This window comes from Streptomyces cylindrosporus (assembly GCF_022698165.1).
In the GTDB taxonomy this organism is placed as follows: domain Bacteria; phylum Actinomycetota; class Actinomycetes; order Streptomycetales; family Streptomycetaceae; genus Streptomyces; species Streptomyces cylindrosporus.
The window spans coordinates 166321-216569 of sequence record NZ_JALDAY010000015.1 but is presented as its reverse complement, the minus strand read 5'-3'; the positions used below and the strand labels follow the sequence as shown (position 1 = coordinate 216569).

Here is a 50249-nt window from a genome sequence, read left to right as displayed (position 1 = left end):
GCGGTCCATTCGCAGCGCCTCGTCCCGCAGAGAGTTCATCCACGCGGTCCGGGGGGCCACCGGCTCGTTGGCGTTCACGAGAGTGCGCTCCTGGTGGCTGCGTGGGGCACGGTGGCTCCGATCGTGCGAAGGGACAGAGGTACGGGTGCTACTCGCGTTGATGCGGGCGGACGGCCCGGGCGGCGGCCGGTAACGAGGGGCGGGGCTCGTCCTTGTTCTGCAGCGCGGAGGGCGTGTGCAGGGGGCATCGCAGCCCCGTCAGGTACTCCCGCACGCCCTCGACAGCCAGGCAGTGCCGGCGCTCAGCGCCTATCCAGTGCCCGCACACCCGCGGCTGCAGGCTGCCCCGCCACAACCCGCTCACCGCACACCGTCCGTGGATTCGAGAACCGCAGCCATGCGCTGGCGCTGCCGGGCGAGTTCGTCCCGGCCGGCCGCGGTGTAGCCGCCGTACACGCCGAACCGGCTCCCGCACACCGCCTCGATCCGCATCGCGTCCTCGAGGCACTGCAGGCGTACGGCGCAGTGGGAGACGCAGAACCGGGCCGTGGCCTCGCGCTTCGCCCTGGACTTCGCGTGGAAGTCGTCCGGCCCGGGGCCGATTCCCTTGCCGCAGGCGGCGTCCAGCGCCCACTCACGCCCGTCCGCGCCGTGCGCCCATTCCAGGTCCGGCATTCAGTTCGCCCCCAACCGTTCGGCAGCAGCGTCGAGTTGGGCGGCGAAACTGCGGGCGTTATCGCTGTCGAGGGCGGCATCCGCCTGGTGCTCAGGTGCCACGCACCAGGCGTATTCGCAGGCTGACTTGGTAGACCCGACCGGGGGGTGCCCGTGCTCGATCCCGTAGGCAATCTTCCGGACAGACAGTTTCCGGCCGCGGTGGGTCAGGACCGGTGCGAGCCCCTGATCCCGTTCTCCGGTCCACACCATGTGTCCGCCGTCGAGCACGACCGTGTTGAGGGTGAACTTCTCCGGCACGCTCAGCTGCTCGATATGAGCCCACGCGCGCGCGGCCGTCCCACGAGAGATGCGGCCGCGGGCGCCGATCTGGGTGCCGGTCACGCCGGCCTCGATCAGCCTGCGCATGTCGGCTTCCTGGTTGTTTCGGATCGGCACGCGGCTCACCTCTCCCTCGGGGCACGCGGCCGCGGCAGGAAAAGCGGGCGACCGGCCCGCCCGCGGGCCCGTGCGGACGGCAGACCGCTGGCCGGGTGCCGGCCCATGGCCTCCTCCAAGCCCTCTGCGTCGACTCGCTCCTCGTCTCGATCCGAGGGGTCGTCGTGATCAAGCGGCTCGGATTGGAAGGGGCTGACGCGCGCGAGCAGCTTGCCGACGCCACTGACGAGCGCCAGGTAGGCCAACAGGCCGACCGGAACGATCAGGAACCACCTCATGACGTGCCACCGCCTCGGCTGGTACGCACGGGCCGGTAGAGGCGCCGAGCCGGGTTCCCGTCATCCACGATCAGATGGCCTGCCTGGGCGAGTGCCTCAAGTTCTCCGCGGGTCTGGGAGCGGTTCAGTCCCTTCCATCCCCAGCTGCGGTAGACGCGGTGCACGTCGGCCGTGGTCACCGGCTTCCCCTTGTCCTGGATGTGCTTGAGCAGCCGGGGCAGCCGCTCGTCAGCCGGAGGCGGGGACGGGAGCGCGGCGGCTGCCTCCGCTGCACCCGTGGCCTGGCCCTGAGTCCCCGGCGCGGGAGCGAGTGGGAAGGAGTACATCGGCGCGCGGCGGTACGGGATGGCGACGAGCCAGGGGCCGTGGATGAAGCCGAACGCGGCGTACTTGCAGCCGCGGCTGGCGGTCTTCCCGAGGAGGCGGCCGATGCACTCCTGGCCGAGGACGTCCATCCACGCGGTCGGGCGGCCCTCGCGTTCGTGGTCCTGCGGGTTCGTCCGCGGGTTGGCCAGCAGGGCCTGCTGGATGTCGATGCCGGTGGCGATGTCGAGGCAGCTGGGGCACTGGAAGGCCCAGTCGCGCGAGTTGTCGCCGAATCGCTCCCGGGCCTCGGCCCAGAGTTCCTCTTGCGTCAGGGTGCGGGCAGGAAATGCCACCGTCATCGTCGTCCTCCCACGTTCCGGAGGTCGGTGCGGGCGCGGGCGATCGCCGCGCACCGTCCCGGGCAGTACCAGTGCGCTGCGGCGCCGTCCTTGCTCCCGGGGACGCGGACCATCCCAGGCGCAGGGCGTGGGCCGCTGGCCGGGGTGCCGCAGCCGTCGACGTGGCAGGCCTCGATGACCGGTGCGGACGGGACGGCGTCCTTCTTGGGTGCCGGCTTCCGCTTGCCCTTGGGGCTCAGCCAGAGGCCGTCGGCGTCACGCTCGAGCCGGGGTGGCATCAGGCGTCACCGCCTTCGAGGTGGGCCGCGATGAACTTGGCGGCCGCGGGGATGCTGCGGAGGTCCTGCTGGACGTGCTTCCACCGCGTCAGCCCGGGCGCGAGCGCCGCGAACTCGTTGTCGGGGTCCGGGACGGCGGCTGCGGTCCACACGAGGCCGCCCCGTTTGCCGGAGGTCAGGGTGATAGTGCCGACGACGTCGCCCTCGTTGACCCGCTTCACGCCCTCGCGGGTGACGACGTAGTCGTGCGGGTAGGGGTGCTCCGCCATGCGGCCGTGCGACGACCAGGGCTGCCCGGGCCACAGCAGGAGGCGGCTGGCGCGGCGAGGCCGCATGCCGTAGCCGATCGCCGTCGTCCGGGTGTGCTGCTCGCTGCGGAGTTCCGCCGTCAGGACGTGCGCGTTGCCGCAGGCCCGGCAGACGAGGCGGATCGTCGTCAGCTCGAACTCATCGCGGTGCGGGCAGTCCTCGTCCGAGCACGAGTGCACCGGGCTGGCCGTCCGGCCGCGCAGCGCCTCGTGGTCAGTGTGGACCTGGGCTTCCCAGTTCGGGCGCGGGCAGCGCGGGGCGTGAGGGAGGTCGTGCCAGCCGACGTAGGAGTTGAGGGGGCCCTTCATGCGCGCCGCCCGTCGTGCACTGTTCGGCCGTTCCGTACGACGGTGAGGGTGTGCGGGCCCGCCTCGAACCACAGCTGGTACAGCGGCTCGTCGGGCGTCTCCGTCGGTGCGAAGCAGCCGGCCAGTCCCGCGTCCGGGGCGGTGTGGTGGAGCAGGCGCAGCTCGAGCTCGCCGGGGTAGAAGCCCTCACCGGGCTCGACGGCATACGTCTCGCCCCAGGCCGGGGCGGAACCGGCGGCCTCGTAGTGGACGTGGACCAAGTCGCCCGCGCGGCTGGGGTACCAGGGCGCCGTCTTGAGCGCCCGGTCCCCGGCGCGCAGGGCGCCGATCTCGCCGCCGATGTCGCGGGCGCGCTTGGCGTCCTGCGCGGCTTCCAGCGGACTCTGCTGCTGGGGACCGCGTCCGTAGAGGGCGGTCGCGAGCCGCTCGGCGAGCCCTTGCGGGCTGCCCGTCCAGGTGTCAGCCGCGTTCATCGCGCGGTCGAGGGTGTGCGCGACCGTGACGGTCGTGCGCGCCTCGCTGGCGCCCGGCACGAGCTTGACCAGCGTCTCGGTGATGATGTCTACGGCCCAGTTGCGGCGCGTCATCGCTCTTCACCGCCCTCGGCGAGCAGCTGCCCGAGCGTGATGAGGCTGTCGATCCGGGTGATGCGGTCGCGCCTGCACGAGCTGCAGGGCTGCACGAGCTCAAGCCTGACCTCGGTCTTTTCCTTGCTGTGATCGATCCGGTACCGGAGGTACTCGGGCCGCCCGGGCTCGAGGTGGGCGGTCGCCTCCTCGGTCTCGTCAGGAAGGTCGGGCCCGGTGCTGTACTGCCACTTGAGCTCCTCGAATTCCTCGCCCAGCACAGCCTTCGCGCTGCCGCGGGCGAAGCAGAGGAACTCGGCGCGGGTCTCCTCCGCGATCTCGGCGAGCTGTCGCGGGGCTTCGGCCTCGTACTCGGCGTGGGCTGCGACAGCGAGTTCGATGAGGGTCATACGGCCACCTCGACGATCTGGGGCTGGTACTGGGCGGAGATCCATGCGGCGGCCTCGTCGACCGTGTCCAGCTCGTTCCGGCGGCGCGCCCAGCGCAGTTGGTCGTCGCCGTACGGGCCGGTCGGGTCCGAGATGGCGCTGGCCTGCCACCGCTTGCGGTACTGGGAGTTGGGGTACTGGGAGATCGTTCCGGCGACGTCCGCGGCCCGCGTCGGGATGTTGGGGGTGCGGGTGACCAGGTACTCGCGCGGCGCCTCGACACGGCCGGCCGCGAGCCGTTCGCCGGGCCACAGCCACAGGCCCTCGAGCTCGCGGGCCGCCTGCCCGTATCCGTAGGCCGGGGTCGTGGTGGTCGTCATCGCGACTTCTTCGCCGTGGATGAGGTGCACCGTGGTGCAGGAGCGGCACACCAGCCGGATCGTGAACCGGCTGAAGACGTTCGCGTGGTCGCACTCCTCCGCCTGGCACCCATGGACCTGGTCCTGGACGAGGAGACGCCCGCGCAGGCCCTGGTCGACGCACAGCTGCGGCTCCCACACGGGCAGCGGGCAGTCCTGGCCGTGGTTGATGTCCGTCCAGCCGAGGTAGAGGTCGCGGACGATGTTCACCGCTCACCCCCGGCGCTCTCGCGGGGCTTCTCGGCCGGGACGGGCGGCAGATCTACCGGGGTCATTGATCCGCCCGCCATCACGATGGACGCGAGGGGATACAGCTTCCCGTCGCCACCGCGCAGGGCCATCAGCGGCATTCCGCCTTCGGCCTGCCGCTGGCCGAGGTAGACCCATGTCCGCCCGCCCTGGTCGACAAGGCCGCGGCTGAGGTCGTAGATCCGGCCCCACAGGTAGAACGGCTCGCCGGCAGCGTCGCTCGCGGCCTGGAGGAGCCTGGGGACGTCGTGGGCGGTGAGATGGACGTCGACGCCGTCGATCTTTCCGGCTGCGACCTGCGCGTAACCGGCAGTCCGGGTCGGGGCGTTGAGCGGGGCGCCGATCGCTTCGAGCCAGTATTCCCAGTCGGAGAGCGCGAGTGCCCTGATCGCCACGGTGACCCGCTCGTGGTCAGCCGCGATCTCCATCACCTCGAGACGGCCGGCGTGCCGGGCCCTGAGGCCGGTTGCGACGGTGACGGCGCGTGCCCTCGCCGCGTCCCAGCGGGCGGCCGGGCCGTCCTCGGCCTGCGGCGGCCGGGCGGCGCCGGGGCGGACCTGTGCAGGCCCGTCGACTCGCTGCATCATCGGCTGCGGAGCGGAGTCCGCCGGCCGGCGGGTGCGGGGGACGACGACCGCGCCGCGGGTCGCCGCGAGCGGCTCCGCCGCCGTGACCTCCTGCTGGGGGCGCGGTCCGCTGGTGTCGCTGAGCAGACCCTTGCGGCGCAGAGCGGTGCAGACGGACACGGCCACTTCGCTGGGGTAGCCGCAGTCCTCGATGATCGTTTCGACGGCGACCCTGTAGGACTCGGGCAGGTCGCGGCGCGCTTCGATCTGGGTCCGCAGCCGCTCGAGGGTCTCGGCTCCGCGGGGACCCACCAGGCGTCCCTGCGCCTTCAGGTCGGCGACGAAGGACCGGGCCAACATCCCGAGCCTGTTGGCGAGTTCCTGCTCGACGGCATCGAGGGTCTCGGGTGTGGTCGTCATGCCGCCCCCAGGTACGTGGCGCGGAGGGTGCGGTTCTGCTGGAGCGTGCGCAGCGCCCGGTACTGGGCGGTCTTCGTGGCTCCCTCACTGAGGCCGAGGGCCGCGGCCGTCTCCGGGACGGACAGTTCTTGCAGGAAGCGCAGCTCAAGGATGCGGCGCTGCTGCTCCGTGATCTTGCCCATGGCCGAGACCAGCGCGTCGGCCTCCGCCTGCTCGAGGATCTCCTCCTCCGGCGGAGGAGCGACGACGCCCAAGTGGTCCGACAGGACGGGCATGTCGTCGAAGAGGACGAGCCGCTGTGTGGCCCGCGACTTGTAGTGGTCGTTGACGATGTTCCGGGCGATGGTGAAAAGCCACGAGCGCAGAGACTTTCCGGTCCACTGGAAGGTCTTCAACTTTCGGAAAGCCCTGAGGAACACCTCCGCGGTGATGTCCTCGGTCAGCGCCCTGTGGTTGCCGACCCGCTGACGGATGAAAGCGGCGACGGAGACGCGGTGCATGGCGTACAGCTCGCCGAAGGCGTCAAGGTCGCCTTCCTGCGCGCGGGTGATGAGGGCCGGTTCTCTCGTTCCGTCGTCCTGCTGGATGGCGTTAGCCTCAGTGATCAAGGCCTGCTCCGTTCATGTACGGATGAACTGTGGTGGGCTGGAAGTTGCACGGGGCTGCTCTTGGCCATGGCCCGGCCTGGGCAGCCCTGTGGTGTCAGGTCGCGAGCTGGCCCTTGGCCGGCGCCTTCCGCTGGCGGGGAACGCTGCTGCCGCGTGTGGCCTGCGGGTCTTCGTAGACGTACGTCTCGACGTGGCCGCCGTAGACGGCGCGGATGCGCCAGACGGTGCCGAGGCTGGGCTCCTTGTGGCCGGCCGCGAGCCGGGAGAGCGTCGCGTGTGTGATTCCGGTCTGCCGCGCGACGTCAGCTACGGACTTTGCGCCTTGTGACCTGGCCTTTTTCAGGACCTTGGTCATGTTCAGGCGGAGCATGGGCATGGCCCCCCTCTGGAACTTGCACGTGTGCAAGTTGGTTTGCATGCATGCAACGTATGCGACTAACTCGCACGCATGCAAGTTGCATCACGGAAGTCGACGCGGAATTTTTTTGAGCGCACGCGTGAGCGAGCAAGACCGCGCCGCCTGCGGAAACGAAAATCCCCACGCTGACCTGCGAACTTGCACGCGTGTAACCCTCCTGTGAGTTGCACACATGCGCGCTACTCTCGCGACATGCGGAGCATGGAAGATCCCCCCCACGGCAAGACGCGCGAGGAACGGCAGGCGCTCGCGGCGCGGGTCGGTGCGTACCTCACCGACCGCGCCCACGAGGCTGGCTTCGACGTCCGCCAGAGAGCAGGCGGACGCGCCCAACTCGCCGGCCTGCTCAGCGTGAGTCTCACAACGGTCAGCCGGACCCTGGACGGCAAGACCCTGCCGCTCCCCTCGCAGCTGACCGCCTGGGCATCAGTACTCGGCATTGATCATGGCGAGCTACTGGTTGAATCCGGACTCATTCCTCCCAAACGCCCCCCAGGGGACGCAAAGGAGGAGGTACCCTCAGCCACACTCACCCCGGATGTGGCGATGGATGCCTGGGGGATCACTGATCCCAAAATCCGCAAGATGCTCACCGGAAACATCGAGCAAGCGCGTTCTCTCCAGCAGGAGATCGATGCTGCCGACCGGGGGGCCACAGCAAGCAGGGGGTAACAGGTGGCATTCAGATTGGCGGTGGCGTCTGCGGCCTTCAGCGTGGCCGGCGGCGTCCTCGTCGGTGACGGCATCTGGAGACACAGCTGGGAAGCCGCGGTCACTGGTACGGGCATCATGGCTGCAGGAGCCGTCGGCGCCGTAGGCGCGGCCATGCGGTACACGCTGAAGGCGTTCGACGCCCGCACCCAGGCCCATGCCGATACGCAGCGTCGCAACGATTTGGCCATGCAGCAGCGCGAACACGACGTAGGCAGGCGCGAGGCGGCCGTCGACCGGCAGCGCACCGTGGCGGCGATCAGGATTGCCAGCTACGCCGCGTCCCTGGACGAAGCCCGCAACGCCAATGCCCGTCTCCAGAGCAAGGTCGTCGAGCTGCAGCAGGAACTCGACGAGGTCAACGACGAGCGCAACCAGCTGATTGTCGAGGAACTGATGCTGGCGAGGCAGCAGTTCACGTCGAAGGGCTACGGGCACTTGCGCGTCGCCGGGAGCGACGGGACGGCCGCGCCGACGCTCGGCCGCAGCCGGGCCCGCGATGTCACCCAGCTGATGCCCGAGCAGGAGCGTCACCTGCGGCGAATCGATACTCCATGAACGTCCACCTCCTTTGCGGTGAAGGAGGTTGACAGAGACGACGGAAGCCGCCCCCGGCTCTGCGACGGGGGCGGCTTCGTTTGCCTCCGGACGGCCCGGCAAGGGCCGTGGGACACCTCACGGATCTCTCACACGCATCTCACGGACTGTCCGAGGCGCGGAGGAAGGCACGGGCTCTGACCAGCGACGGAAGTAGTCTGGCGGAAGATCCGCCCACGGCGCGGAACGGTCTGATGACTTAGTCCGTGTCGTGAAGATGTGGTCCCAGCACGGGTGAACGGCAGTTGAACGGCACGCGCGTGTGGGGCGGTGAATGGCAGGGTGAGCAGCATGGACGGTCGTGACCTGGTGCGTTCGATGAGGGTGGTCGGTTCTGCGGGAGCGGCCCAGAGGTTGCGGACCGTGCGGGCGGCGTGGCGCAGGAGGCGTGCCGACGCCGGGGCGCTGCCGCCGCGGGGTGCCGAGCGTGCGCGGGTGCCCGGGCCTGTGCGGGAGGTGGAGCCCGGTCCGGGAGGCGGCGTCGTCCGGTTCGGCCGGTCCGAGCTTCGGATCGTGGTCGCGGTGAACGGGGCGGTCTTCTGGGGCTGGGACGGGGCCGCTCCCGAGCCGTCGTACGCCCTTGGGGGCCGTTTTCCGGAGCCTGATCCCAGGGCGGTCCTGGAGCCGGACAAGGACGGCGGCTGGCGGGTCGTGGCCGAGCGGATGACGGTCGTCGTCTCGCGGCACGGCGCGGTCGAGGTGCGTACGCCCGGTGGTGTGACCCTGCGCCGCGATCTGCCGCCCAGATGGTGGGAGCCGGTCGGGGGTGGCGAGGCGCGCTGGATGCAGCGCTCCGAGGTCGCCGCGGACGCGCGGTTCTTCGGGCTCGGGGGTCGTGCGTCGGGCCCGCGGCTGCGCGCCGGAACGTACCGCCTCTGGAACACCGACCCGGGGGGCGCGTTCGGTCCCGGCGACGATCCGCTGTACATCACCATGCCGGTGCAGCTGGTGGTGGCCGACGCGGCGACGCACCTGGTGTTCCACGACACCTCCTGGGACGGCACGGTCACGCTGCGGGAGGGCGAGGAGGGCGCGGGTTCCGGGCACGACCGGGCGGGGACGAGTGAACTGCGCGTGGACGGCGGCCCGTTGCGCTGCTGGGTGATGGTGGGCACCCCCGCGCGCGTGCTGCTCGCCTGGGCGTCGCTGACGGGTGCGCCGGCGCTGCCGCCCGCCTGGGCGCTGGGGCATCACCACGCGCGCTGGGGCTTCGGCAGCGAGCAGGAGGTGCGGCGGATCGTCGCCGGCTACCAGGAGCGTGGGCTGCCCCTCGACGCCGTCCATCTGGACATCGACCACTACGACGATCACCAGGTGTTCACGGTCGACCACGAGCACTTCCCCAAGCTGCCGGTGCTGGCCGAGGAACTGCGGCGGGACGGCATCCGCCTGGTGTCGATCGTGGATCCCGCGGTCAAGGCGGAGCCGGGCAACGCCGTGTACGACAGCGGCACCGCCGAGGACGTGTTCGTGCGGGACGCTTCGGGCCGGGTGGTGCGCGGGGTCGTGTGGCCCGGGGAGGCGGTCTTTCCCGACTTCACGCACGCGCGCGTGCGTGCGTGGTGGGGCGGGCTCTACGAGGAGCGGCTGGCCCAGGGGTTCGCGGGTTTCTGGCACGACATGAACGAACCGACCTCGTTCACCGCGTTCGGGGAGTCGACGCTGCCGCGCTCGGCCAGGCACGCCCTGGAGGGCCGCGGAGGCGACCACCGGGAGGCGCACAACGTCTACGCCCTGTGCATGGCCAGGGCGGGCTACGAAGGGCTGCGTGAACTGGCGCCCCAGGAGCGGCCGTTCGTCTTCTCACGGTCCGGGTGGGCCGGCATGCAGCGCTACGGGGGCACCTGGTCCGGCGACGTGGCCACGGGCTGGCCCGGGCTGCGGGCGTCGCTGTCGCTGGTCATGGGGCTCGGGCTGTGCGGGGTGCCGTACTCGGGGCCGGACGTGGGCGGATTCGACGGGAGCCCCTCCCCCGAGCTGTATCTGCGCTGGTTCCAACTGGGCGCGTACCTGCCGCTGTTCCGCACCCACGCGAGCATGCGGGCGGGGCGCCGGGAGCCGTGGGAGTTCGGTGCCGAGGTGCTGGAGCACGCGCGCGTGGCGCTCGTCGAGCGCCGGCGGCTGCTGCCGTACTTCATGACGCTGGCGCATCTGGCCCGGCGTACGGGCGCGCCCTATGTGCGGCCGTTGTGGTGGGGTGCGCCCGAGGACCGTGCGTTGCGCGACTGCGAGGACGCCTTCCTGCTGGGCGACTGCCTGCTGGTGGCGCCGGTGCTCGACCCGGGCGCGGACCGGCGGGCGGTCCAGCTGCCGCGCGGGCGCTGGTACGACACGGTGACCGAGCGGGCGTACGAGGGACCGGGGCAGGTGCTGCTCGACGCCCCCTTGGCGCGGATCCCGGTGCTGGCACGCGCGGGGGCCGTCGTCCCCGTGCGCGGGGACGACGGCGGGCTGGAGCTGGAGGTGTGGGCGCCCGCCCAGGGCCGCACGGGAGGCGGCCTGGTGGTCCCGGACACGGGCGACGGATGGGACGAGCCGGAACTCGAGCGCTACGTCGCCCGTTGGGCGGGACGGAGGCTGGTGGTCGAGCGGGAGGGCGAGGGCGGCCCGGTCGAGCCGCCCTACCCGGTCCGAGTGCGGGGACTCGGGGCGGACGGGGCTCAGACGTAGCGGCCCTCGAACCACGCCCGCACGGCCAGCGTGTGCAGCGGGAAGGCGAGCTCCTCCGGCCTGCGCAGCAGGTGCCAGCCCTCGGTCTCGTCCGTGGCGGCGGACGACGGCAGGCCGTCCGCCGGGCGTTCCGGCAGCAGCCCGAACAGCAGGAGGTGCCCGTCGGGGGAGCTCATGGCGTCGACGAGCCGTACGTCACGGCTCGCCGCGTCGATGCCGGTCTCTTCCTTGAGTTCGCGGACGACGGCCTGCCGCCAGTCCTCCCGGTGGTCGACGTAACCGCCGGGCAGTGCGATGCCGCCGCGCGCGGGGGCGACGGTTCGGGTGATGACGACCAGGGCGGTGCCCTTGGTGTCGTACACGGGCTGGAGTGCGATCGCGACCGGCAGCGGGTTGCGATAGGCCACGGCGTGGCAGACCGGACAGGTGCGGGGCCAGCCGGAGACGCCCTCTCCATAGGGCGCTCCGCAGCTCGAACAATGTGAGTCGGGCGCGGAGTTGGGGGTGGAGGATTGAGTTTCGGACACGCGGCGGACTGTATCCGATCAGGGGAAGGGCGTCTTCCGGAGGCGGCTCAGTCGCCGCTGATGAGGGACTTCCAGGCCACGGGGAAGTCGAAGTAGGTGTCCGGATAGGGCTCGACACCGCCCGGCTTGTACGTGTAGTGCCACCACTCCTCGGCGAGGTTCACGAACCCGAGGTCCTCCAGGGTGCTCTTGAGCAGCAGCCGGTTGTCGCGCTGTTCGCCCTGGATGCGGGGGTCGAGGGTGTGCGCGAGGGTGTCGAAGCAGTTCGAATGCAGGATGACACCAATATAGGCATAGGTCGGAGCTGTCGCGGGGCGATGGCCGAAAAGGCCCTTCCAGGGCCGGAGCCGGGCGTGAAAGAGCCCGTCCTGTCGGAGTCTTGCGGGACTCCGACAGGACGGGCGTTCATGGGGCGGCCTGTCGCCGCCGAGGTGGCGCACGCCCCAGGTGGCTGATTACCGCCGAGGCCTGGCTTGCCTTCACATTACATGGAGCATGCTATGGCGTACTAGGCATACCGTGTCTCGCCTGATGTGCTGTAGGACGCCTAGCTTGTCTCGGTGATCGACTTCGCCCCCGACGTGCCGCGCTGGCGCCAGGTCTACGAGGTGATCCGTCAGCGCATCGCCGACGGCACCTACGCGCCCCGCTCCCGCGTCCCCTCAGTGATCCAGTTGCAGCAGGAGTTCGGCATCGCAGGGGCGACAGGGCAGAAGGTCCACCGGCAGCTGCGGGAGGACGGACTGATCTACACCGAACCCGGCCTCGGCAGCTTCGTCGCGCAGCGGCAGCCGGGCGGATGACCCCGCCCGTCCGCCACGGGGGAAGCAGACGAGCGGGGCCAGCTCAGATATCCCAGGCCTGCGACGGATCGTCAAGCCACGCACGTTGACCGTCGGCTGTGACCGTCAGGCCGAGGCGCTCGTAGCCCGGCTCGCCGGAATCGCGCCACCAATCGAGCGCGGCAACCACCTGGTCCCAGAGCGTGCGCGGCCCGGACTGCCAGACCTGAGCCTCATCATGGCCTTCGCGGAACATGACGCACGCCCACGACCGGTCAGTCAGCCCGTAGAACCACACGGGCCGAACTCCCTCCCGCGCGGCCGCCGCCTGGCGGTAGCAGTCGCGGACACGAAGTCCGACGGCGAAAGAGCTGGCGGCAAACCGGTCGCCGAGCAGCTGCTCCTCCGTGACGGTCGTCGTGGACCGGTCGGCCCCGCCGACACCTTGAGGCACGTACACGTCATGCCCTGCGAAGGGAAGCCGCTGGGAGCGCAGCTTCATGAACTCCGCCGGGCCGGTGAACCGGCCTTCCGCGGACTTGCCGTCCTCGGTCACCTCCAGACGCGCGACGGCATCCTGGTTGCTGTAGTGCGTGCCCCACGGAGCCACGATCAAGCCGCCAGGCCGGACTTGCCCGAGCCAGCTCGACGGGATGCTGCGCAGTCCGGCCGTGGCGATGAGCCGGTCGTAAGGGGCGCCCGGCTCATCGCCGTCCTCGCCGTCGCGGGCGAGAACCGTGACGGGCAGCCCCACACGGGCGAGCCGGTCCCGCGCCTCGGCAGCCACCGAGGCGTCGATCTCGATGCTCACCACATTGTCGTGGCCGAGCCGGTGAGCGAGCAGGGCCGCGTTCCAGCCCGTGCCCGTGCCGATCTCCAGCACGCGCTGTCCGGCGCGCACGTCCAGGTCTCGCAGCATGCGGAAGACAACGGACGGCATCGACGCGGACGACGTCGGCACGTCGCCGCGGCCCACGCTTTTGCCGTCGTCCCATTGCGTCACAATCGGCACGTCGGCGTCGGCGTACGAGAACCACAGGCCGGGCTCCTCCCGCACGTCCACGGCGACGGTGGTGCCGGAGTCCATGTCGTACGGCCACATCAGCTCGGGGAGGAAGTCGGCACGACGCACAGCGGCGAAGGATCCGACCCAGTCCGTTGTCAGGGCGTTGCGTTCCAGGAGGGAGCGGCCCAGTGCGGACCGCCCCTCCTCCATTCCGTCGAAGGCCATCTCAGCCGATTGCCTTCGGCCCGCCATCGGGGGACGGCGGGTCCGACGGGCCGGGCCACGGCTCTCCGGGCAGTCCATCTCCGCCCTCTCCGCCGCCACCGCCGGCCATGCAGATCACTTCGTTCCTCATCGGTGTCTCCTGTTGGTCATCGTGCTCTCCGCCGGCCCAGGTGGGAAGGCGGCAGCCGTGGAACCCCTCCCGCCGCGGCTTGCGTTCCGCGACGGGAGGGGCGTTGGGGGTGCGACCCTGACCCTGCGGTCGCCTGGGGCCCTATCTCCGGGCGAGGGCGGCCGCGGCCTCAGCGGCGAGGACGCCCCGCCCGTGCGCAACGGGCATGGATGCGGCCGGAGCGGGCGGCGCCTCCGGACGGGCTGACCTTGTCGTAGGGCACAGATACGTCCGTCGCCTCGATCGTCTGGTCGCAGGCCAGGCACACGGTCACCTGGGTGAGCGCCTCGTAGTGGTCGCAGAGGGCCAGAACCGATCGCGCCAGCATCGTCACGCGGTCGTGCTCACCCATCAGCCCGGCCCGCTCGATCAAGCCGAGCCGACGCCGTGCCTCACCGACGCCGGCCAGGGCCACCTTCACCACGACCTCGTCAGGAGTACACGAGGCGATCTGCTCGATCTCCTTGATCAGCGCCCACAGATCACGGCTGAAGCTCGCGCTGTGCCTCTTGATGATCTCGTAACGCGGCACCATGTCCGGGGACATGTAGTCGCGGGCGACCTTACGCAGGGCCAGCACGTCCAGGGTGGCGTGGTCGTCGGTCTTCACCGGACCGCTCCCGCCTGCCGGTGCAACGGGCACGCACAGGGCGGCAGTTGTGTGCCCATGCCCTCCAGCGGAGGCGTCTGCCCGTAGGTGACCTTGACCGTGGCACGCGGCGCTGTGATCACGCCCTCGGCGGTCACCGTGTACACCCTGATCGTCATCTTCGCGCCCCGTGTGCGCTCCCGGGGCGGGGCGGTACCGTTCGTCATGTCGACGCTCCCTTTCTGCATTGAGCGTTGGCCACTCCCGGGGCCGTTCGCGCGGTCGCCGGGTTCGACTTAGGGCCAATGTCCAATTCGCTGACGATGCCAGCTCTTGTGAGTAGCGTTTCCTGTGCGGATCGTCAGGACCAGAACCTGCGTGTCCGCAACCGTCCGCAAGCCTGCGGACACCGCGGACAGCGCGGACAGAGGACTGGTGATGAGCGAGACCTTCGGCCAGGCGTTACGGCGCCTGCGTGGCAGCAGATCTGTACGGGATGTCGCGGCGCTGGCTTCCTGCGGCAAGACCCACGTCTCCGACCTGGAGTCCGGACGGCGCTTACCTACCGCCGAGATGGCTGCCACGCTGGACCGGGCTCTCGGGGCAGACGGGGAGCTGATCGCGCTCGCCGAGCGCCGCCCGGGCTCATCCGTCCTGGACCAGGTCGACGCACTCCAGCGGGGGCTCACCGAGTCTCTGGCTGCCGGTCCGATGACAGATGCGGCACTCGATGAGTGGGCGTACACCGTCGAACGCCACGGCCGCGCCACCCGCTACCGGGCCGAGGGCGAACTACTGGGTGAACTGGTCTCAGACTTCCAGGATCTGCGGCTCGTTCTCACACACCGGCACCCGGCCGCCACGCACAAGAAGCTCACCATCACGGCGGCCCGGCTCGCCGGACTGATGGCCCTCACTCTCCTCAAGCTCGGCGACGACCGATCCCGCGCCTGGTGGCGCACCGGGCGCGCGGCGGCCGCCGCTGCGGACGACCGGGCCACCATGAGTTGGATCTACGCCCAGGAGGCCTACCAGCTGTACTACGGCGGAGACCTCTTCGGGGCCGTCGACCTGGCCTCCCGAGCACAGCACCTCGCCGGCGGCCTCCCATGCGTCGGACCGGCCCTGGCCGCGCCGCTGGAAGCACGGGCACACGCCATCCTCGGAGCCCGCGAGCAGACGGCACACGCCCTCGCCACCGCCGAAGCGGCGCTCGGCCGGCTTCCCGAGGGCGAGCAGATCGGGTCAGCGTTCGGCTACAGCGAGAGCCAGTTGCGATTCCACTCTGGAAACGCATGGACGCACCTGGGCGAGACATCCCGCGCAGCCACCGAGCATGAACGCGCCCTTGAGCTGTATCCCGCCTCCGACCATACGGACATCGCGCTGATCGGTCTCGACCGTGCGATGTGCCTCGCCCTGGACGGGGACCCGGCCGGCGCCGCAGTCCACGCCACACAGACGATCGTCGACCTGCCGGAGCAACACCGCTCCTCACTGATCATCTATCGGGCCCGTGAGGTTGCGGCTAAGGTGCCCCAGGCACGAGCCGTATCGGAAGTGCGGGTACTGCGCGAGGTGTTGGCGCTGCCCGCTGGCGAGAGGGGTAGCAGTGACGATCGAGAAGGCGACTGAGGCAGACGTCGAGATCCTGTCTCAGCTTCTCGGGGAGGTCGAGGCCTACTACGGCGGCACCGACGCTCCGGCTGATCCGGAACAGATCCGCGCGGCGCTCTTCGGCCCGCAGCCCGTCGCCACGACACTCATCGCCCGCGACGGCGGCGACGTCCTGGGCTTCGCCTCCTACAGCTTTCTGTGGCCCGCCGCCGGCGCCGACACCTCGATCTTCCTCAAGGAGCTGTACGTGCGCGAGGCGCACCGGCGCAAGGGAGTCGCTGGACAGCTTATGGACGCCGTCCGCGAGGCCGGCCGCACGGCTGGTTGCTCGCGCCTGGAGTGGCACGCGGACGCCGACAATCCTCCGGCGCTCGACTTCTACAAGGCCTTGGGCGTCGACCCCGACCAGGGCAAGGTCTTCTACCGCGCCGCCCTGTAGGGAACCGAGGGCGCTGTGAAGGGAGCTACCCGCCGCCCTGCGGCCCGCTCCCCCAGACCTCGGCACCGCCCCCGTAGGATCCATGCACGTGGCACACACCTTCGAAGATCTCGTGACCAGGCAGCGCGCAGCCGACGACGCGCACGCTCAGGTCCTGGCACTGCGGGACAAGAACGAACAGGGCGAGCAGCAGGCTGAGGCATACGGCGAAGCGTGGATGGCCTGGCGCGACCTCGCCGCCATCGCCCAGGCCGCGGTCACCGAGTACGCGAAGAACGAGGGCAAGCCGCGTAGCGTGGTCGAGGCCGAGGTGAAGAAGGCAGTACGGCACCCCGAGCCCGCTGCTGGCTGATCGCCTTCAGCGGGTGGAGATCCGGTACTCGCCAGCCTCCGGCGCCCAGTCGGGCGCGAAGCCGGGGTCGTCGTACTCCTCGGCGATGGGCTCGCTCGTCTCGACGGGTGACTCTACGGAGGCGTGATCTTCGATCATGGCGCCCAGCATGCCAGCCCACTACGACTCGTCGGGCCAGGCCGTCAACAGGCTGCCGTTCTCCTCGTCCACGAGGCTGACGCGCGCCCCGGGCGTCCCCCAGGTGCCCACCCACGAATCGAACTTGCCGCGGGCGGTTTCCTCGCGGCCCCACCAGCCATGCATGGTGGGGCGGTCGCCGGTCGCCAGCGTGAGGTGGAAGCGCTCCGGGCTCATGTCAGCCTGATTCCTCGCGCCCGGCGGCGATCGCGAATGATCGCGTGCTTCGCCTCCAGCTCGCCGAGCTGGTAGTGGACGCCGCCGACGCTCATGCCCGCTGCGGCGCAGAGTTCCTTGACCGTCGGGGCCTCTCCGTCTTCGGTGATGCGCTCGCGGATCACGCGCAGGAGGCGGGCCTGTACGTCCGTGAGGTAGTCGACCTTGTTGCGGACCATGCCTAGATTAGAGCGCGTGTTCGAATTACTGGACAAGTCGACATGCGGGGCTCCAGCGTCGGCTCCACGCTGGAGCCATGGCCATGGACCGCCCAGTGATCGTGTACCCGCCTGACGAGGACGGCGGCCGTCGGGTCCGTATCGACGGGGTGATCCTGGGCCGCGCGTTCCGGGTACGGGACATCGTGGAGTTCCTGCGCCGGGCAGGCCTGGAGGACTGGGACCGCATCGACGTGATCACCTCGAAGTTGATCGAGTGGCGGGGCGGCGGCCCGGACGAGTGGAAGCGCTGAGGCCCCAGACACGACGAAGGCCCCGCCGCCCGAGGGCGGCGGGGCTCAGTAGACGATCTGTAGCGTCTGTAGAGGTCAGGCCAGGGTCAGCTGACGAAGATCGCGATGACCGCGGCGACCACACCGGCAACCGCGGTGAGGGCGCCGATCTGTGCCAGCGGCCAACGGCTCTGCTTCAGTGCCTCGATCTCCGCGCGCAGCGGCTTCAGCTCGTCCTCGCGGATCTTCTTGAGTTCGTCGTCCATGTCGCTGCGGAGCTGCCGGACGTCGGCGTCGGTCCGCGACGTGCGTTCGACGAGGATGCCGAGCGTGCCCTTGATGTTCTCCAGACCCGTGTTGATCTCCCCTCGTAGCTGAGCCAGCTCAACAGCGACGTTCGTCGTCGGGTCCGGGGCCGCGGTCATGCCGAGTCCTTGGTCCCCCGGTTCGGCACCTTCCAGACGATGCCGAGTCCGCCGACGGCCGCGAGCACGATGGTGACGACTTCAGCGGTCGTCAGTGCGCCGTCCTGGACGGCGGTGCCTGCCGCTGCGGTTGCGGCGGCTGCGCCGCCCACGATGGCCTTCCACATGCGCGAGACCTTCATGGCTCAGTCCTCCTGGAGCTTCGCGCCGAGCTGTTCGAGGGCGGCCTTCGCGCCGGCCTCGGCGGCGGCCTGGACCTCGGCCGCGGTGAGAGCGCCGCCCTGGGCGAGCGTTCCGATCGTGGCGGTGAGCGCGGCTACCTGAGCGGTGAGCGCGGCAACTGCCTTGTCCACGCGCCTGATCCGGGTCGTGTTGTCGTTGACGTGCGAGCCGAACGACCAGTAGTGGTCAGGGCTCGACTCGTCGTCGGAGTAGTCCGCCGCGTCCTTCGGGGCCAAGAAGACTCCGTCCGTCCCGGCCAGCGTCTCGACGTCGTCCTTGGTCAGGGCCATGTCCTGGTCCTCTCCGGCCGCCCACGCGGCCATCTCGGCGCGGCTGGAGAACGCCGCGACGTTGGTGTCCAGCGGTGTGGACGTGTACTGGTGGATCACCCACTTCGCCTGGATGCTCGGCTGGCCGGGCTTGCCGTTGTACTGAGCGATCCACAGGCCGTCTCCTGCGTAGGAGGTGGTGTCCCGCCCGGTCCAGTAGGACTGGGAGCAGTACAGGAGGACCTTCCGTCCGCCGGCCTTGCTCCGCAGGTACTTGATCGCGGAGTCCTTCTCCGCGCAGGAGACGCCTGCTTCTTCCCAGTCGACGGCCATCAGCTCGCCGGCGCGCGGCGCTGCGTGCGCGAGGAAGTAGTCCATCTGCGCGGCCAACGACGAAGTGGCGCGCAGGTAGTGGTAGTGGCCGACGACGCGGCCGTTCGCACGGGCGCGGGCCACCTGGTCGGCGTGCTTGGGGTTGACGTACGAGACGCCCTCCGTCGCCTTGACGAACACGAAGTCGCATCCCGTCAGGTCGTACGTCGCGCTCTGGTAGTTCGAGACGTCGATGCCCTTGATCGTCATCGCGCTGCACCCTTCCTCTCCGACTGGCCGTCAGCGCGGCGGGTGAGGCCGAGTACCATGCGGGCGGTCGCCTCCGCAGCGACCTCCCACGCGGTCTGGATCTGAGTGCCTAGGTCATCCCAGGCGGGCATGGGTTCGCCGCGGTAGTTCTTGCCACCGGTCGCGCCGCCGTACGCGGCGTACGCGGCCTTCGCGAGCTCGGTCGGGTCATGGCGGGCCATCACAGATCGGTCTCCTCGCCATTGCGGTAGACGGTGACCTTGGATTCGGGGAAGGCTGCCCGTACGTCGGCCATCTCCTGACGCATGGACAGGGCGACATCGGTCTGCGTGCCGAGGTGGTCAAGGATCCCGTAGATGACCTTCGGGCTGTCCTCGCAGCCGGGACTGTTCTTGATGCCCTCGGCGTAGTTGCTCGCCCAGATGCCGAGGATCCGCAGCTCGTGCTTGGTCAGCGTCACGGTCGCCGTGTCGTCGGCGTCCGCCGGGATGGCTGTGGAGCCGCAGTGCGGGCAGGCGCGAAGCGGCTCCCCTTCGGGATCCACCTCGGTAATTTTCCGGCAGTGGCAGCACAGGAGCCGCAGATTGCCGGGCGGTGGCTGGGACACGGAAGCCTCCTTCGATGGTCAGGCGGGGATCCACACCCCGTTGCGGACGAAGCCGTGCATGTTGCAGCAGCGCCACAGGAGGCTCGGCTCCATGTGTAGGGGCTCGCGGGAGACGAGGGTGTGCTTGTGCGTTCCCGCTCCCACCCACTGCCCGCTCACCGTGCGGTCCTCGGGAACGCCGGCCAGAGCAGCGCACCGGTGCCAGAACATCGGGTTGGCCTCGTCCTCGAGCCAGCCGTAGTAGAGGTCCTCGGTGAGCTGGGTGAGGCCAGCTGTTTCCAGCCCCGGCCAGTCGGTCGGGGGCTTGCTCCGGTCAACGGATGGCACGAGCGTCTCCTCTCAGGCGCCTGCGGCGAGCGACCGACCGGTGAGGGCGGTGTAGTCGGCGCGCATCGTGGCCAGGTCGAGGCCTGCGCGGTCGCGGCCGGTCTTGGGGTCGACGAAGTCGGAGGGGTTGAACACGGCCCAGGCCTCGTCGCCGTACACGTCCCACCAGCGCCAGGTCATCCGGTGGACGGTGCCCCACGTCACGGCGTCCAGGCCCCGCCTGTCGTAGGCGCCGATGGTGATGCAGTGTCCACCGAGGACGGGCGAGCGCTTGAGGGACCACACCTCTTCGCCGTTGAACTGGTCCTCGGCGGCCTGGGTGATGGTGACGCCGCAGTAGATCTGCCCGAACAAGTGGATCGCCTGCTTGACCTCGTTGTGGTCGTCGACGTTGATCCGGGCGTACGCCAGGTTCTTCTCGCCGCGGAAGCCGTGCGTGTGCCAGTAGGCGAGGACGTCCTGGCACACGGCCCCGTTGTCGGTGCTCGGGTCGCCCGGGCGGTAGCCGAAGTGGCCGTAGTACTTGAGGCAGTCGGCGGTGCTGATGTCCAGGCGCAGGCCCTGGTTGGCGTACGCGTCACCGATGCGCTTGTGGGCGATGCCAGCGATCGTGCAGTCGCCGACCTCGTCGTTGCCGAGCATTCCCCACGCGTCGGCCGGCACCGGGCTGAGCCAGTCGGCCGCGGCGGGTGGCGCGGGGAGATCGGTGGTCAGGAGGCGGGAGACCTTGAGGTGGGGGCGGTCGGGGTCGTGGGGCCGTCGGCCGCCGCGGAACGTGATGACGGGACGGGGCACGTCAGCCTCCGATCAGGTGGTGTCCGAACCACACGCAGAAGGTGGCGATCGCGGCGATGCCGAGGGGTCGCCACGGGCGCGCCGGGCTGATGCCGGCGGCCCGTCGGATGAGTTCGCTGGCGTTGTCTCCGCTGCGCCGGTTGGCGATGGCGAGGCCCTCCATGACGGCGAAGGAGCCGGCCGGGATGGCCCACAGCCACAGGGGGAAGTCCATGTCAGCCTCCGGCGGTCTCGATGAGCGCGTCGACCTGGTCGAGCAGGTCGGATCCGACGGTCAGGCGGATGAAGCCGAGCGCCTGACGGGTCAGTGCGGCGACCTGGGCGACGGCGTCCTCGGTGGTGGCCGTTCCCGCGGCCACCGCGTCGAGGTAGGCCTGGTTGGCGGCGAGGTCCGCGCGGGCCCGCTCTATCAGCGCGGCCTGTGTGGCGCGGCGAGCGGCGTCGGCGAGGGCCTGGTCCGCGCAGGCGTTCTCGGCGTCGGTGAACGGTCGCTCGACGACGAGTGCGCCGGCCTCGTAGCGGCGGTAGGTGCGGGAGGGAACGTCCCACTGCTCGACGACGGAGGCATCGCGTGCTTCCGACGTGAAGGGAGGCGGCGAGTCGGCCGCCGGTTCTTCCTCTTCCGGCGTGGACACGCTCAGGCCTTGTAGGTGTAGACGATGACGATGCCTGCTGCGCCTGCCGAGCCCGGCTGGGCTGAGCCCCCGGACGGGCCGTTGGATGCTCCGGAGGCGCCACCGCCGTAGATGTCGCCGTCGAAGCCGTCGTCGGAGCCCGATGCGGTGCCGGTGGCGCGCCCGCCGTGGCCGAGGAAGGCGTTGCCGCCCTGATTGCACTTCACGGGGAAGCCGCCCACCACGACGCCGGCGCCCCCGCCGCCGCCCTTGATTCGCCAGTCCCCGCCGGTTCCGCCGGTACCGCCGTTGGCGCCGCCGACGGACACGTTGCCGGTGCTCGCGGCGCCGCCCGCCGTGCCGCCGCCTCCGCCGACGGCGGTGATCAGCGCGCCGAAGGAGCTGTTGCCGCCGGCGCTGCCGTTGTTCGCGCCTGCTGAGGCAGCAGTTCCGCCCGCGCCGACGGTGACGGCCTGGCTGCTGCCGGCGGCCGTCGCGGTGAAGACTCCGCGCGCGTACTCGCCGCCACCGCCGCCGCCCGCGCAGGAGCCTTGGTTGGTGGTGGTCGCCGGGACGCCCCCCGAGCCTCCGCCGGCGGCCTGGACGTGGACCTCGACCCACAGCGCGCCGGAGGGCCGCGTCCACGTGCCCGATGCGGTGAACACCTGCACGTCGACGGAGCCGGGGATGACCGCGTCGGCGTTGGTCGCGAGGGTCTGGAGCCATTCCCAGATGCGCGTGTGGTCCGAACTCTCCGGGTACGTGAGTCCCTTGCCGGTGGTCTGGCTCAACTGCTTCTCCTCCAGTACAGCGTGAGCGTCCACGCAGCGGACCAGGAATTGCGCCCGGCGAGCCGGATGTACGGGTCGTCGGAGCTGACGGTGATGCACAGGCCGCCGCGGGTGCCGTCGACCATGGCCTGACCCCACGAGACAGGTAGGACGAAGGTGGTTTCCCAGGGGCTGACCTGGTGGATGACGCCGAGCGAGGGCCCGCTGGTCGACTCGTTGAGGGTGGGGAACGACGAGGGACGCGTGGACTGGGAGACCAGGCGCATGGTGGGCGAGCGCTTGCCGTAGTCGCCGGACGTCAGGCGCCGCAGCTTCACCGTGGCCTTGGTGATGGTGGCGCCGGACAGGGAGCGCGGCTTGCTGCCGTAGAACGCGAAGCCGCTGTTGCGTCCGAACGACGATCCGCCGTAGCGGCCCTGGTAGGTGTCGGCCGACGTCGACGAGCCGATGTCGGTACGCCAACCGCCGTCCCGCCAGGTCGAGGTCGCGACGGGCGTGCACACGAGCGAGCCGGTGGTGACGGTCGGCTTGGGTGCGGGTGCCGGGTCGCTGGCGGACGGGGTGCTGTCATCGGCCGCGGGCGGAGTGGGGGGCACAGCGGGCGCGGCCGTGATGACGGCCACCGCCCAGTAGGTGGATCCGCGGCGCAAGATGAGGATCTTGTCCTTGGCGGCGACGGTGACGGCCGGGACGACGCGCACGGTGACCTGGATGCCGCCCACGGAGGCCAGACAGGCTCCGCTGGCTGATGCGGTGACCGCGACGCCGTAGAGGACTCCTTGTCCGGCCAGAGATACGCGGGTGTCTGCCCAGTCCGCCATGTCAGAGCACCCTCACGGTCAGGCTCATCGTGTCCGGCGCGTACGGCAGCGACAGGCCCTCGATCATGCAGGGGGCCGCTGTGAGGCCGGCACCGGTGGCGGAGATGACGTCGCCGGTCATCAGGCCTGGGTGGGGAACCATGGTCACCGTCAGCTTCCGGGACGCGGAGCGCCGCAGCTGGATCAGCTTGGCCGCAGCGGCGGCCCGGCATTGCGCGACGCTCGTCATCAGCGACGACGAGAACGGATACGGGACGGGCAGCGAGTTGAACGGGCCCCCGTACATGAAGGGGCTGTTCGGGTCGGTGTCGTAGGCGACGCCCTGGACCGTGTTGCCGTTGGCGTCCTCGCCCTGGGCGACGACGCAGTTGAAGGCGCCGTCCCTGGTCGTCGCACCCTGCCAGCGCAGCACCGTGCCTCCCGTGCCATCGGTCAGGGCCAGAACCGGAGTGCCGGTGTCGGTGAGCGGCTCCACGAACAGGGTGCCGTCGGTGGTGACGGAGGCGTCGGCTGCCCACGAGTCGAGGATCTCGGTGAGACCCCCGAGGCGGTCGTCGTCCCACTGCATGCCGACGGGCACGGACTTGTCGGTGAGGCCCGAGTCGAACTGCACGGTCAGGGCGGGCTCGACGAGGGAACGGATCGTCGAGGTGAAGGTGCCCGACGGCTGGAACGGGGCGACGAACTTGGCCTCATCGATGAGGGTGAGCAGCCCTTGCGCGGTGACGGTGACGGTGTCCTCGTCGGCTCCGGACTCGGTGATCAAGAACCATCCGCGGTCGATCCACTCGAAGTCGCCGCCGATATCGACGCCGTAGGAGACGCGCAGCTGCTGGCCATAGGCGGCGAGCGGGTGGGCGGGGTCGGCTCCGGGGTCCCAGTCGAAGCCGCGGTCGCGGCGGGGCACGGTGAGGCTGACGCGCTCAGGCACGTTGAGGGACCGGTCTCGGTCCTCGCTACCGCTGTCGACGGGGATGTCCGCGGCGAGCAGCTCGCCGTCGAGCCACGATTCGGCGCGTACGCGCATGGTGAAGGACCGCTGTACGACCGAGAGCGCGGTGGCGGACATGTCGAGCACGAGGTCACCCGAAGTCGAAGAGGGCGATGGCGAGCAGGGTCGCGAAGTCCGCGGCCAGGTCGGCCAGCGTCGTGTAGTTGTCGGCGATGTCCTGGAGGGTGAAGCCGGCGGCTTCGAGGGCGTCGGGCCACGGCTCGGTCTCGGCGGTGTTCAGGTCCCACATGCGGAAGGGGATGGTCCAGGTGCGGCGTTCGTCGTCGTCCAGGAGGGCTAGGTGGCCGTCGACGCCGGCAAGGGTGACCTGCTTGCGGATGAGGATCACGCCCTCGGTGGCGTTGTCGAGGACGTCCTGGAGGGCGTCGCCGTCGTCATCGGTGTCGGTCGAGACGGTGACCTGGGCCTGTGCCGCCGATCGGGGCCTGCCGACGACGACGTATCGGCCGCCGACGTTGAAAACGCTGGCGTCGCGGGTGCGCTTCTTGTCGTCCCAGCTCTCAATGAACACCTTCGCGCCGGTGCCGCGGACAGCGTCGGAGATGACGTCCCCGGTGACGGTCGAGGTGATCGGTCCCGAGTAGGCCGTCCAGGTGTTGCCGTTGACGTCGGTCAGCTGGGCGGCGTAGTTCAGGCTCACGCCGAAGGGCTGCTCGGCGTCCACGCGCAGGAGGGCGTCGACGCCGGTGGTGTCGATGGCGGAGGCGGCCCGTACGGCCGTCAGCGTCGTGCCGACCTGCCGGTACATGGTGACGCTGGTGATGTCGTCGGCCTCCAGGCCCGTAACGGCCACCAGGTTGCGAGGCGGGAACACGCTCTGCGGGGAGGCGTTGACGTCGGAGCTGGCCTCCCGCAGGCGCAGGACACCGGCTACGCCAACGGATGCCGTCGCCAAGGTCGCGCTCACCGTCGGCGCCTGGGCGGTGCTCGACCCGGTCGACACAACGCAGCTGGCCGATGTGACGGTCAGTCCGTTGCCGGTGGCCACCGCATTGTCACTGCGCTCGGTGACACCGCCGAAGGCGACACCGGTGGCGGTGATGGCCTCGGCGGTGAGGGAGTCGGCGCCGTTACCGATGCTGTAGCTGATCCAGGTGAAGTCGCCTGCTTTGAACGTGAGCGCCGTGGACGTGGCCGCCGAGAACCCGGTTCCCGAGCTGGTGTCCTCGCCGAAGCTGACTGCCCAGCGCCATCCGGTGCCAGCGGTGCGCGTGAACGTGAAGATGCGTCCGGCGATCACGGAACCCGTAGAGCCCGTGGGGATCGCGGTGGTCGGGTTGGCGTCCGATCCCACTAGCACCCGGGTAAAGAACGTCAGCCTCCTGGGACCTGCGTTGGAGCCGAAGGTTCCTCCGCCGCCGGAGAAGGTGCCGGCGCGGGTCCAGCCGCTGGGCGTGGACGGGATCGAGTCGTTCGTGTGTCCCGAGGCGACGACGAAGAGAGCCAGCTGGTTGGCCACGGGCGTCGGGAGGACGGCCGTGATGGTGTCCGTGTGCGTTACCCCGGCGCCGGTGTTGGTCAGCGTGATGGTCATCCGCGCCTCCCGACTCTCGCCCGGTACGCCTGCCGGTCCTCGCTCGCCTTGATCTTCGGGGTGACCTGCACGTCGATGAGGTCGCGCAGGGCCGCGTCGTTGTACTTGACCTGGACGTCGAAGGCAGCCGCGAAGCCGTCCGAACCGAGCATCTGGGCGAGTTGGTTGAACGCGGCGTCGCTGCTGGTCGCCTTGGCCCCGCCGTACGCGGAGTCGGCGAGGCGGCGGGCGGCGGCCTCGACGTGCGGCCGGTGGTCGTCCATGCCGCGGGCCATGCCGAGGGCGAGCTGCTTGCCGATCTGGTCCCGGAACACACCGGACGGGGACTTGATCTTCAGCTTCTTCTTGATCGACTTGATCAGTCCGTCGGCGAGGCTCTCCATGGCCTTCTGGAGGTCCTTTTCCTGGGCCTTCAGCCCGGCCAGGAAGCCCTCACCAGCGTGTTTCCCGCTGTCGTACATCGTGTCGGCCATGGACTTGCCGAAGTTGTCCGCCAGCTTGTTCCCGGACTTCACCAGGGAGTTCAGCTTGCCGATGTCGCCGGTGGTGACGCTCTTGTCGCCGAGGATGGTCGCCAGCTGGCTGCCGGGGCCGGCCTCGGCGAGCTGTTCGAGTAGTTCCTTGGAGGCGCCGCGCGACTTCAGGGACTTCGTGAGGTTGGCGAAGCCGGAGACGGTCTGCTGCCCGGACTGCATCTGTGAGATGAGGCCTCCCACGGTGGTCGCCGACGTGCCGGAGATCGACAGGAAGTCCTTGATGCTGCTGGACTGGTCGGCGGCGTACTCGTTGGCCTGCTTGATGGTCGCGGCGACCGAGGCCTTCTTCGTCGCCAGGGACTGGAGCTTCTCCCCCGCCTTGAGGACCGAGTCCGCGAACTTCTTGCTCACGCCCGCGTTCTGGAGCTTGTCGATCATCGACTTGATGGCCGAGCCGATCGCCGCGGCGGTGCCCGTGGTGAGGGTCTTCTTGAAGCCGTTGTTGATCGCGTTCTCGACGGAGATCTTCGTACGGCGTTTCGCGTTGGCGAGTTCCTGCTGGGCGGCCTTCAGCCGGGTCTTCGCGGCCTGGATGCCGTAGTGCCGCTCTTGGGCCTGCTCCAGCTCCTTCTTGGCCTGGTTCACCTTGGCCTGGGCGTTGGCGACGGTGCCGGAGGCGTAGCCGGGCAGGCGGATCCCGTGCGTCTTCGCGAAGGCGATGGAGTCCTCATGGTTGAGGACGTCCTCGCCACCGCCGAAGTTGACCAGCTCGGCGCCCTTCTCCCCCACCCACGCCAGACCGCGCGCTGCTCCGCGGGTGCCCTTGGCGTACCAGTGCGGGGAGCGGGACAGCCATGCGCTGTACGCGTTGACGGGGTTCCCGTAGCGGCTGGCGATGTACGACAGGCCCCACTTGATCTGCGTGGACGCGTTCGTCTTCCAGTCCGCGCCGGCAGAGGCCATCTTGCTGGCCGGCAGTGACTGTGGGATGCCGTAGGCGCCTGAACTCGCGTTGAGGGCGCGCTCGTTCCAGCCGCTCTCCCCGTTCCACAGGTTCTTCAGCGCAGCCCACTGGGGGCCGGACCAGCCGCGGGTCGCAGCGAGCAGCTGGCCGATCTGCTGGTTCTTCGACGAGCCGCTTCCGCTGCCTCCGCCGAGGCCGAGGAAGCTGAGGATGTCTCCACCGAGCCCGCCGAGAGCCTTCAAGGCCTTGCTGGGCAGGCTGGAAACGGAGACGAGGCCCTTCTTGACGATGGCCGCCAGGGCCTTCGGCAGGGACCCGAATACCTTGGTCGCGATGGATTTTCCGCTCGTCTTGGCCATGCCCTTCATCAGTCCGGCGACCAGGTGACCGCCGATACCCATGAAGACCCGCGAAGGGGAGCGGATTCCGAAGAAGTGCTTTACCGCGTTGACGACCGGATCGACGAGATATTTCTTGATCCAGCTGCCAATTCCCTTTACGGCGCCGACGATTCCGTTCTTCATTCCGGAGACGAAGGCTGCGCCTTTGCTCTTCAGCCAGCTTCCGGTGTCCTTGAAGGCGTTTACTGCCGGGCGTCCGGCGGTCCGCCATACCCATCCGCCGAGGCCCTTCGCGCCGTTCACGACGCCGGTCTTCAGGCCGCCGACGAAGGAGCTGCCCTTGCTGAGGAGCCAGCCCCCGACGCCCTTGAAGGCGTCCACGGTCGGCCGGCCCGCGGTGCGCCATACCCATCCGCCGAGGCCCTTCGCGCCGTTCACGACGCCGGTCTTCAGGCCGCCGAGGAAGGCCTGTCCCTTGCCGATGAGCCATCCGCCGATCTTGGCGAACGGCTTCAAGGCCCAGCCGATCACTTGGCCGATCCACTTGCCGGTCTGGGCTCCCGCCTTCAGGATTCCGCGACCGAATCCGCCGATCATTCGGTCCCCGGCCGCGACGAACCGGGCGGTGTACCCCAGGATGTTCAGGGCCAGCTTGCCGATGATCTCGCCGAGCTTGCCCTTTGTCGCCGGGAAGACGTGCACGAAGCCGTCGGAAATTCCCTTGAGGACGCTGGATCCGAACTTCCCGATCGGCTTCACAACGAACCGCATGAAGCCCTTTTCGACAAAGCTTCCCAGCCCCTCAATTCCCTTCAGGAGAGGCGAGAAGGCTTTGAGAATTGGGATCTTCGTGAAGAGCTTTTCGAGAACACCGGCCGCTTTCCCGATGGGGATAATCGAGAGGACGGCAAGGATCGTGTCAAGCCAGTGCTTTTTCCAAAAATCCAGGTGGAAAAGAGGCTCGAAAAGGTTGACGATAAAGCCGATGGCGAACGGAATCGCCTGACCGCCGACCGACTTTCCGACGTTGACCCAGTCGATGCTCGCGATGACGCTGCCGACCTTCTTCGTCAGGTCCGCGGCATGCTTGCCGATCCAGCCGAACGCGGTACTCAGGCCCTTGCCGAGGCCGGAGCCGAGCGTGGACCAGTCGATGTTGCTGACGCCGCCGCTGATCGCGTCGCGGATCTGCGAGCCGATCTGCGTGGCCTGCGACTGCGGCAGGACCATGGGCGCCTTGTCGACGCGCGGGGTCGCGACGTTCTTCGTGCCCTTGCCGGACAGGCCCGAGAAGAAGTCGCCGACCGCGGTCTTCGCCGCGCCGAGCCGCTTCTTCAGGGCTCCGACCGGCACCATGTCGGCGAGGGCGCCGCCGAAGTGCTTGGCGGCGGGGACGCCGCTGGTGTTGACCCAGCCGGCGAAGTCACGCACGCCGCCGGTGATCCCGGACAGGACCTTGGTGGCTCCGGTCAGGACGCCCGAGTCGCCGATCTCGATCATCAGGCCTTCCCAGGCGTTCTTCAGCCTGGTGATCTCGCCGCGCCAGCCCTTCATCTGGACCTTGGAGATCTTCTCGGCGGTGCCGCCGGAGTTCTCCAGCTCCTTGGTGAGGCCCGCGAGCTTGTCGGAGCCCTGCTGGATCAGCGCGGCCATGCCCGGGCCGGCACGCTGACCGAAGATCGTCATGATGTCGCCGGTGGTGGCGCCCTTCTTCGCCAGCTGGCCGACGATGTCCGTCAGCGGGCGCAGCTTGCCGCCGGACGTGGTGACGCTGACCCCGAGGTTGTCGAGCGTCTTCTTGATCTTGTCGGTGGGCGACAGGAGGCGGGTGACGGCGCCGCGCAGCGCGGTACCGGCCATGGAGGCCTTGATGCCGGCGTTGCCCATGAGGGCGGTCGCGGCGGCTGCTTCCTCGAACTTGATGCCCGCCTGGTGGGCGATCGGCCCGGAGTACTTGAAGGCCTCGCCGAGGTCGTCGACCGAGGTGTTGGCCTTGACGGAGGCCTTCACCATGGCGTCGACGGCGTGCGGGATCTCCTTGACGGACATCCCGTAGCCGGTGAGGACCGACGTGGTGATCTCCGCGGCCCGGGTCAGGTCCAGCTGCTCGCTGGAGGCGAGCGACAGCACGCTGGGCATCGCGCCGTAGATCTGGTTGACGTTCAGGCCGGCCGTCGCCAGCTGGGCCATCGCGTCGGCGGACTGGGCGGCCCCGTACTGGGTGCTGCGGCCGAGCTCCTTGGCCTGGTTGCGCAGCTTCTCCAGCTGCGAACCGGTCGCGCCGCTGAGGGCCTCGACGCGGTTCATGTTCTTCTCGAAGTCGCCCGCCATCTTGAGGACGGAGACTCCGAGGCCTGCGGCGGCGACGCTGCCCGCGGCGAAGGAGCGCCGCAGGGCCGCACCCACTCCGGCGCCGGTCCGGGAGAGGCCGTTCGCCGCGCCGCTGACCCTGGCGAAGGTCCGGCTGGCGTTGTCGCGGGCGATCAGGTCCCACACGACCCGGCTGGTACGCGTCGACACGCCGCGCCACCTCCCCTCGCTGGGGTCGGGGCGCGGTGGCGCCGTTCAGTACGTCAGGTCATACGTGTGCGGGACAGCGGGGTGTTACGTGATGTCGCGGGCCACGCTGTCGGCGGCCCGCTGGATGTTCTGCTGGGCGCGCAGCCCCATGGGCTCGACCGTGCGGTAGAAGTACGGCTGCGGGGGCTGCTGCACCCACACCTCCCGGTTGCCGTAAACCGGGTGCCTCCAGCGGGGCTTGACGCCCTCCATGTACGCCTGGAGGGCCTTCATCTTGTCGGGCATCTTGCGGCCGTCGACGCGCAGCCTGACGCCCGCGTCCCGCCCGGTGGTGCGCACTTCGAGCTTCACGGCCCGCGACATGTTCCCGCGCAGCCCGTCGGCGCTGTAGCCGCGCTTGGAGGGGATCTGCCGGATCGCCTGCCGCACGGCCGGCACCATGGGCTTGCCGGCCGCCCGCAGTTCCTGCCGGAACCGCTTCTTCAGCTCCGGGTTGTTCATGCGCCGCAGCTCGGCCGTGATCCGCGCGAGATCCCGGCCGGTCCGCAGAGTCACATCAGCGACCATGGCCCCTCCTGATCCAGTTGACCGAGTTGGGGTCCGGTGGGAACAATCGGCCCAACTGCCAAGGGGGGAAAGCATGGTCGAGATTCAGAGCAGCACCAGTCTCAAGGTCACCGAGAAGTCCAAGCGGGACGGGATCACCTTCGCCGAGCTGTGCGAGCTGGTGGACAAGGGCCGCGAGCTCGGCGTCGATCCCAGCACGCTGGTGAGCGGCGACACCTGGATCCGCAACCGGCCCGGGGACCGGGAGGGTTACCGGCTGCGGTACCTGGAGCTCTAGTCCGTCAGCTCCGGCTGGGCGCCGGCGTCCTTGGCGAGCTCGTCGCACGTGTCGGCGAGCGCGTCGAACTCGAAGATCGTCAGGGCGCCGATGTCGGCAGGGGTGTACTTGAAGTAGTAGGCGAGGGGACCGAGGTAGCGCCAGTACCGTCCGTCGGGGTCGCCCCACTGGCGGACGGCTGCGTAGGGTCCGCCGCTGCTGCAACAGCAGCGACGGCCGCTTCATGGACGTCCTGCACGGCCTGCTCCGTGGACTCGGTGTCGACGGGGGGCTGGACGACGTCGAGGTTCACGTCTGCGAGGTCGAGGGTGTCCAGGTCGGAGAACCGGAGGGTCTCCCCCGTGCGCTTCTTCGCCAGGAACACGAGGGCGGCGATCGCGTCCGCGTCGCCGTCGTCGATGCCGGCGAACAGCTTCGGCACCGTGAGGCCCGTGAGCGTCTTGATCTCACGGGCCTCGGCTACGAGCATCTTCTGGTCGTCGAACTCGTAGACCTGGCCTTCGACGGTCAGCTTGATCACAGGGTTGTGTCCTTCGAGACGATGCGGACCTGGATGGCGGGGTTGACCTCGTCCGAGTAGGCCTCGAAGTCGGTGCTCATCGAGACGACGTCGGGGCCGCCCACGTTCGGGGCCGCCTGCTTGAACTTGACCGCCGGGAGGACGAACTCCAGGGTTTCGAGGTTGCCTCCGCCGGCGTCGGCGCCGGTCAACGCCAGCACCAGGGCCTTGGTCGTGTTGGAGGAGAACACGTCGTACAGCTCGGTCTTGCCGAACTCGGCACCCAGCGACCCCGTGATCGTCGGGGTGTCGTTCTCCAGCTGCTCGGCCTTCAGGCCGGAGTTGCCGATGCCGTACCGGTCGGCGGCCACCGGTACGGCCCCGGCGATGGTGATCTCGTTGATGATGGTGGCGACCGCTGTGTTGCTGGCGACCGTGGTCTTGCCGCTCGCTGTCGTCGCGGTGCCGCCCAGCTTCAGCGTGGCGGACGCGAAGCTGAAGACCGCCGACCCGGACACGTACGCGGGCGCGGCCAGCGCGGTCGCGGTGTCCTCGCTGCGACCGTCGAAGGTGAGCTTCAGCGTCGGGATGGCGTTGTCGGAGAGGCTGAACTCCCAGGCAGTGACCTTGCATCCGGCGAACGTGAACGGGCGCACGGTGCCGGTGGACGGCTCGGGGCGTCCGACCTGGATGGTCAGGCCGAGACCGCGGTGGTCGCCGGGGACGTGGATCTGCTCGTACGCGGTCGAGCTGCTGATCTGGGTGGGCACCGCGCTGGAGGCCAGGGCGTGCTTCCACAGCAGTCCCATGTTGCGGGTGGCGTGCTCGAGGGTGACGTCGCCGGACACGCTCTTGCGGGAGATCGACACGCGGCTGGCGCGCTTGAACTTGGTGCCCACGCGCAGTCCGGTGGGCTCCAGGAACGTGGGGTCCAGCTTGAGGGACTCGTCGTTGAACTCCAGGGCGTGGTCGGGGGTGACCAGGGTTCCCCACACGCTCTCCTGGCCGACCATCAGCTGTGCGTCGAGACCGGTTCCGGTCGCCATCAGTCCTCGCCGCCCTTCTCGTCATCGGCCGCGGGGGCCTTCTTGGTACGGGAGGTCGGGCTCACGACCGCCCAGCGGGACTTGGGGAAGGCGCGCGCGTCGGCGTCCTCGCCGCACACGTACGCGTCGTCGGTCTCTTCCAGGGGTCCGGCGACGGTGACGACCTGACCCTCGTCGACGGGCAGGCTGTTGGGACTGCCGGGGGGCGCGTACAGGTGCACGGCCTCCCCGAGGTTGCGCAGGCGTACGGCGCCCATCGGTGTCTCCTTGCTCGGCGGTCAGATGCGGGTGGAACTGGTGAGCGTGAACGGCATGCGGCCTTGGATGCCGCGGTCGGTCTGCTCGGTGTGGAAGGTGTGCTCGGCGATCGAGCAGATGGAGGGCGGGGGCATGCCCACCGATGGGTCCGCCCGTACGACGGCCTCGACCTCGGCGAAGATCTCGAAGGTGCGCTTCCGGCAGGCCTTCACGTCGGTCGTGCCGCGCCGTACGAGCACGGCGCAGGTCAGGAGAATGGCCTCGTTCTTCGCCTTCGCGCCCAGGCCCGCCCACTCCTGGGTCGTCTGGGCCGTCATGTACTCGCCCTCGGGGTCACCGTCGTAGCCGACGAACACCCACTCCGTGGCCGCCGAGTCGGTGACGAACGGCCCATCGACGACCTGTACGCCGGACAGGCCCGAGGCGGCCGTGAGGGCCGCGACGAAGTTGTCGATGAGCTCGGGTACGCGGGAGCTGTCCATCTACGCAATCCCCGGGAGTGGTGTGTCGAGCAGTTCCAGGGCCCGGCGCGGAAGGGCGAAGCCTCGGCCGGACATGTAGGTCGGCTCTTCGCCGCCGCCAGGGACCGCGCCCATCTTGCCGCGCTGGGTGTCCCACAGGTGCTGGATGATGATGTTCGTCGCCAGCTGGTAGTCGTCCGGGACGATCCGCAGGCCGGCCTTGTAGACGAACTGGACGTCGCCGCTCAGGGGCGCGCCTGTCTTCGCGGCAACGAGGCCGGTGGCCGAGTCGACGTCGAGGTCGGCGACGTTCCATGTCGTGGCCCCGTCCGGGCTCTGCGCGCTGACGAGGGCGAGCACGGGAACGTTGCTCAGCAGGATCTGGCCGTCGCCGTCGGCCGCGCGCCGCTCGGTGAAGGAGCGCCGGGCGACGATCGTGCCGAGTTCCCGCTCCACGGCCAGGGATGCGCCGGTGATGAAGCCGCGTAGCTCGTCGTCCTGGCTGGTGTCCGCCAGGTCGATGTTGAGCTGCTTCTTCGCGTCTGCGAGCGACACGATCGCGACGAGGGTCTGCTCGCGGACGTCGAACACGTCGGTGTACGCGTTGGCGTAGGCGCCCGTGGCCAGCCACCGTACGAGGTGTCGCCCGGCCTGCGTGGTGGCGTAGTCGTAAGTGTAGGTCCCGGTGCTGACCGGGGTAACCGGGGTGACGGTGACCGTGCTGTCGTCCGGCAGCGTGATCGTCAGGGCCATGCTCCCGGCGTTCACGAGGGTGCCGCCGGCGTCGGTGACCGTGACCCCGAGGGGGACGACGTCGCCGAGGTCGTACGCCATATCAACTCCCGCTCAGGACCGGCCCGGTGCGGGCCAAGGAGGTGAGGGTGGGCGCGTTCCGTGCGACAGCCCCCACCGTGGTCTTGCGCAGCAGATTGAAGTTGTCGAACTCCGCGTAGTCCCCGGCGCCGCTGTCGCGGTGACCGGCGAGGATCACTTCAAGGTTCGCCTCGGCCACCCAGGCCGGTGAGGTCGCGCTGCGGCGGGTCGTCCAGGTCGCGCCGTCCGCCGAGGTGTCCCAGGCCAGCGTCCCGGCGCCCTCGCGCAGCCTCACCCATGCGTGCGCGGACGGCGAGTAGATCAGGGCCACTTCGTTCGGGTCGCCGTAGCCGGTGCGGGAGATGAGGTGCAGCAGGCCGGTGACGAGGTTGAGGCTGAAGCCCGCGTCGGTGCCGCCGACGCTGGACAGAACGAGGACCTCCGCCAGGGCCTCGACGCCGGCCCCGCCCGCAGCTGGCGGATAGACGCGGCAGGCGATCTGCGATCCGGCCAGCGTGTACGCGGCGGCCGAGGCGTAGGCCGAGTAGGCGGTCGTGCACGGCACCCGGGCCCGGCCGCCCACCTCGACGATGTCGCCGTACGAGCCAGACCACGTGGCCGGGTCGCGCACGCCGTCGTCGAAGTCGTCGACGAGCAGCCCGAAGCCGGGCACCTCAGTCCTTGGCCGGCGCGGCCGTCGTCTTCTTCGCGGCGGTCTTCTTCGCGGGCGCCGCCTGCTTGGCTAGCGTCTTCGGCTGCGAGTCGCCCGCGCCCGGCGTGACGGCTGCGGCGGTCTGGGTGGTCAGCGTCCGCTTCTCCACGTCGTCGTCAGGTGCCGGCCGAGTCTCTTCGTCGCCGATCGCCTCCGACGCTTCCTCATCATGCTCGACGGGCTCGGCCATGCCGGAGGCGCACAGAGCGGTCGCCTCGTCGTCGGGCAGCTCGACGGTCTCGCCACGCGGCGGCCAGGGGACCCCGTTGCGCGAGCCGGACACGGTGGTCTTCATACGGATCTGCATGCTTCCTCACAGCAGGTAGAGGACCAGCTCGGAAGAGCCGGTGCCTGAGCGGTCGATGAAGATGCCGGTCGCGAAGTCCACGGGCGGCAGCGGACCGGCCTGGCTGCCGTTGGCGACCAGGCGGGCGATCGCCTTGATCGCCCCGCTGGCGTCGGTGCCGTCCCGGAAGGTCACGTCGGCCGAGTTGGTTCCGCCGGTCTCCCGCGCGGAGAAGCCCACGAGCGTGCACGCCCCGGTCACGGCCTGGGCGTCGGCCGTGCCGGTGGCGAGGGGGATAGCGCGAGCCATCAGGCGAGGATCCCGGCGTCCTTGAGCACCGCCGTGATCGCGTTGAGCCTGGTCACGATGGTCGCGAAGTTGTTGTTGATCGCGGCCTGCGTCGGCGTCGCGGTGACGTCGACCGTGCCCGCGGCGGGGGTACCTGCGGCGCTCGTCAGAGCCGCGAGAGCTGCGCCGACGGCAAGCGACAGGTCGGTGGCGAGTACTTGCTGGCCCTTGGCCATGGCATCTCCCAGAAGTCTCGGGCTGGACGGCCGGAGGCGGTGTGTGCCGCCTCCGGCCGGAAGTTGCGGGTCAGGAAGCCCCGCCGGCGAACGTCTTGACGGCGCCGGTCAGGTCGACGAGGGCGCCGTCCGCGCGCATGAGCGCCCGGAAGGTGACCAAGTCGGTGTTGAAGGCGTAGTCGTCCGAGCGCTCGAAGCGGATGCCGCCGGCGAGCCGCACGAAGTACTGCGACATGTCGCCGAAGGCCACCGACTTCGCCGACAGGCCGACCGCGGCCATGTTCGGCTCGGTCAGCACGGGCTTGCCGAGGATCGTGTCCGGGACGCCCGCCTGGAGACCCGGCTGCCAGATGTACTGGCCGGTCGTGTCCTTGAGCTTGCGGGCGTTGGCGATCGACGAGTCCGCCATCATCCACACCGCCGCCTCCGAGCGCCGGTAGGGGGCGATGACGGAGAAGAACAGGTCGATGAGGTTGTCCGAGCTGAACGCGCCCGTCACGCCGGTGGCGCCGGTGACGCCCGTGGTCGCGTCGGTGACCACACCGCGCGGCTGGCCGGTGCCGGTGCCGGTGATGGCGTGCGCGCCGAACGCGTTGCCGAGCGCGCGGCCGGCCTGCATGGCGAGGTAGCCCTCCAGGTCGACGCCGGTGTCGTCCAGGAGCTCGCGGGAGACCTGGATGAGGGCGCCGTACTTGTAGGCGCCGAGCGGGACCTGGCCGAACGTGGGCTCGCTGGCCCCGATCGCGTTGCCTTCGGTGACGATCGCCGCCGTGGAGTGCGCGGTGGTCTTCGGGATCTGGATCGTCTCGCCGGAGTCGGTGTTGAGGATCGTCGCCCCGGACTGGAGGATCGCGCTGGTCTGGATGAGGTGCTGGACCAGGCGGTCGTAGAAGTTGGTCGGCACCGTGTTGCCGCCGGCCGTCGCGGAGCCCTTGGTGAGGCTACGGACGTCGATCGGCCCGGACGGCTTGACCTCGTAGAAGCGGGGACCCTCGCCGCGCATCCAGTTGCGCAGCTCGGAGGCCTGCTGGCCCTCCGGCGGCTGTGGGCCGGTGCCCCGCTGGCCGCTTCCGCCGCCCTGGCCGCCGCCGTTGCCGTGCAGGCGGTTGAAGGCGTCGTCGGCGTCCTTGGCGCGCTGCTCGGTGTCCAGCGCGGACTTGATGCGCTTGTCGAGGTTGTCGAGCTCCTCGGTCATCGCGTCCCACTGGCCCTGCTCCTCGGCGGAGAAGGCGCGGTTCTCCTCGCTCGCCTTGTCCGCGAGCCCCTTCATCTGCTCCCAGACGCTGGCGCGACGCTCGCGGAGCGTCTGAACCATTCCTGACATGGGTGGACTCCCGTCCGATCGAATCGATCTCGACCGGGAGCCCTCGCGGTCCCGCACCCCGTGGGGTGCCGGTGGCCAGCGCCTTTGCGCAACTGGCGGTCCGCTGATCCCTCTCCGTGTCACACGCAGCCCGTTGTGTGCTTCGCCGCGCCCAGAGCGGACGCCGACCGGGGGTTGCCCAAGTCGACGCCGTGGCGGCGCGGTTACGCGGTCCAGGACGGTCGTGCCGCCCCCTCGTGAGGGGGTCTTGGTGATGCAGTGCGTACGCGGCCCGAAAGGGCTCAGACGTACGGGTCTTCGCGCCGGGCCAGGAGCGCCGCAGCAGCAGCGGGCCCGAACATGCCCTTCTTCTTCCGCACGGCCGGCGTCGGGCCGTCGCTGCGGACGAAGAACTTCCGCAGCTCGTCGGCCTGGGCCATCGACCGGACCTCTTCGAGGTCGGCGTCGAACTTCGTCGCGAGCGAGCGCAGGCCAGCCGAGGTGTCGTTGTAGGCCGGGGTGTTGACCGGGGCGACGTCGACGAGCTGCACGCCGAGCAGGCGCCGCAGCGGGTAGCCCTGATCGGTCATGGTCCAGTCGTCGTCCAGCGTGCGGAACGCGAAGCTGGACTTGCGGACGTCGCCCCGCTCGACGAGCTCGGTGACGTAGGACATCGATGACGGCGGCAGCACGTCGTACGACAGGCCGTACGAGTCGATGCCCATGCGCAGCGTGCCGGCCGCCGTGGTGCCAAGGAGCGCCATGTCGTCGTGGTTGTAGCGGGCGATGACCTCCGGCCAGCCGTCGCCACGGCTCTGGTTGAAGGCCACGGGGTCGACGACCTCGATGAACCCTCCGAGGTTCTTGGACTGCCGGTTGAAGGTGGCCGCATAGCCGCCGATGCGCTTGGCGCCGTCGTCGGCGCGCAGTTCGGCCTTGCCGGTGTCGCCGGAGGTGTACCGGCGTTCGATCTCCACAGTGCCCTCCAGGCTGTTCTGACCGGTGATGCTGCCGTCGGCTCCCCAGTTGCTGGGGATGAGGTCGCTCAGGCCGATGGCCTGGGCGCGCTTGATGATGTGGGCGCGGATCGCGTTGTGGCTGGCGCCGCCGCGGCCCACCGCGCGGATCGCCGCTTCGAGGTCGTCGCGGCCGTGCATGTCCGTGGGACGGATCGGATACGAGCCGTCCGGCATCGCCCATCCCTGCGCGGCTGCGTACCGGCGTGCTGCCGCGTCCAGGTCGGCGGGGTTCGGGGTGGTGATGTTGCCCTGATCAGCCATGCTGCTGTCCCCTTCCCGGGATCAGGCGCAGGCGGGGGTCGTCGTCGCTGCGGATCGTGGGCGGGGTAATGGAGACGCCGGCCGCGATGGGCAGCGGTGTGTAGTCCTGGCCCTGGCCGTTCGGGAGCGGCGCGAGGTCCTCGCGGTTGCGGATCTCGTCGATGTTCATGCCGCCGATGAGGCGGGCCTTCTCGTAGATCCCCCACCGGGTCAGCGGGTCCAGGCGGATCAGGGCGTCGGCGTCGAACTTCACGCACTGCCCGCGCGGGGTGAGCATCGTGAGGTGCGACTCCAGCTTCGACATCCACGGCAGGAGCGTGAGTTGGATCAGTTCGATCTCGCGCTGCTCGGGGCTGCTGTAGGACATCGAGCCGCCGGTCTCGCCGCCGATGAGCTCAGGCGGCACGCCGTAGATGGCCGCGAGCTGCGTCGCGCCGAGCTTCAGCGTGGCGATGAACTGGGCCTCGTACGCCGGGACGGTGATGGCCGTGTAGTCCCAGTCCTTGCCGTGCACGATCGGCTGCCGGGAGCGGATCGCCTCGACCAGGCGGGCCTTGATGATCGCGGCTTCCTTCTGGTCGATCTTCTGTGTCGTCGACTTGAAGGTGCCGGGCGGGACGCCGCCGGTGGCGTGCCAGGCCTCCATGTACTCCTGCGCGGCCAGGTTCGTCGACGCCATCGACGCGAAGGCGCCGATCGGGCTGAGGCCGAGAACCTTGCCCGGCAGCGTGAACCAGGGGATGTGCACGATGTCCTCGGCGTCGACCCGGCTCCCGAGGACGTACCAGATCGGGTTGACGAACGAGCCGGGGCCGTACGGCATCGAGTCGACGACCTGGACCCAGTCCATCGGCAGCCACTCGACCATCGTCGGGTAGCCGTAGTAGTCGCGGGCGGTCACGTAGCCGACGGCGTTGCCCCGGTAGACCATGCTGAGCACGGCCCGCCAGATCCAGTCGTTGAGGTTGCCCTGTGTCGAGGGGCTCGTGAAGAGGCTGGAGAGTTGCAGCCGCTGCACGCCGGCGGTGGTCTCGCGGTACTGGCGCAGCGGGGCGGCGGCGATGTTGCTGGCGAGCAGACGGCCGGCCGCGTACACCGGCGCCAGGCGCAGCGCGCGTTCGGTGCTGACCGAGCCGGAGTTCGGGGAGCCGCCCTGATCCCAGGGCAATGAGGTAATGGCGCGGCTCTCGACTGCGCCACGCGACTCAACGCCGACGATCCATGCGCCGGCGCGGGCGAAGCCGCGCGCCGCGACGCCGAGCCGACGCCCCCAGGTGGCGCGCGCCGTCGCGCGCCAGCTCGCCGTACGGCCGCGGGCGTCCATCCACACGTCGCCGACCAGGACCGGGCCCCCGTCGTCGTCGCGCCGCGCCGTCTTGCGCCAGGGCAGCTTCACGCGCGCTCGCCTACCAATCCTCGTCGTCCGGCTCGTAGTTGGCGATCCAGAACCCGACCCGGCGGCGCAGGGACCAGATGACGTTGGCGCGCGCGATGCGCCACCGGATGCGCCGCGGCAGCGGCTTCGGCGGGGGCGGCGGCTCCATGCCGGGCGGCAGCGGGAGACCGGCGTCGAGCAGCTGCTCGACGGTCACGGGAACGAGGGCTCCGAGCTTCTTCACCTGGAGGTCCGGGCCGTCCACGCGCACCTCCTAGAAGACCGAGTCGAGGACGTCGTATTCGGCGTCCGCCAGAAGGTGCGAGCGGCTCGCGTAGCTCCAGCGGGCGAGGGTCATGGCGACGAGCGGGCTGATGTCGACCTCGGAGCCGTTCGAGGTCCACGCGATCGTGTCGCCGGACTGCTTGGTCTTCGCGCCCGCGACCGCGGTATCGAGATGCTGGTTCGGCATGTACCGGAAGGCCTGCTCACGGACTCCTTCGAGGACCTGGCCGGCAGCGGCCGCCATGTCGATCGCGGAGGTGACGGCGAGGTCCCCGGCCTGCGGCGCGTCCTTGTCCTCCGGGACCTTGAAGTCGGCCTCTCGGAGGGCCGTGTCGAGGAAGGCGTGCGTGCCGCGGCCCATCGCCACGGCGATCGGCTCCAGCGCTTCCCGGAGTTCGACCAGACGGGGCACGAGCCACTTGGTGCCGGGCCGGTAGTCGGCGAGCTGCACGTGCCCGAGACCGTCGTCGCGGACGCCGTACACGCACACCGCGGCGTAGTCGCGCAGCGGCGAGACGTCGACGCCGATGGCGATGCCGCCGTCCGTCGTGCGCCGGGACGTCTCGTCGGCCATCTGCGCCCACAGCTTCGGGTCGATGACGACGTTGCCCTGCGCGCGCTTCGGCCAGATGCCGAGGATCTCCCTCGCGAATCCCTTCGCCGACATGCCCCGGCGGTCGCGCACCATGGCCTCCGGGGTGACCCGCTTCCCCCAGGCCGGGTTCGTAGCCGCCCACAGCTCCCGGTCGTCCAGGTCGACCTGGTCCAGGTGGTCGAGGTCGCCGGCCGCGCCCCAGTCGCGGTACCCGAGCGAGTCGTCCCCTCCGGCTTCGGCTCGCGCGCGCAGCATGTACAGCACGTCGCCGGACTCGCCGTCCAGCGGGGGAGACGACGTGTAGATGATCTGCGGGTTGGGGCGGGCCCGCATCGTCGGCATCAGCGCGTCCTGCTGCATCAGCGTGTACGCGAACGCTTCGTCGATGATGACCAAGTCGCCGGAGAAGCCGCGGCCGGAGCCCTTCGAGCGGGCGACGAACTTGATCCTCGCCTCGGTGTCGAGGCGCTCGAACCCTTCCTCGCCGTTGGTGTTCGAGATCTTGATGCGGACGCCGTCGACCTCGTACAGGTTCTCGTTGTTGCCGACCTGCGTGCCGAGTCTCTTGATGAGCCTGCGGACGCGGCGGAAGGCCTCCATCGAGGTCTTGTACTCGTGGGCCGACCAGAGGATCGTCTCCTCGCCCAGGACCAGGAAGCCGATCAGAACCCTGATCTCGAGGAGGCTTCCCTTGCCGTTCTGGCGGGCGACTAGCTCGGCGTACTCGAAGCACGCCCACTTGCCGTCTGCCCGGCAGGCCAGCAGCAGGTCGATGGCGTCGCGCTGCCACGGGTCCGCGACGAGGCCGGCCTTCCGGGCGAGGTCGTCCGCCTCTTGGCCGAGCGTGTAGGCGTAGGGAGGGTGGACTTCAACTCTCGGCTTCGCGGCGGCGCTGAGCGATTCGCGCGGTGAGGTCGGCGACACCGACACCTCCCGCCGGATCCGCCTTTGCCGGTCCGGAGGCCTTCTGACCCTGCCGGATCTCCGCCAACAGCAGCTTGAGAGCGCTGGATTGCTGCCGAGACTCCGCCAACAGCCCCGAAATATCAGCGAATTGCGCGACATCGGGGTTGACATCCCCTGCCGGACGGAGCAACATGGCGTTCAGAAGGTCAAGCCGGTCAGCGATCCGACAAGCCTCCTCCAGCAGCACCAGGTGCGCCGGAGTCAGAGACCAGATCGCCAGGGACTCGCCCCACATCCGCCGGCCCCGCTCCCCCAGGCCGACGGGTTCCTCGATGGCCTCACTCACCAAGATCACCACCCCGGAAGACGGCTGCCGTTTTCTGCGGGGGGATATTTTTTTGAGTTGGGTGCGGGGTCATCCGCCCCCAAGATCAAAAAAGGCGATCTTGGTCGGGTGCAGCAAGATCCACGACGTTTCCGCAGGTCAGAGCCTTGATCATGCCTGGCGAGGCCTGGCGGCCGTGCCCGCACCTGCTGGCCCGTGGGCATCGCCGCAGGTCAGCCGCAGTGATCCGTCGGCCGCTGGGCGCGGCACCGGCCTCGCGGGGGCCGGCCGGGGGTCAGAGGGCGGAGGCGTCGACGGTGTAGCTGGGGCGTGGACGCTGGGCGGCTCGGAGCTGGTTGTTGCGGATGGTGTTGCACCGGCGATGAGCGAGTCGGACGTTCGATCGTTCGAGCGGCTCACCGCCGAGCCAGAGCGGATGGACATGGTCCACGGTGCGGCCCATGGGGTGGGTGGTACCAGGCAGGGACTGGTCGACGTACTGGTGACACCACCAGCAGTGGGTCTCTTCCTCGTAGACCTGGGCCTGGAGGCGGAGCCAGGGGCGTCCGCTACGGGCCTGCTTGGTACGTCGTGCGATGTCCTGCTCACTGAGCTGGGGCATGCGCACCACCCCTGACATGCCAGAGCCCGGCTCTGCGGCCGGGCTCATGAGGCAGTAAGCGCAACATGACACAGCATGCGCTGCGGCATATCCGCACGTCAAGCACGTTGTGCCGCTACATCGCTACATCGCCGCGTCGGTGCATCGGTACGCCTACTCGACCGCCACGACCCAGCAGTCCGCGATGTCGGCCAGATCCCACAGGGCAGTCGGCTGACCTCCGTTGGGATTGGCCTGATAGGCGGAGGCGGTGACGGCATGCCGGGCAGCCCAGCCACGGAATGATCCTGGCTTCATGCCGAGCGAGTAGGCGGCCATGGCCGTGGTGACGAGGGGCCGGCCGTCACGCCCGGTGGGGATGGTGGTCACAGATCCAGTGTGCCCGGCCTGGTCAGGGTGCCATCCTGGGTGCATGAACCGTCTGGTCCGTCGCCTGCTCGGCAGGCCTTCCATCAGTGAGCGGTACGAGTCCTTCGGCCGCGCCTTGGCGGAGAGCATGGCGGCTGGTCTGCGTGATCCGCGCCCGCTGACCGCAGAGGAGTGGGCCGAACTGGACGCGTATACCGGGGCCGTGGCCCGCCGGTCCTTCTCTGCGCTGTACGACGACGAGGACTGAACGGCGTACGCTGAACGCTTCCGGCTGGCGACGTGCCGGTAAGAGCGTGGAAGTACGGGTTCGAGTCCCGCTGCGCGCACCCAGTGGCGCGGGCATGGTGTAACCCGACCGGGAGGCTGGGGTACCGGGAGGGGACCGCGAGGTCGGCAGCACGCCACGCACGTCGCATCTACCAGAACTACCACTCGATCTACTAGATCGCCCGAGACTGGTAGTTGACGGCGACACGCTCAACTGGGCCGCGTAAAGGCGGGGTTGAGGGTGCACACTGGCGCCGTGGTTGATCCGATCAGTGCTGCGGCCTCTTCCGCCGCGAAGACCGTGACGTCCGCCCTGACGAAGCAGCTTCAGTCCAAGGCGGGTGTACGGCTGGGGAGCAGGAATGAGCGCCGCCAGGTGTATGCGCGGTTCCAGGCGGCGGTGACTCAGGCTCACGCCGGTGCGGCTCGCTGGTACCTGGAGATGCGCCTGTACGCCGTGTTTCTGGGCAAGCGCCGCAGACCCCTGGTCCTGAGTCCGAAGGGGGCTCGGCGAGCCACGAGCGAAGCGCTCGGCCAGATGTCCCTGAATCACACCGAGACGCTCCAGGCCTATCTGGACCTGCGTCTCGTGGCGAATCCGCGGCCCCTGGAAGCGGCCGACGTGGTGCTGGAGCGGCTGACCGCCGTGTTCGACCTGACGGTGGCGGCCACGGACGACCAGGTCAATGAGGCGATCTTCCGAGTCATCGAGGCTCAGCGTGAGTTCACCGATGTCTGCCGCGACGACCTGTGGTACCTGCCGACGCGATGGCAGGTGTACCGGGTCGCGTGGTGGAAAGCCAGGCGTTGGCGCCGTCGGCCCGCTGCGGCAGCCAGTTCGGATTGACCGACGGCCCGGGACGCCACGGGTGGTGGCGCCCCGGGCCTTTCGGTGGGCGGGGTGACAGGGGCCGCTCTTCAGGCTTGCGACAGCCTCGCCGGTTCGTAGGCCCGTAGGCCAGTCCGACAACCCATCCCTTCGCGTCACCCCTTGGTGGGAATCCTTGGGCCCGGCCGGAGTTCAACCCCTCCCGGGCGCACGGGTTCGCGCGGCCCGCCCCCGACGCGGGCGGTGTACGGCCGCCCGGTACGCCTTCCCCTGGAGGGGCTCACCGGCATCGTAGACGAACGCGGAATCAGCCCCCCACCGCGAAGGTCCTGCTGGCATCGACTCGGTGGACCAGCCCTGCGTCAGCAAGGTTGATCAGGTCCCGGCGGGCGGTCTGCGCGTCAAGGGGCCTGACGCCGTCGCTCTTGACCCCGAGGACCTCATAGGCGGCGAGAGCGCGCTTGCCGTCCCAGACGCCGCCGGCGCTCCGCATCAACGCGAGGAGTTGCATGGCACGCGGCGCGGTGGTGGGTGCCAGAGCGTGCTCTGGGACGGTCGGCGGTTCGGAGATGGCGAGTACGGCGTGGGTGAGTGCCGTGAGCAGGTGGTTCGTGCGATCTGGCCCGTCCTCCTGCCAGCCGTCGAGCAGGGCGTCCAGGGCGGCTTCCCGACGGCTGGTCGGGCGGGGCTGGTCTTCCTCTTGGGGTGCGGTGGGTTCGGGCATGGCCGTCACGGCGGTCATTCTCCCTCTGTCCTGCGGTAGCCGCGGCGTCCGGCGAGAGCCTCGGTGACGGTGGCGCCGTACCACCGGTTGGTGCCGCCCTCGGTGTCGTCGGGTTCGGGCCAGCGGCGGCGGGTGAGGTCGGAGCGGATCGTCCCGGCCCTGATGCCGATTCCGGCGTCTTCGAGCTGCTGGGCGGTGTAGAGCCGCGTCGGTTCCAGGTCGGCGACCTGGCGGTCGATGTGGTCCCGGATGAAGGCGTCGACGTCGGCCGGGTCGTACAGTCTCCATCGGCCGCGGCGCTGCGGGAGTGGGTCGGGCCACGCGGGGTGTCGTGTCCAGGTGTTCTTCACGGTGGTCAGGGGCCGGCCGGTGCGGCTGGCGATCTCGGCGACGGTCTCGGGGGCGCGGTCTACCATGAGGTTCTGTCCTTCTGTTGAGGGATGGATCGACCGGTGAGGGTTTCGCAACGGCGCTCGCGCGCTGAGGCTTCGGCCTGGCCCTCACCGGCCTTGTTCTTGATGTGGGGCTGCCCCCGGCTGGATGCCGGGGGCAGCTGCGGTTATTTCAGTTTCGGCTGCTCAGGAGCCACAGGTGGAGCCTCGTGAGCGCCTCCTCTGCGTAGAGGAGGTTCGCGGAGATTCCTTCGATCCTGTTGAACCTGTACTCGTGCTCCGAGCAGAGCATGTACAGGTCGACCGCTGCCAGCCAGTGGATGCATCCGGTGTGCAGCTGCGCTGCCTGCATCTCACCGAGCGGCTGGTCGGTGGCCAGTTCGTCGACTCGGATCACCGCAGGGACGGCTTCCCTGCTGGAGATCCGCCCCTCGACGGGGAGACGGAGCGGGCTGGGGAGCAGTCCGCAGACGTCGACGAGGATCGAGTAGACCTGTGAGATTCCGAGGGCGAGCACCCTCAGCATCTCTTCCTCTCGGTCAGCCATTGTGGCCTTCCTTCCCTCTGTTGAGTTGAGATGGATCGGAGGGTTGGGGTTCGCAGCCCCTCACCTCTGAGTAGTACTTTACAGCATTGGAGTAGTGGATTGCAACACCCATGGGTGTGAAAGAGGCCCCGGATTCCCGACGGAGTCCGAGGCCTTCTCGTTACGCCAGCTGCCAGCCGGAGAGCCGACCGTCCTCCCCCACGTCGGCCGTCAGGCGGCTGCCGGGCAGCGACTCGACGGGGACGCCGACCGCCGCCGCGATCTCGTCCGCCGCGTACCGTTCCGGTTCGGCGCGCTCCGCCGGCGGTACGTCGGCGACGACCTCGGCCTGGTCGCCGACGAGCAGCAGGACACTGACACGCGCTCGTTCGCTGATCATCTCGTTCATCCTTCCGTTGGTGGGACCGGCGTGCCGAGGGGCACGACGACATCGAGGTAGGCCCGGGTGCCGTCGCTGTTCCGCATGGGAAGGTAGCTGGCGGGCCCGCAGTGGGCAGCGTTCTGCAACGCGGCGACCAACTGGCGGACGGCCGCGTCGTCTCCCATGAGGCGGACCTGGACCGGGGACGGCCCGCTCGGGCGGCCGTCAGCGGCTGGCTGTCGGCGGTGCTTGGGTGTGCGGTCGCTGCGGCGGGTAGGTCGGCCGGTCACAGGCGTCCGCCTTCCTTGTGCCTGGCGACGTGGGCGTGCGCGGCGGCCATACACGCTTCCCACCCGGCGCGGTCCAGGACCGCCGACCGGGCGATGAGCAACGGGACGCCGCGGCTGCCGCACGGCCGACATCCGGCGCTCCACGCGCGGCCGGAGGGGGCGTTGCTGAATCCGACCGGCGGGAATGTCGCAGGGCGGACTTGCAGAGGGGCGGTCATGAAGTCTTCTCCCGGTGCTTGGAGTTCTTGTCGTCGTACCACTTCGCGATGTGCGTGAGGTGCCAGGTCAGGTCGTCGTCCGGGCATCGGTACGCCCGGCGCTCGGATTGCAGGCCTCGGAGCTTGACGACGCGTCGGATCGTCACGTCGACGATGGCGGCCTTCGCACGTGCCTCCGTCGGGTAACGGCGCTTCTCGCAAGAGCAGTTGGAGGCCGGAGGCCGAGGGGCGATCACCCTGCGGCCGGTCAGGAACTCCCCCAGGTCCGCAGGCGCGATGGCTCGCCAGCGTGGTTGACGTTTCGGCGCGGCGGGCAGCACGTACGCCTTGGTCTTCTCGCCCCGTACGGCGATCGCGATGACGGCGGCCCCGTCCGGCTGGAAGCCTTCCAGCCGTGCGCGGTCTTCCGTGTGGGTGAGGAACGGCTTCCAGCCCGACCGGTCTATGAGGGACTGGTAGGGGCTGAGCCGCAGTCTCGGTGGCTGCTCGTCGACGTCCTCCTGCGGTGGGGTCGGCTGGGCGGGCGGCGGCTCGGTCGGCTGAGTGAGGTCGGCCAGGACCGTGGCACGGGTGGCTGCTTCCTCCGGGTTCAGGACGTGGTCCCGCGCGATCGCCCGCCATAGGCCCGGCGGCCGGGGTATCGGCGCGGTCAACGCTTCCGCCGGGCGTACCAGCGGGCGACGCGGAGTAGCAGGCGACCGCGCCTGGTCGACCGAAAGAGCGCGTCGATCTCGTCGTTCAGCCGGCCGACGCGCAGTTCCACACCAGCCCGGCGCAGCTCACCTTCCGTCGGGCCATGGCCGTCCCGGCTCATTCGCCGATCACCTCCGCGTCGTCGGCCAGCTGGAGGCCAGCTCGCTGACAGAACTCGATGAGGGTCATCTCGCCGTCGAGGCGGTCCCCGGTGTCGAAGCGAGCGACGGCGCCGTCCGGGATGCGGGTCCAGTTCTCAGAGTGCTCGTCGGCGTAGGCGTCCGCGGTGCCGATGCCGGACCGGTACCGCAGGTACAGGTACTGGCCGTCGACGGTCCAGGCGTTCCACTGCGAGGGGACTGCGGTGCAGGTCCTGACGGTCCGCGCGAGGACGATCGGATGCGGCTCCGCGAGGACGTCGGGGGTGATGGTCTCGCCGTCAGTGCCACGGAGCGTGCGGCCCTCGCGGAGGTGGACGATGTCCGCAAAACCCAACGTGCCGCCCTGGCAGTCCATCTGCGGCGGGCAGGCTCGCGACGCGCCGGGCGTGGCCAGGCACAGGCAGCGGTGCCAGCGATTCGGCCCGTGCTCGACGCTGGTCTCGCACTCGACGCCAGGGGCATGCTGGGCGTGCCCGCAGCCCGGGCACTGGCGCGGCATCGTTCGCGGAAGCGTGCACGTGTCGTCGCCCCCGGCGCACCGTACGCCGTCGTGACCGGCCACGTGGACATGCTCGCCGGCCTTCACGGCCTGGTCGACGATCGCCTCGATGATGGCGGCTTTGCCGGTGCCGCGCGGACGCTCGGCCAGGGACTCGCCGAAGTGCCGCAGTGCCTCCGCCGCGTAGGCGATGCCGGCTGCCGAGATGCCGGTGAATCCGGTGGCCTGAGCGCGTGCGCGCGGGGATTCGGCACCAGCACCGGCCGAGGTGTTGCTGGTGCTGAACACGGTGACGTTGGCGTCTGCGCCGCTGGACCTGGGCGAGCTCAGCCACCACTCGTGGAACGCGGCCAGCTCGGCTTCCGGGATGACGTACGACTCCTCGATCACACCGTCGGGCCGCTGCCGAACGTAGTGCTCAGGTCGCACGCGTCCGCGCTGCACCTGGGCAAGCGAGCGGCTCACGTCGGGGTACGGGCGGTAGTTCATGCCGCAGCGCTCCAGATCACGACGGGTTGCGCGGAGTAGCCCTCGGCGACCTTGACGATGCCCGGGTTGATCCACATGACGGTCTTCAGCGGGAGGTCGAGCATTCTCAGCTGGAAGCCGGCCTTCTCAGCGGCGTGGGCGAGCACCGGATCGGGCCCGTAGTCGACGAGGATGGCGCGCATCGCGGAGCCGAAGTCGGGCTCGTCCGGGCGCCAGCCGTACTGGCCGATGTGCTGCTCGATCTCGTCGGCGAGGGCCTCGCGGAATGCCTCGATCTCGGCTGCGCTGCGCTGCCGCCGCACGAGCGCGGACACCGCGTTGGCGAGGGCCGTCGATTCCTCGGCGCCTCGGCCGTTGTCGTGCTCGGCCGGGCCGGCGAGCTTCTGCGCCCACCAGTCGGCGGCGGCGACGGCTTCGGGGCGCGGGGTCACGGGGTGGCACCTTTCGTCGGCAGCGGCTTGATGGCGTTGAGGAGGCGGATGACGGCATCGACGACGTTGCCCGACAGCTGGTCCCTGTCCGGATCCGCAAACGCGAGGTAATGGACGACCGGGTCGGTGGCGTCCGGCTCGCCCTCGGCGATGCGGCCGCTACTGGCCATGTACCGGCCGCCGTCGAGGTCGACGGCCGTCATGCAGCGCTGCTCGATGCGGCCGGGGACGTCCTTGTAGTCGGGCACCGAGCCGCCAGCCTGCTGTCGCCGGGCGGCTTCGCGGGCGACCGGGTTGGGAGAGTCGGATCGCAGGGCGTACGCCTCGTACCGGAACACCACGCCGATCAGCGGCCCCTGGAGCGGCCTCACCAGAAGGTGGGTCCCGTTGGGGCTGCGCGGCATTCTCGGGGCGGCTGCGGCTATGGCGGCGACTGCGGTCGGCGGGTGTCCGTGGGCCACCCACAGGACTTCCGGTACGGGCACCTCCGACAGGACCGGACCAGCAGGGCCCTTGTGCATGGTGAAGACGGCAGGCAGTTCGTCCCATTCGGTTCGGGAACGCAGGTGAGCAGTCAGCTCGCTCTTGATCGCGTCCACGGTGGCCGTGCTGATCACCGCTCAGCTCCTTTCTGGCGATACGGGGCGACGCTGATGGAGGTGATCTCGGGTGCCGTACCGCGCGGGTACCGGTCCCGGTCCCAGGCGCCGCGGTAGGCGTCGGCGAGGACCTCCAGCGCGCGCCGTACGGCGAAGCTGACCGAGTGACCAGCCTCCATGAGGACGGCGAGGTCGGCGTGCGCCTCGGGGGTGAGCCACCGGCGCAGTGGCTCATCGAGCGGGTCGCGCGGCGCAGAGACGGCATTTGGGGCGGGCGCATCCGGCGCGGGATCCGGCTCCTTGGCGGCCGGTTCCGACGCGGCCTGGCGCTGCGCCGCCTCGATCGCGGCGAGGTCCCGGCGGATCGTGTCCTTGCCAACTCCCAGCCGAGCAGCGATGGTCCTGGCGCTGATGCCCGGCTCCTGGCGCAGCAGTTCCTCCACCATGGCGCGGCGCGCGGCGATCGTGAGCGGCGCGGGCATGTTCACTGGCTCGCTCCGTCCGGATCAGTGGCGTGCGCCGAGTGGTCCCCTGCGGCGATCTGGTGCGCCAGCGGCCACGCGTCGGCGAGCGGGAAGCGGGTATCCGTGCGGGTCCGCTCGTCGAGGTCCTGGCGCTCGTAGACGAAGCCGCTCTGCCGGTCCCAGCGGCGCCCCTGGCGATCGCAGATCGCCCATCGGTCGCCGCCCTCGGTGCTGCGCCTTACCTGGAGCGGCAATATGCTGCCAGCCCACGGGATCTCGAAGACCGTGGCGTGCGCGAGTAGACCGGTGGGAGCAGCAGGAGTGGCGTCGCCCTCGGCCGGCGGGCTGCCGTCGGGGGTGCTCTTCTCGTTGCTGGCGTCGGCCATGAGGTTCAGGAGCTGGACCGCGTCGCCGCGACCGGGGTCGCACTCGTAGTCCGGCGGCATCGCGTTGATCGCGGCGGCAGCCTCGCGGAGGACGTGTGCGTCGTGCTCGTCGAGCAGGGTGTCAGCGTCCTCGGCGCTCACCTTGCCCATGAGGAGTGCCATCTTCAGCGGGATGCGGGTCTCAGCCATGATCGCCGTCCTCGTCGACCAGCAGCGCGACGGCCTGCTTCGCCGACATCAGGCCGTTGCGGTCGGAGACGGCCCGGCGGATCCGCTCGGCCTCAGCAGTGAAGCCGTTCGCGGCGAGCATCTCGGCGGCGTGCTTGGCGTGCCGGACTCCCTTCCGGGCGGCGGCGTCGGCGACGAGCTGGGCCGCCGGGACAGCGGCGATCCGTGCGGCCTCCCACGCGGCGGTACGAGCCCGGTGGAAGTTGTGACGCTCACGGGTGCCGCCGTGGCTGAGGCACGGCTCACCGGCGGAGGCCGCGCAGCCGAGTGGGGACGGTGGACAGTCCACGCTGCGCGGCGAGTTCTCCGGGGCGGGCATCACTGGTCACCGCCTTCGGTAAGGAACTCGGCGACCTCGTCCCAGCGGCCGGCCACGTTGCGCAGGAGCTGGCGCTCGGCATCCATGGCCCGGGTCGCCTGATGCCACAGGTCGACGTCCCGGCAGTCCCAGATCTCTTCCTCGATGAGCCGGTCCAGCAGCGTCGGCTCAAGGGCGTCGAGCTCCCAACTGCTGCGCCCGTACGCATGGATGTAGCCGGTGGCGCGGGAGTCGGTGAGCTTGGCCGGGTTGGGAGGCGGCTGATGCTCTTCGATCTGGTCCATGTTCAGGGCGATCCGCCGGACCTCGACGTCGGCCTCGAACAGGGCCAGGCGCTCGCGGATGTCCCGGGTCATGTCCACCCCGGACGGGTCGTGGTCCCCCAGGTGGATGATGACTGGCTTCTGCCCGGCGCTCTGGTAGCGGATCATCCGC

The 50249-nt window shown here is 69.8% G+C and carries 75 protein-coding genes and 1 pseudogene (2 of these 76 only partly in view); 11 read left to right on the top strand and 65 right to left on the bottom strand.

Annotated elements, in window-relative coordinates; genetic code table 11:
- The 12 genes from MQP27_RS41530 to MQP27_RS41475 form a co-directional block, all read right to left on the bottom strand.
- Positions 1-78, bottom strand: partial view of a zinc finger domain-containing protein gene (locus MQP27_RS41530; protein ID WP_242775400.1) — the start only. Its footprint begins 966 nt before the window's first position; 78 of the gene's 1044 nt are visible here — the first part of the coding sequence; it begins with the start codon at positions 76-78; the stop codon falls past the left edge of the window.
- 282 nt (positions 79-360) lie between these two features.
- Complete coding sequence (locus MQP27_RS41525; protein ID WP_242775399.1) at positions 361-675, bottom strand: WhiB family transcriptional regulator; 315 nt, start codon at positions 673-675, stop codon at positions 361-363.
- The gene (locus MQP27_RS41520; protein ID WP_242775397.1) at positions 676-1113 is read right to left on the bottom strand and encodes a hypothetical protein; all 438 of its coding nucleotides are present in this window, start codon (positions 1111-1113) and stop codon (positions 676-678) included. It lies immediately after the preceding gene.
- Positions 1114-1387: 274 nt separating this feature from the next.
- Entirely contained in the window at positions 1388-2056 is a 669-nt protein-coding gene (locus tag MQP27_RS41515; protein ID WP_242775395.1) for a VVA0879 family protein, read from the bottom strand.
- Positions 2053-2334 carry a hypothetical protein gene (locus MQP27_RS41510; protein ID WP_242775393.1) on the bottom strand — a complete coding sequence of 94 codons (282 nt, stop codon included), beginning with the start codon at positions 2332-2334 and terminating at the stop codon, positions 2053-2055. Before MQP27_RS41510 ends, MQP27_RS41515 begins: the two co-directional genes overlap by 4 nt.
- Positions 2334-2951 carry a hypothetical protein gene (locus MQP27_RS41505; protein ID WP_242775392.1) on the bottom strand — a complete coding sequence of 206 codons (618 nt, stop codon included), beginning with the start codon at positions 2949-2951 and terminating at the stop codon, positions 2334-2336. Before MQP27_RS41505 ends, MQP27_RS41510 begins: the two co-directional genes overlap by 1 nt.
- Positions 2948-3538, bottom strand: coding sequence for a hypothetical protein (locus tag MQP27_RS41500; protein ID WP_242775391.1), 591 nt, complete (start codon positions 3536-3538; stop codon positions 2948-2950). The genes MQP27_RS41505 and MQP27_RS41500 overlap by 4 nt, the downstream gene beginning before the upstream one ends.
- Positions 3535-3927 (bottom strand): hypothetical protein, encoded by a 393-nt coding sequence (locus MQP27_RS41495; RefSeq protein WP_242775390.1) that lies wholly within the window; start codon positions 3925-3927, stop codon positions 3535-3537. Before MQP27_RS41495 ends, MQP27_RS41500 begins: the two co-directional genes overlap by 4 nt.
- Positions 3924-4535, bottom strand: coding sequence for a hypothetical protein (locus MQP27_RS41490; RefSeq protein ID WP_242775389.1), 612 nt, complete (start codon positions 4533-4535; stop codon positions 3924-3926). Before MQP27_RS41490 ends, MQP27_RS41495 begins: the two co-directional genes overlap by 4 nt.
- Positions 4532-5560: a BN159_2729 family protein gene (locus tag MQP27_RS41485; protein WP_242775388.1), complete on the bottom strand. Its 1029-nt coding sequence runs from the start codon at positions 5558-5560 to the stop codon at positions 4532-4534. The genes MQP27_RS41490 and MQP27_RS41485 overlap by 4 nt, the downstream gene beginning before the upstream one ends.
- On the bottom strand, positions 5557-6168 hold the full coding sequence (locus MQP27_RS41480; RefSeq protein WP_242775387.1) for an RNA polymerase sigma factor: 612 nt from the start codon (positions 6166-6168) through the stop codon (positions 5557-5559). The genes MQP27_RS41485 and MQP27_RS41480 overlap by 4 nt, the downstream gene beginning before the upstream one ends.
- A gap of 94 nt (positions 6169-6262) precedes the next feature.
- Positions 6263-6544, bottom strand: coding sequence for a helix-turn-helix domain-containing protein (locus MQP27_RS41475; protein WP_242775385.1), 282 nt, complete (start codon positions 6542-6544; stop codon positions 6263-6265).
- A 234-nt stretch (positions 6545-6778) separates the two neighbouring features.
- Between MQP27_RS41475 and MQP27_RS41470 the strand changes: the two genes are divergently transcribed.
- The 3 genes from MQP27_RS41470 (at position 6779) to MQP27_RS41460 (ending at position 10564) form a co-directional block, all read left to right on the top strand.
- Positions 6779-7258 (top strand): helix-turn-helix domain-containing protein, encoded by a 480-nt coding sequence (locus tag MQP27_RS41470; protein ID WP_242775383.1) that lies wholly within the window; start codon positions 6779-6781, stop codon positions 7256-7258.
- A gap of 3 nt (positions 7259-7261) precedes the next feature.
- The gene (locus MQP27_RS41465; protein ID WP_242775381.1) at positions 7262-7855 is read left to right on the top strand and encodes a hypothetical protein; all 594 of its coding nucleotides are present in this window, start codon (positions 7262-7264) and stop codon (positions 7853-7855) included.
- 330 nt (positions 7856-8185) lie between these two features.
- Complete coding sequence (locus tag MQP27_RS41460; RefSeq protein WP_242775379.1) at positions 8186-10564, top strand: glycoside hydrolase family 31 protein; 2379 nt, start codon at positions 8186-8188, stop codon at positions 10562-10564.
- Here MQP27_RS41460 and MQP27_RS41455 read toward each other — a convergent pair.
- Together MQP27_RS41455 and MQP27_RS41450 are read right to left on the bottom strand one after the other, a co-directional pair.
- Entirely contained in the window at positions 10555-11091 is a 537-nt protein-coding gene (locus MQP27_RS41455) for an NUDIX domain-containing protein (protein ID WP_242775377.1), read from the bottom strand. The two genes, MQP27_RS41460 and MQP27_RS41455, sit on opposite strands and share 10 nt — an antisense overlap.
- 47 nt (positions 11092-11138) lie before the next feature.
- A pseudogene (locus MQP27_RS41450) lies at positions 11139-11357 on the bottom strand (M15 family metallopeptidase); the annotation flags it as partial.
- Between the two features lie 294 nt (positions 11358-11651).
- On the opposite strand from MQP27_RS41450, the gene MQP27_RS41445 reads away from it, so the two are divergent.
- A complete protein-coding gene (locus MQP27_RS41445; protein ID WP_242775376.1) occupies positions 11652-11894 on the top strand; it encodes a GntR family transcriptional regulator in 243 nt (80 codons plus the stop codon).
- 43 nt (positions 11895-11937) lie between these two features.
- Here the strand turns inward: MQP27_RS41445 and MQP27_RS41440 are convergent, their stop codons facing one another.
- From MQP27_RS41440 to MQP27_RS41430, 3 genes are all read right to left on the bottom strand, one after another.
- On the bottom strand, positions 11938-13104 hold the full coding sequence (locus MQP27_RS41440; protein WP_242775375.1) for a methyltransferase domain-containing protein: 1167 nt from the start codon (positions 13102-13104) through the stop codon (positions 11938-11940).
- A gap of 299 nt (positions 13105-13403) precedes the next feature.
- On the bottom strand, positions 13404-13883 hold the full coding sequence (locus MQP27_RS41435; protein ID WP_242775374.1) for a DUF6415 family natural product biosynthesis protein: 480 nt from the start codon (positions 13881-13883) through the stop codon (positions 13404-13406).
- A complete protein-coding gene (locus MQP27_RS41430; protein ID WP_242775373.1) occupies positions 13880-14089 on the bottom strand; it encodes a hypothetical protein in 210 nt (69 codons plus the stop codon). Before MQP27_RS41430 ends, MQP27_RS41435 begins: the two co-directional genes overlap by 4 nt.
- Before the next feature lie 211 nt (positions 14090-14300).
- Here MQP27_RS41430 and MQP27_RS41425 point away from each other — a divergent pair, with 211 nt between their 5' ends.
- The 3 genes from MQP27_RS41425 (at position 14301) to MQP27_RS41415 (ending at position 16270) form a co-directional block, all read left to right on the top strand.
- Positions 14301-15497 carry a helix-turn-helix domain-containing protein gene (locus MQP27_RS41425; RefSeq protein ID WP_242775372.1) on the top strand — a complete coding sequence of 399 codons (1197 nt, stop codon included), beginning with the start codon at positions 14301-14303 and terminating at the stop codon, positions 15495-15497.
- Complete coding sequence (locus MQP27_RS41420) at positions 15475-15918, top strand: GNAT family N-acetyltransferase (protein ID WP_242775371.1); 444 nt, start codon at positions 15475-15477, stop codon at positions 15916-15918. Before MQP27_RS41425 ends, MQP27_RS41420 begins: the two co-directional genes overlap by 23 nt.
- Positions 15919-16006: 88 nt before the next feature.
- A complete protein-coding gene (locus MQP27_RS41415) occupies positions 16007-16270 on the top strand; it encodes a hypothetical protein (RefSeq protein ID WP_242775370.1) in 264 nt (87 codons plus the stop codon).
- 6 nt (positions 16271-16276) lie between these two features.
- On the opposite strand, the gene MQP27_RS51250 is transcribed toward MQP27_RS41415, so the two are convergent.
- From MQP27_RS51250 to MQP27_RS41405, 3 genes are read right to left on the bottom strand one after another with little or no spacing between them, the layout of a single operon-like run.
- Entirely contained in the window at positions 16277-16408 is a 132-nt protein-coding gene (locus MQP27_RS51250; protein WP_278197150.1) for a hypothetical protein, read from the bottom strand.
- 21 nt (positions 16409-16429) lie between these two features.
- A complete protein-coding gene (locus MQP27_RS41410) occupies positions 16430-16624 on the bottom strand; it encodes a hypothetical protein (protein ID WP_242775369.1) in 195 nt (64 codons plus the stop codon).
- On the bottom strand, positions 16621-16842 hold the full coding sequence (locus tag MQP27_RS41405) for a LexA family protein (protein WP_242775368.1): 222 nt from the start codon (positions 16840-16842) through the stop codon (positions 16621-16623). The genes MQP27_RS41410 and MQP27_RS41405 overlap by 4 nt, the downstream gene beginning before the upstream one ends.
- Before the next feature lie 77 nt (positions 16843-16919).
- Here MQP27_RS41405 and MQP27_RS41400 point away from each other — a divergent pair, with 77 nt between their 5' ends.
- A complete protein-coding gene (locus tag MQP27_RS41400; RefSeq protein WP_242775367.1) occupies positions 16920-17135 on the top strand; it encodes a hypothetical protein in 216 nt (71 codons plus the stop codon).
- Positions 17136-17221: 86 nt separating this feature from the next.
- On the opposite strand, the gene MQP27_RS41395 is transcribed toward MQP27_RS41400, so the two are convergent.
- The 15 genes from MQP27_RS41395 to MQP27_RS41325 all read right to left on the bottom strand — a co-directional run bounded on the left by MQP27_RS41395 (position 17222) and on the right by MQP27_RS41325 (position 29981).
- Complete coding sequence (locus MQP27_RS41395) at positions 17222-17539, bottom strand: hypothetical protein (RefSeq protein WP_242775366.1); 318 nt, start codon at positions 17537-17539, stop codon at positions 17222-17224.
- On the bottom strand, positions 17536-17721 hold the full coding sequence (locus MQP27_RS41390) for a hypothetical protein (RefSeq protein ID WP_242775365.1): 186 nt from the start codon (positions 17719-17721) through the stop codon (positions 17536-17538). Before MQP27_RS41390 ends, MQP27_RS41395 begins: the two co-directional genes overlap by 4 nt.
- A gap of 3 nt (positions 17722-17724) precedes the next feature.
- On the bottom strand, positions 17725-18612 hold the full coding sequence (locus MQP27_RS41385; protein WP_242775363.1) for a glycoside hydrolase family 25 protein: 888 nt from the start codon (positions 18610-18612) through the stop codon (positions 17725-17727).
- The gene (locus tag MQP27_RS41380; RefSeq protein ID WP_242775361.1) at positions 18609-18833 is read right to left on the bottom strand and encodes a hypothetical protein; all 225 of its coding nucleotides are present in this window, start codon (positions 18831-18833) and stop codon (positions 18609-18611) included. Before MQP27_RS41380 ends, MQP27_RS41385 begins: the two co-directional genes overlap by 4 nt.
- Entirely contained in the window at positions 18833-19156 is a 324-nt protein-coding gene (locus MQP27_RS41375) for a hypothetical protein (protein WP_242775359.1), read from the bottom strand. The genes MQP27_RS41380 and MQP27_RS41375 overlap by 1 nt, the downstream gene beginning before the upstream one ends.
- Positions 19157-19237: 81 nt before the next feature.
- Positions 19238-19546, bottom strand: a complete 309-nt coding sequence (locus tag MQP27_RS41370; RefSeq protein WP_242775357.1) for a hypothetical protein — start codon at positions 19544-19546, stop codon at positions 19238-19240.
- 12 nt (positions 19547-19558) lie between these two features.
- On the bottom strand, positions 19559-20341 hold the full coding sequence (locus MQP27_RS41365; protein ID WP_242775355.1) for a hypothetical protein: 783 nt from the start codon (positions 20339-20341) through the stop codon (positions 19559-19561).
- A gap of 1 nt (position 20342) precedes the next feature.
- Positions 20343-20555, bottom strand: coding sequence for a hypothetical protein (locus tag MQP27_RS41360; protein WP_242775354.1), 213 nt, complete (start codon positions 20553-20555; stop codon positions 20343-20345).
- Position 20556: 1 nt separating this feature from the next.
- Positions 20557-20976, bottom strand: coding sequence for a hypothetical protein (locus MQP27_RS41355; protein WP_242775352.1), 420 nt, complete (start codon positions 20974-20976; stop codon positions 20557-20559).
- A gap of 2 nt (positions 20977-20978) precedes the next feature.
- Entirely contained in the window at positions 20979-21746 is a 768-nt protein-coding gene (locus tag MQP27_RS41350) for a glycine-rich domain-containing protein (protein WP_242775350.1), read from the bottom strand.
- Positions 21743-22567 carry a hypothetical protein gene (locus tag MQP27_RS41345; RefSeq protein ID WP_242775348.1) on the bottom strand — a complete coding sequence of 275 codons (825 nt, stop codon included), beginning with the start codon at positions 22565-22567 and terminating at the stop codon, positions 21743-21745. Before MQP27_RS41345 ends, MQP27_RS41350 begins: the two co-directional genes overlap by 4 nt.
- A 1-nt stretch (position 22568) precedes the next feature.
- On the bottom strand, positions 22569-23636 hold the full coding sequence (locus MQP27_RS41340; protein ID WP_242775549.1) for a DUF5047 domain-containing protein: 1068 nt from the start codon (positions 23634-23636) through the stop codon (positions 22569-22571).
- A gap of 13 nt (positions 23637-23649) precedes the next feature.
- The gene (locus MQP27_RS41335; protein WP_242775346.1) at positions 23650-25113 is read right to left on the bottom strand and encodes a hypothetical protein; all 1464 of its coding nucleotides are present in this window, start codon (positions 25111-25113) and stop codon (positions 23650-23652) included.
- Positions 25110-29414 (bottom strand): phage tail tape measure protein, encoded by a 4305-nt coding sequence (locus MQP27_RS41330; protein WP_242775344.1) that lies wholly within the window; start codon positions 29412-29414, stop codon positions 25110-25112. The genes MQP27_RS41335 and MQP27_RS41330 overlap by 4 nt, the downstream gene beginning before the upstream one ends.
- 84 nt (positions 29415-29498) lie before the next feature.
- Positions 29499-29981, bottom strand: coding sequence for a hypothetical protein (locus tag MQP27_RS41325; protein WP_242775342.1), 483 nt, complete (start codon positions 29979-29981; stop codon positions 29499-29501).
- 73 nt (positions 29982-30054) lie between these two features.
- Between MQP27_RS41325 and MQP27_RS41320 the strand changes: the two genes are divergently transcribed.
- Positions 30055-30258, top strand: a complete 204-nt coding sequence (locus MQP27_RS41320) for a hypothetical protein (RefSeq protein ID WP_242775340.1) — start codon at positions 30055-30057, stop codon at positions 30256-30258.
- Between the two features lie 79 nt (positions 30259-30337).
- Here the strand turns inward: MQP27_RS41320 and MQP27_RS41315 are convergent, their stop codons facing one another.
- The 17 genes from MQP27_RS41315 to MQP27_RS41235 all read right to left on the bottom strand — a co-directional run bounded on the left by MQP27_RS41315 (position 30338) and on the right by MQP27_RS41235 (position 41917).
- Positions 30338-30778 carry a hypothetical protein gene (locus MQP27_RS41315; protein ID WP_242775338.1) on the bottom strand — a complete coding sequence of 147 codons (441 nt, stop codon included), beginning with the start codon at positions 30776-30778 and terminating at the stop codon, positions 30338-30340.
- Complete coding sequence (locus MQP27_RS41310; protein ID WP_242775336.1) at positions 30775-31803, bottom strand: phage tail tube protein; 1029 nt, start codon at positions 31801-31803, stop codon at positions 30775-30777. The genes MQP27_RS41315 and MQP27_RS41310 overlap by 4 nt, the downstream gene beginning before the upstream one ends.
- Complete coding sequence (locus tag MQP27_RS41305) at positions 31803-32060, bottom strand: hypothetical protein (protein WP_242775334.1); 258 nt, start codon at positions 32058-32060, stop codon at positions 31803-31805. The genes MQP27_RS41310 and MQP27_RS41305 overlap by 1 nt, the downstream gene beginning before the upstream one ends.
- A gap of 21 nt (positions 32061-32081) precedes the next feature.
- A complete protein-coding gene (locus tag MQP27_RS41300; RefSeq protein ID WP_242775332.1) occupies positions 32082-32543 on the bottom strand; it encodes a hypothetical protein in 462 nt (153 codons plus the stop codon).
- Entirely contained in the window at positions 32544-33356 is an 813-nt protein-coding gene (locus tag MQP27_RS41295; protein WP_242775330.1) for a head-tail connector protein, read from the bottom strand. It lies immediately after the preceding gene.
- 1 nt (position 33357) lies between these two features.
- The gene (locus MQP27_RS41290; RefSeq protein ID WP_242775328.1) at positions 33358-34008 is read right to left on the bottom strand and encodes a hypothetical protein; all 651 of its coding nucleotides are present in this window, start codon (positions 34006-34008) and stop codon (positions 33358-33360) included.
- Position 34009: 1 nt separating this feature from the next.
- On the bottom strand, positions 34010-34354 hold the full coding sequence (locus tag MQP27_RS41285) for a hypothetical protein (protein ID WP_242775326.1): 345 nt from the start codon (positions 34352-34354) through the stop codon (positions 34010-34012).
- A gap of 6 nt (positions 34355-34360) precedes the next feature.
- Positions 34361-34642 (bottom strand): hypothetical protein, encoded by a 282-nt coding sequence (locus tag MQP27_RS41280; RefSeq protein WP_242775324.1) that lies wholly within the window; start codon positions 34640-34642, stop codon positions 34361-34363.
- Positions 34642-34857 carry a hypothetical protein gene (locus MQP27_RS41275; RefSeq protein WP_242775322.1) on the bottom strand — a complete coding sequence of 72 codons (216 nt, stop codon included), beginning with the start codon at positions 34855-34857 and terminating at the stop codon, positions 34642-34644. Before MQP27_RS41275 ends, MQP27_RS41280 begins: the two co-directional genes overlap by 1 nt.
- 70 nt (positions 34858-34927) lie before the next feature.
- On the bottom strand, positions 34928-36181 hold the full coding sequence (locus tag MQP27_RS41270) for a phage major capsid protein (protein WP_242775320.1): 1254 nt from the start codon (positions 36179-36181) through the stop codon (positions 34928-34930).
- A gap of 281 nt (positions 36182-36462) precedes the next feature.
- Positions 36463-37440 carry an HK97 family phage prohead protease gene (locus MQP27_RS41265; protein WP_242775317.1) on the bottom strand — a complete coding sequence of 326 codons (978 nt, stop codon included), beginning with the start codon at positions 37438-37440 and terminating at the stop codon, positions 36463-36465.
- On the bottom strand, positions 37433-38836 hold the full coding sequence (locus tag MQP27_RS41260) for a phage portal protein (RefSeq protein WP_242775315.1): 1404 nt from the start codon (positions 38834-38836) through the stop codon (positions 37433-37435). The genes MQP27_RS41265 and MQP27_RS41260 overlap by 8 nt, the downstream gene beginning before the upstream one ends.
- 10 nt (positions 38837-38846) lie before the next feature.
- Positions 38847-39080, bottom strand: coding sequence for a hypothetical protein (locus MQP27_RS41255; protein WP_242775312.1), 234 nt, complete (start codon positions 39078-39080; stop codon positions 38847-38849).
- Between the two features lie 9 nt (positions 39081-39089).
- Complete coding sequence (locus MQP27_RS41250) at positions 39090-40619, bottom strand: terminase large subunit domain-containing protein (RefSeq protein ID WP_242775309.1); 1530 nt, start codon at positions 40617-40619, stop codon at positions 39090-39092.
- Positions 40564-40947, bottom strand: a complete 384-nt coding sequence (locus tag MQP27_RS41245; RefSeq protein WP_242775306.1) for a hypothetical protein — start codon at positions 40945-40947, stop codon at positions 40564-40566. The genes MQP27_RS41250 and MQP27_RS41245 overlap by 56 nt, the downstream gene beginning before the upstream one ends.
- Before the next feature lie 274 nt (positions 40948-41221).
- The gene (locus MQP27_RS41240; RefSeq protein WP_242775304.1) at positions 41222-41548 is read right to left on the bottom strand and encodes an HNH endonuclease; all 327 of its coding nucleotides are present in this window, start codon (positions 41546-41548) and stop codon (positions 41222-41224) included.
- Between the two features lie 153 nt (positions 41549-41701).
- Positions 41702-41917, bottom strand: coding sequence for a hypothetical protein (locus MQP27_RS41235; RefSeq protein ID WP_242775302.1), 216 nt, complete (start codon positions 41915-41917; stop codon positions 41702-41704).
- Between the two features lie 43 nt (positions 41918-41960).
- Here MQP27_RS41235 and MQP27_RS41230 point away from each other — a divergent pair, with 43 nt between their 5' ends.
- Together MQP27_RS41230 and MQP27_RS41225 are read left to right on the top strand one after the other, a co-directional pair.
- Complete coding sequence (locus tag MQP27_RS41230) at positions 41961-42164, top strand: hypothetical protein (protein ID WP_242775300.1); 204 nt, start codon at positions 41961-41963, stop codon at positions 42162-42164.
- 276 nt (positions 42165-42440) lie between these two features.
- Entirely contained in the window at positions 42441-43031 is a 591-nt protein-coding gene (locus MQP27_RS41225; RefSeq protein ID WP_242775298.1) for a hypothetical protein, read from the top strand.
- A 289-nt stretch (positions 43032-43320) separates the two neighbouring features.
- Here MQP27_RS41225 and MQP27_RS41220 read toward each other — a convergent pair whose 3' ends face one another.
- The 13 genes from MQP27_RS41220 to MQP27_RS41160 form a co-directional block, all read right to left on the bottom strand.
- Entirely contained in the window at positions 43321-43755 is a 435-nt protein-coding gene (locus tag MQP27_RS41220) for a hypothetical protein (RefSeq protein ID WP_242775296.1), read from the bottom strand.
- The gene (locus tag MQP27_RS41215; RefSeq protein WP_242775294.1) at positions 43752-44153 is read right to left on the bottom strand and encodes a hypothetical protein; all 402 of its coding nucleotides are present in this window, start codon (positions 44151-44153) and stop codon (positions 43752-43754) included. Before MQP27_RS41215 ends, MQP27_RS41220 begins: the two co-directional genes overlap by 4 nt.
- Before the next feature lie 148 nt (positions 44154-44301).
- Positions 44302-44676 carry a hypothetical protein gene (locus tag MQP27_RS41210; protein WP_242775291.1) on the bottom strand — a complete coding sequence of 125 codons (375 nt, stop codon included), beginning with the start codon at positions 44674-44676 and terminating at the stop codon, positions 44302-44304.
- A 160-nt stretch (positions 44677-44836) separates the two neighbouring features.
- Positions 44837-45055 (bottom strand): hypothetical protein, encoded by a 219-nt coding sequence (locus MQP27_RS41205; RefSeq protein ID WP_242775287.1) that lies wholly within the window; start codon positions 45053-45055, stop codon positions 44837-44839.
- 5 nt (positions 45056-45060) lie between these two features.
- Complete coding sequence (locus MQP27_RS41200; RefSeq protein ID WP_242775284.1) at positions 45061-45222, bottom strand: hypothetical protein; 162 nt, start codon at positions 45220-45222, stop codon at positions 45061-45063.
- A 319-nt stretch (positions 45223-45541) separates the two neighbouring features.
- Entirely contained in the window at positions 45542-46198 is a 657-nt protein-coding gene (locus MQP27_RS41195; protein ID WP_242775281.1) for a hypothetical protein, read from the bottom strand.
- 157 nt (positions 46199-46355) lie between these two features.
- Complete coding sequence (locus tag MQP27_RS41190; protein ID WP_242775278.1) at positions 46356-47387, bottom strand: hypothetical protein; 1032 nt, start codon at positions 47385-47387, stop codon at positions 46356-46358.
- Positions 47384-47818, bottom strand: coding sequence for a BTG family protein (locus MQP27_RS41185; protein WP_242775275.1), 435 nt, complete (start codon positions 47816-47818; stop codon positions 47384-47386). The genes MQP27_RS41190 and MQP27_RS41185 overlap by 4 nt, the downstream gene beginning before the upstream one ends.
- Positions 47815-48435, bottom strand: a complete 621-nt coding sequence (locus tag MQP27_RS41180) for a hypothetical protein (RefSeq protein WP_242775273.1) — start codon at positions 48433-48435, stop codon at positions 47815-47817. The genes MQP27_RS41185 and MQP27_RS41180 overlap by 4 nt, the downstream gene beginning before the upstream one ends.
- A complete protein-coding gene (locus tag MQP27_RS41175; RefSeq protein WP_242775271.1) occupies positions 48432-48899 on the bottom strand; it encodes a helix-turn-helix domain-containing protein in 468 nt (155 codons plus the stop codon). Before MQP27_RS41175 ends, MQP27_RS41180 begins: the two co-directional genes overlap by 4 nt.
- A gap of 2 nt (positions 48900-48901) precedes the next feature.
- The gene (locus tag MQP27_RS41170) at positions 48902-49456 is read right to left on the bottom strand and encodes a hypothetical protein (RefSeq protein WP_242775269.1); all 555 of its coding nucleotides are present in this window, start codon (positions 49454-49456) and stop codon (positions 48902-48904) included.
- Positions 49449-49814 carry a zinc finger domain-containing protein gene (locus tag MQP27_RS41165; RefSeq protein ID WP_242775267.1) on the bottom strand — a complete coding sequence of 122 codons (366 nt, stop codon included), beginning with the start codon at positions 49812-49814 and terminating at the stop codon, positions 49449-49451. Before MQP27_RS41165 ends, MQP27_RS41170 begins: the two co-directional genes overlap by 8 nt.
- Positions 49814-50249: the end of a hypothetical protein gene (locus tag MQP27_RS41160; protein WP_242775265.1), read on the bottom strand. The gene runs 476 nt beyond the window's last position; 436 of the gene's 912 nt are visible here — the last part of the coding sequence; the start codon falls outside the window, past its right edge — the gene reads right to left on this strand; it ends in the stop codon at positions 49814-49816. Before MQP27_RS41160 ends, MQP27_RS41165 begins: the two co-directional genes overlap by 1 nt.

What these genes read in the sequence shown, in the direction of transcription:
- MQP27_RS41320 (WP_242775340.1), top strand. Translation starts at nt 30,055, where the DNA reads ATGGTCGAGATTCAGAGCAGCACCAGTCTCAAGGTCACCGAGAAGTCC.
- MQP27_RS41440 (WP_242775375.1), bottom strand. Translation starts at nt 13,104, where the DNA reads ATGGCCTTCGACGGAATGGAGGAGGGGCGGTCCGCACTGGGCCGCTCC.
- MQP27_RS41405 (WP_242775368.1), bottom strand. Translation starts at nt 16,842, where the DNA reads ATGGTCCGCAACAAGGTCGACTACCTCACGGACGTACAGGCCCGCCTC.
- MQP27_RS41170 (WP_242775269.1), bottom strand. Translation starts at nt 49,456, where the DNA reads ATGGCTGAGACCCGCATCCCGCTGAAGATGGCACTCCTCATGGGCAAG.
- MQP27_RS41280 (WP_242775324.1), bottom strand. Translation starts at nt 34,642, where the DNA reads ATGGCTCGCGCTATCCCCCTCGCCACCGGCACGGCCGACGCCCAGGCC.
- MQP27_RS41505 (WP_242775392.1), bottom strand. Translation starts at nt 2,951, where the DNA reads ATGAAGGGCCCCCTCAACTCCTACGTCGGCTGGCACGACCTCCCTCAC.
- MQP27_RS41460 (WP_242775379.1), top strand. Translation starts at nt 8,186, where the DNA reads ATGGACGGTCGTGACCTGGTGCGTTCGATGAGGGTGGTCGGTTCTGCG.
- MQP27_RS41285 (WP_242775326.1), bottom strand. Translation starts at nt 34,354, where the DNA reads ATGCAGATCCGTATGAAGACCACCGTGTCCGGCTCGCGCAACGGGGTC.
- MQP27_RS41220 (WP_242775296.1), bottom strand. Translation starts at nt 43,755, where the DNA reads ATGACCGCCGTGACGGCCATGCCCGAACCCACCGCACCCCAAGAGGAA.
- MQP27_RS41340 (WP_242775549.1), bottom strand. Translation starts at nt 23,636, where the DNA reads ATGTCCGCCACCGCGCTCTCGGTCGTACAGCGGTCCTTCACCATGCGC.
- MQP27_RS41525 (WP_242775399.1), bottom strand. Translation starts at nt 675, where the DNA reads ATGCCGGACCTGGAATGGGCGCACGGCGCGGACGGGCGTGAGTGGGCG.
- MQP27_RS41335 (WP_242775346.1), bottom strand. Translation starts at nt 25,113, where the DNA reads ATGACCATCACGCTGACCAACACCGGCGCCGGGGTAACGCACACGGAC.
- MQP27_RS41400 (WP_242775367.1), top strand. Translation starts at nt 16,920, where the DNA reads ATGGCCATGGACCGCCCAGTGATCGTGTACCCGCCTGACGAGGACGGC.
- MQP27_RS41305 (WP_242775334.1), bottom strand. Translation starts at nt 32,060, where the DNA reads ATGGGCGCCGTACGCCTGCGCAACCTCGGGGAGGCCGTGCACCTGTAC.
- MQP27_RS41425 (WP_242775372.1), top strand. Translation starts at nt 14,301, where the DNA reads ATGAGCGAGACCTTCGGCCAGGCGTTACGGCGCCTGCGTGGCAGCAGA.
- MQP27_RS41475 (WP_242775385.1), bottom strand. Translation starts at nt 6,544, where the DNA reads ATGCCCATGCTCCGCCTGAACATGACCAAGGTCCTGAAAAAGGCCAGG.
- MQP27_RS41510 (WP_242775393.1), bottom strand. Translation starts at nt 2,334, where the DNA reads ATGCCACCCCGGCTCGAGCGTGACGCCGACGGCCTCTGGCTGAGCCCC.
- MQP27_RS41515 (WP_242775395.1), bottom strand. Translation starts at nt 2,056, where the DNA reads ATGACGGTGGCATTTCCTGCCCGCACCCTGACGCAAGAGGAACTCTGG.
- MQP27_RS41165 (WP_242775267.1), bottom strand. Translation starts at nt 49,814, where the DNA reads ATGCCCGCCCCGGAGAACTCGCCGCGCAGCGTGGACTGTCCACCGTCC.
- MQP27_RS41325 (WP_242775342.1), bottom strand. Translation starts at nt 29,981, where the DNA reads ATGGTCGCTGATGTGACTCTGCGGACCGGCCGGGATCTCGCGCGGATC.
- MQP27_RS41200 (WP_242775284.1), bottom strand. Translation starts at nt 45,222, where the DNA reads ATGGGAGACGACGCGGCCGTCCGCCAGTTGGTCGCCGCGTTGCAGAAC.
- MQP27_RS41265 (WP_242775317.1), bottom strand. Translation starts at nt 37,440, where the DNA reads ATGGCTGATCAGGGCAACATCACCACCCCGAACCCCGCCGACCTGGAC.
- MQP27_RS41485 (WP_242775388.1), bottom strand. Translation starts at nt 5,560, where the DNA reads ATGACGACCACACCCGAGACCCTCGATGCCGTCGAGCAGGAACTCGCC.
- MQP27_RS41190 (WP_242775278.1), bottom strand. Translation starts at nt 47,387, where the DNA reads ATGAACTACCGCCCGTACCCCGACGTGAGCCGCTCGCTTGCCCAGGTG.
- MQP27_RS41430 (WP_242775373.1), bottom strand. Translation starts at nt 14,089, where the DNA reads ATGACGAACGGTACCGCCCCGCCCCGGGAGCGCACACGGGGCGCGAAG.
- MQP27_RS41300 (WP_242775332.1), bottom strand. Translation starts at nt 32,543, where the DNA reads ATGGACAGCTCCCGCGTACCCGAGCTCATCGACAACTTCGTCGCGGCC.
- MQP27_RS41385 (WP_242775363.1), bottom strand. Translation starts at nt 18,612, where the DNA reads ATGACGATCAAGGGCATCGACGTCTCGAACTACCAGAGCGCGACGTAC.
- MQP27_RS41175 (WP_242775271.1), bottom strand. Translation starts at nt 48,899, where the DNA reads ATGCCCGCGCCGCTCACGATCGCCGCGCGCCGCGCCATGGTGGAGGAA.
- MQP27_RS51250 (WP_278197150.1), bottom strand. Translation starts at nt 16,408, where the DNA reads ATGATCGAAGATCACGCCTCCGTAGAGTCACCCGTCGAGACGAGCGAG.
- MQP27_RS41295 (WP_242775330.1), bottom strand. Translation starts at nt 33,356, where the DNA reads ATGGCGTACGACCTCGGCGACGTCGTCCCCCTCGGGGTCACGGTCACC.
- MQP27_RS41270 (WP_242775320.1), bottom strand. Translation starts at nt 36,181, where the DNA reads ATGTCAGGAATGGTTCAGACGCTCCGCGAGCGTCGCGCCAGCGTCTGG.
- MQP27_RS41495 (WP_242775390.1), bottom strand. Translation starts at nt 3,927, where the DNA reads ATGACCCTCATCGAACTCGCTGTCGCAGCCCACGCCGAGTACGAGGCC.
- MQP27_RS41395 (WP_242775366.1), bottom strand. Translation starts at nt 17,539, where the DNA reads ATGACCGCGGCCCCGGACCCGACGACGAACGTCGCTGTTGAGCTGGCT.
- MQP27_RS41230 (WP_242775300.1), top strand. Translation starts at nt 41,961, where the DNA reads ATGAACCGTCTGGTCCGTCGCCTGCTCGGCAGGCCTTCCATCAGTGAG.
- MQP27_RS41210 (WP_242775291.1), bottom strand. Translation starts at nt 44,676, where the DNA reads ATGGCTGACCGAGAGGAAGAGATGCTGAGGGTGCTCGCCCTCGGAATC.
- MQP27_RS41360 (WP_242775354.1), bottom strand. Translation starts at nt 20,555, where the DNA reads ATGGACTTCCCCCTGTGGCTGTGGGCCATCCCGGCCGGCTCCTTCGCC.
- MQP27_RS41410 (WP_242775369.1), bottom strand. Translation starts at nt 16,624, where the DNA reads ATGAGCCCGGAGCGCTTCCACCTCACGCTGGCGACCGGCGACCGCCCC.
- MQP27_RS41500 (WP_242775391.1), bottom strand. Translation starts at nt 3,538, where the DNA reads ATGACGCGCCGCAACTGGGCCGTAGACATCATCACCGAGACGCTGGTC.
- MQP27_RS41345 (WP_242775348.1), bottom strand. Translation starts at nt 22,567, where the DNA reads ATGGCGGACTGGGCAGACACCCGCGTATCTCTGGCCGGACAAGGAGTC.
- MQP27_RS41205 (WP_242775287.1), bottom strand. Translation starts at nt 45,055, where the DNA reads ATGATCAGCGAACGAGCGCGTGTCAGTGTCCTGCTGCTCGTCGGCGAC.
- MQP27_RS41470 (WP_242775383.1), top strand. Translation starts at nt 6,779, where the DNA reads ATGCGGAGCATGGAAGATCCCCCCCACGGCAAGACGCGCGAGGAACGG.
- MQP27_RS41215 (WP_242775294.1), bottom strand. Translation starts at nt 44,153, where the DNA reads ATGGTAGACCGCGCCCCCGAGACCGTCGCCGAGATCGCCAGCCGCACC.
- MQP27_RS41275 (WP_242775322.1), bottom strand. Translation starts at nt 34,857, where the DNA reads ATGGCCAAGGGCCAGCAAGTACTCGCCACCGACCTGTCGCTTGCCGTC.
- MQP27_RS41310 (WP_242775336.1), bottom strand. Translation starts at nt 31,803, where the DNA reads ATGGCGACCGGAACCGGTCTCGACGCACAGCTGATGGTCGGCCAGGAG.
- MQP27_RS41240 (WP_242775304.1), bottom strand. Translation starts at nt 41,548, where the DNA reads ATGCCCCAGCTCAGTGAGCAGGACATCGCACGACGTACCAAGCAGGCC.
- MQP27_RS41390 (WP_242775365.1), bottom strand. Translation starts at nt 17,721, where the DNA reads ATGAAGGTCTCGCGCATGTGGAAGGCCATCGTGGGCGGCGCAGCCGCC.
- MQP27_RS41380 (WP_242775361.1), bottom strand. Translation starts at nt 18,833, where the DNA reads ATGGCCCGCCATGACCCGACCGAGCTCGCGAAGGCCGCGTACGCCGCG.